The sequence below is a fragment of the Thalassospira mesophila genome (assembly GCF_002115755.1).
Taxonomy (GTDB): Bacteria; Pseudomonadota; Alphaproteobacteria; order Rhodospirillales; family Thalassospiraceae; genus Thalassospira; species Thalassospira mesophila.
The window spans coordinates 1-57,671 of record NZ_JFKA01000006.1 but is presented as its reverse complement, the minus strand read 5'-3'; the positions used below and the strand labels follow the sequence as shown (position 1 = coordinate 57,671).

General features: G+C 53.3%; 37 protein-coding genes (1 of these 37 running past the window's edge). 17 read left to right on the top strand and 20 right to left on the bottom strand.

Features of this window, described 5'->3' with window-relative positions; all coding sequences use genetic code 11:
• Together TMES_RS14205 and TMES_RS14200 are read right to left on the bottom strand one after the other, a co-directional pair.
• Positions 1–19,847, bottom strand: the 5' portion of a protein-coding gene (locus tag TMES_RS14205; RefSeq protein ID WP_085583676.1) for a filamentous hemagglutinin N-terminal domain-containing protein. Its footprint begins 4,603 nt before the window's first position; 19,847 of the gene's 24,450 nt are visible here — the first part of the coding sequence; its start codon is at positions 19,845–19,847; its stop codon lies off the left edge, out of view.
• Between the two features lie 560 nt (positions 19,848–20,407).
• Positions 20,408–21,499, bottom strand: coding sequence for a helix-turn-helix domain-containing protein (locus TMES_RS14200; RefSeq protein ID WP_085583674.1), 1,092 nt, complete (start codon positions 21,497–21,499; stop codon positions 20,408–20,410).
• A 397-nt stretch (positions 21,500–21,896) separates the two neighbouring features.
• On the opposite strand from TMES_RS14200, the gene TMES_RS22645 reads away from it, so the two are divergent.
• The 4 genes from TMES_RS22645 to TMES_RS14185 all read left to right on the top strand — a co-directional run bounded on the left by TMES_RS22645 (position 21,897) and on the right by TMES_RS14185 (position 25,393).
• Entirely contained in the window at positions 21,897–22,217 is a 321-nt protein-coding gene (locus TMES_RS22645; protein WP_143589664.1) for a hypothetical protein, read from the top strand.
• Between the two features lie 57 nt (positions 22,218–22,274).
• A complete protein-coding gene (locus TMES_RS14195) occupies positions 22,275–22,913 on the top strand; it encodes a cupredoxin domain-containing protein (RefSeq protein WP_245835438.1) in 639 nt (212 codons plus the stop codon).
• Between the two features lie 77 nt (positions 22,914–22,990).
• A complete protein-coding gene (locus TMES_RS14190) occupies positions 22,991–24,667 on the top strand; it encodes a copper resistance system multicopper oxidase (RefSeq protein WP_085583672.1) in 1,677 nt (558 codons plus the stop codon).
• Between the two features lie 3 nt (positions 24,668–24,670).
• Positions 24,671–25,393: a copper resistance protein B gene (locus TMES_RS14185; RefSeq protein WP_085583670.1), complete on the top strand. Its 723-nt coding sequence runs from the start codon at positions 24,671–24,673 to the stop codon at positions 25,391–25,393.
• 110 nt (positions 25,394–25,503) lie between these two features.
• Here the strand turns inward: TMES_RS14185 and TMES_RS14180 are convergent, their stop codons facing one another.
• Complete coding sequence (locus TMES_RS14180; RefSeq protein WP_085583668.1) at positions 25,504–26,454, bottom strand: bile acid:sodium symporter family protein; 951 nt, start codon at positions 26,452–26,454, stop codon at positions 25,504–25,506.
• 941 nt (positions 26,455–27,395) lie between these two features.
• Between TMES_RS14180 and TMES_RS14175 the strand changes: the two genes are divergently transcribed.
• The 4 genes from TMES_RS14175 to TMES_RS14160 all read left to right on the top strand — a co-directional run bounded on the left by TMES_RS14175 (position 27,396) and on the right by TMES_RS14160 (position 30,323).
• A complete protein-coding gene (locus tag TMES_RS14175; RefSeq protein ID WP_085583667.1) occupies positions 27,396–27,605 on the top strand; it encodes a hypothetical protein in 210 nt (69 codons plus the stop codon).
• Positions 27,606–27,858: 253 nt separating this feature from the next.
• Complete coding sequence (locus TMES_RS23200) at positions 27,859–28,020, top strand: hypothetical protein (RefSeq protein ID WP_211275926.1); 162 nt, start codon at positions 27,859–27,861, stop codon at positions 28,018–28,020.
• A gap of 193 nt (positions 28,021–28,213) precedes the next feature.
• On the top strand, positions 28,214–28,381 hold the full coding sequence (locus TMES_RS14165; protein WP_085583665.1) for a DUF3309 family protein: 168 nt from the start codon (positions 28,214–28,216) through the stop codon (positions 28,379–28,381).
• Between the two features lie 118 nt (positions 28,382–28,499).
• Positions 28,500–30,323, top strand: a complete 1,824-nt coding sequence (locus tag TMES_RS14160; protein WP_085583663.1) for a PHA/PHB synthase family protein — start codon at positions 28,500–28,502, stop codon at positions 30,321–30,323.
• Positions 30,324–30,538: 215 nt separating this feature from the next.
• Here TMES_RS14160 and TMES_RS14155 read toward each other — a convergent pair whose 3' ends face one another.
• Positions 30,539–31,447, bottom strand: coding sequence for a LysR substrate-binding domain-containing protein (locus TMES_RS14155; RefSeq protein WP_085583661.1), 909 nt, complete (start codon positions 31,445–31,447; stop codon positions 30,539–30,541).
• 156 nt (positions 31,448–31,603) lie between these two features.
• Here TMES_RS14155 and TMES_RS14150 point away from each other — a divergent pair, with 156 nt between their 5' ends.
• From TMES_RS14150 to TMES_RS14125, 6 genes are all read left to right on the top strand, one after another.
• Entirely contained in the window at positions 31,604–32,920 is a 1,317-nt protein-coding gene (locus TMES_RS14150) for an aspartate aminotransferase family protein (RefSeq protein ID WP_085583659.1), read from the top strand.
• Between the two features lie 87 nt (positions 32,921–33,007).
• A complete protein-coding gene (locus TMES_RS14145) occupies positions 33,008–33,892 on the top strand; it encodes an amino acid ABC transporter substrate-binding protein (RefSeq protein WP_085583657.1) in 885 nt (294 codons plus the stop codon).
• 91 nt (positions 33,893–33,983) lie between these two features.
• A complete protein-coding gene (locus tag TMES_RS14140) occupies positions 33,984–34,745 on the top strand; it encodes an amino acid ABC transporter permease (protein ID WP_085583930.1) in 762 nt (253 codons plus the stop codon).
• Entirely contained in the window at positions 34,742–35,425 is a 684-nt protein-coding gene (locus TMES_RS14135) for an amino acid ABC transporter permease (RefSeq protein WP_085583655.1), read from the top strand. Before TMES_RS14140 ends, TMES_RS14135 begins: the two co-directional genes overlap by 4 nt.
• A gap of 17 nt (positions 35,426–35,442) precedes the next feature.
• Positions 35,443–36,189 carry an amino acid ABC transporter ATP-binding protein gene (locus TMES_RS14130; RefSeq protein ID WP_085583653.1) on the top strand — a complete coding sequence of 249 codons (747 nt, stop codon included), beginning with the start codon at positions 35,443–35,445 and terminating at the stop codon, positions 36,187–36,189.
• A 267-nt stretch (positions 36,190–36,456) separates the two neighbouring features.
• A protein-coding gene (locus TMES_RS14125) for an IS5 family transposase (RefSeq protein ID WP_143589663.1) occupies positions 36,457–37,217 on the top strand; the annotation gives its coding sequence in 2 pieces (ribosomal slippage) (positions 36,457–36,790 and positions 36,790–37,217; 762 coding nt in all).
• A 179-nt stretch (positions 37,218–37,396) separates the two neighbouring features.
• Here TMES_RS14125 and TMES_RS14120 read toward each other — a convergent pair.
• From TMES_RS14120 to TMES_RS14045, 16 genes are all read right to left on the bottom strand, one after another.
• Positions 37,397–38,428 carry an ABC transporter ATP-binding protein gene (locus TMES_RS14120; protein WP_085583651.1) on the bottom strand — a complete coding sequence of 344 codons (1,032 nt, stop codon included), beginning with the start codon at positions 38,426–38,428 and terminating at the stop codon, positions 37,397–37,399.
• Positions 38,429–38,432: 4 nt separating this feature from the next.
• The gene (locus TMES_RS14115) at positions 38,433–40,052 is read right to left on the bottom strand and encodes an FAD-dependent oxidoreductase (RefSeq protein WP_085583649.1); all 1,620 of its coding nucleotides are present in this window, start codon (positions 40,050–40,052) and stop codon (positions 38,433–38,435) included.
• Between the two features lie 2 nt (positions 40,053–40,054).
• The gene (locus TMES_RS14110; protein ID WP_085583647.1) at positions 40,055–40,897 is read right to left on the bottom strand and encodes a carbohydrate ABC transporter permease; all 843 of its coding nucleotides are present in this window, start codon (positions 40,895–40,897) and stop codon (positions 40,055–40,057) included.
• Positions 40,894–41,793, bottom strand: coding sequence for a carbohydrate ABC transporter permease (locus TMES_RS14105; protein ID WP_085583645.1), 900 nt, complete (start codon positions 41,791–41,793; stop codon positions 40,894–40,896). Before TMES_RS14105 ends, TMES_RS14110 begins: the two co-directional genes overlap by 4 nt.
• 99 nt (positions 41,794–41,892) lie before the next feature.
• A complete protein-coding gene (locus tag TMES_RS14100; protein ID WP_211275925.1) occupies positions 41,893–43,143 on the bottom strand; it encodes an ABC transporter substrate-binding protein in 1,251 nt (416 codons plus the stop codon).
• A 30-nt stretch (positions 43,144–43,173) separates the two neighbouring features.
• Positions 43,174–44,214 (bottom strand): LacI family DNA-binding transcriptional regulator, encoded by a 1,041-nt coding sequence (locus TMES_RS14095; RefSeq protein ID WP_085583643.1) that lies wholly within the window; start codon positions 44,212–44,214, stop codon positions 43,174–43,176.
• A gap of 296 nt (positions 44,215–44,510) precedes the next feature.
• Positions 44,511–45,215, bottom strand: coding sequence for a Crp/Fnr family transcriptional regulator (locus tag TMES_RS14090; protein ID WP_158091239.1), 705 nt, complete (start codon positions 45,213–45,215; stop codon positions 44,511–44,513).
• Positions 45,193–45,924 (bottom strand): Crp/Fnr family transcriptional regulator, encoded by a 732-nt coding sequence (locus TMES_RS14085; protein ID WP_085583640.1) that lies wholly within the window; start codon positions 45,922–45,924, stop codon positions 45,193–45,195. Before TMES_RS14085 ends, TMES_RS14090 begins: the two co-directional genes overlap by 23 nt.
• Positions 45,925–46,036: 112 nt before the next feature.
• Entirely contained in the window at positions 46,037–46,705 is a 669-nt protein-coding gene (locus tag TMES_RS14080; protein ID WP_085583638.1) for a Crp/Fnr family transcriptional regulator, read from the bottom strand.
• Positions 46,706–46,986: 281 nt separating this feature from the next.
• On the bottom strand, positions 46,987–47,292 hold the full coding sequence (locus TMES_RS14075; protein WP_143589662.1) for a cytochrome C oxidase subunit IV family protein: 306 nt from the start codon (positions 47,290–47,292) through the stop codon (positions 46,987–46,989).
• The gene (locus TMES_RS14070; protein ID WP_085583634.1) at positions 47,289–47,918 is read right to left on the bottom strand and encodes a cytochrome c oxidase subunit 3 family protein; all 630 of its coding nucleotides are present in this window, start codon (positions 47,916–47,918) and stop codon (positions 47,289–47,291) included. The genes TMES_RS14075 and TMES_RS14070 overlap by 4 nt, the downstream gene beginning before the upstream one ends.
• Positions 47,915–49,885: a nitric oxide reductase activation protein NorD gene (locus TMES_RS14065; protein ID WP_085583632.1), complete on the bottom strand. Its 1,971-nt coding sequence runs from the start codon at positions 49,883–49,885 to the stop codon at positions 47,915–47,917. The genes TMES_RS14070 and TMES_RS14065 overlap by 4 nt, the downstream gene beginning before the upstream one ends.
• Before the next feature lie 14 nt (positions 49,886–49,899).
• The gene (locus tag TMES_RS14060; RefSeq protein ID WP_085583630.1) at positions 49,900–50,709 is read right to left on the bottom strand and encodes a CbbQ/NirQ/NorQ/GpvN family protein; all 810 of its coding nucleotides are present in this window, start codon (positions 50,707–50,709) and stop codon (positions 49,900–49,902) included.
• A 129-nt stretch (positions 50,710–50,838) separates the two neighbouring features.
• Positions 50,839–52,182: a cbb3-type cytochrome c oxidase subunit I gene (locus TMES_RS14055; protein WP_085583628.1), complete on the bottom strand. Its 1,344-nt coding sequence runs from the start codon at positions 52,180–52,182 to the stop codon at positions 50,839–50,841.
• 27 nt (positions 52,183–52,209) lie between these two features.
• Positions 52,210–52,662: a c-type cytochrome gene (locus TMES_RS14050; RefSeq protein WP_085583626.1), complete on the bottom strand. Its 453-nt coding sequence runs from the start codon at positions 52,660–52,662 to the stop codon at positions 52,210–52,212.
• A gap of 218 nt (positions 52,663–52,880) precedes the next feature.
• Positions 52,881–53,621, bottom strand: coding sequence for a GntR family transcriptional regulator (locus tag TMES_RS14045; protein WP_143589661.1), 741 nt, complete (start codon positions 53,619–53,621; stop codon positions 52,881–52,883).
• Between the two features lie 172 nt (positions 53,622–53,793).
• Here TMES_RS14045 and TMES_RS14040 point away from each other — a divergent pair, with 172 nt between their 5' ends.
• From TMES_RS14040 to TMES_RS14030, 3 genes are all read left to right on the top strand, one after another.
• Positions 53,794–55,257 (top strand): class II fumarate hydratase, encoded by a 1,464-nt coding sequence (locus TMES_RS14040; protein WP_085583623.1) that lies wholly within the window; start codon positions 53,794–53,796, stop codon positions 55,255–55,257.
• Positions 55,247–56,608 carry a 3-carboxy-cis,cis-muconate cycloisomerase gene (gene pcaB / locus TMES_RS14035; RefSeq protein WP_085583621.1) on the top strand — a complete coding sequence of 454 codons (1,362 nt, stop codon included), beginning with the start codon at positions 55,247–55,249 and terminating at the stop codon, positions 56,606–56,608. The genes TMES_RS14040 and pcaB overlap by 11 nt, the downstream gene beginning before the upstream one ends.
• A gap of 148 nt (positions 56,609–56,756) precedes the next feature.
• Positions 56,757–57,671, top strand: a 915-nt coding sequence (locus TMES_RS14030) for a TRAP transporter substrate-binding protein (protein ID WP_085583619.1), incomplete at its 3' end; no start/stop codon positions are given.

The following is a 57,671-nucleotide window of genomic DNA, read 5'->3' as shown; positions in this document are numbered from 1 at the left end:
CCGCCGTCAATCATGCCATCATATTGCATGATGTTATCACCGAGCGACGTGATTGCGATGTCGCCGCTTCCGGTCGAAACAATGTCGGTATCGCTGTTATGGAGCGTGATTTTCCCGGCCGCCGTCATGGAGATTTTACCATTTTCGGTCTGGATGAAATCATAGCCGTCAATCACATCGCCCTGGGCGTTAATCGTAATATCGGCATTGCTGGTCCTGACCTGATCCAAAATCAGGCTTTGCCCGGCGGTCAGCGCAACATTTGCCGTGCCACCATCAATCGTAGAACCATCTTTTTGTTCAATAGTACCTGCCGTGGCAACGACCGTAACGGCGCCAGAGCCCGTCGAGGTTACATCAGCCTCGCCATTGGCAAACGTCACGTTTTGGGCTGCGGTGATATCGATCTTCGCCCCGCGGGTGGTGATGAAATCGTTTGCGATCACCGAGCCATTTTGGGCCGTAATCGCAATATTGGCACCCGTGGATTGGACCTGATCAAGGGTCAGGTTTGTGCCTGCCGTCAAGGTGACCTGATCACTGCCGCCATCAATGGTCGCGCCATCTTTTTGCTCGATAGCGCCTGCGGTGGCGATAACGGTAACGGCACCGGAGCCCGTCGCGGTAACGTCGGCGTCACTGTTGTCAAACGTGATGTTCTGCGCCGCAGTAACGTCGATTGTGCCCGCATTGGTCGTGATGAAGTCTTTCGCCGTCACCGAGCCCGTTTGCGCCGTAATCGCAATATTCGCACCTGTGGTTGCAACCTGATCAAGTGTCAGGCTGTCAGATGCCGTAAGGTCAACAAGGCCGCTGCCACCGTCAATGGTGGAGCCATCGGCTTGGGTAATATTACCATCCAGTGCCGTGAGGGAAACCTTGCCGGAGTTTTGCGAAGTCACATCAGACAAAGCATCGTTCAAGGCAATGCCCTTGGCAGCCTGCAAAACAATATTGCCATTATTGGTGGTAATGGCATCGGCAACGGTGATGGTGCCATCTGCCGTGGTGGCGTTAAGGTCGATATTGCCAACGGTGGCGGAAATACCGCCCTTGGCATTAGCAACCGAGATGCTGCCTGCAACGTCAATATCGATGCCGGATTTTGATGTATCAGAGGTTAATTGCGACACACGGTTGATGGCAAGATTTTGGCTGTTGGCAAGGGTCAGTTTGCCATTGTGGATAGTGGCATTATCCAGCGTAGAAACCGTGGTGACAAGGTTGGCATTGCCGCCCGCATCAAGGTTTAGCGTCGCGGCGGTAATGCTGTTGGTCCCGCCATCGGTAATGTCGCCGGCGGTTGTTTTAAGCGTGACCGCACCTGGTGCGGTAATATCGGTAATAACAAGGCCAGTGCCGCCCACAAGCGTAACGGCGCCATTGCTGGCCTGCTGGGCAATTTTGGTGACGTTAAACGTATCGGCTTCGTTTAGTGCCACCGCACCACTGGTGGTGTTGGTGGCCGTGACGGAGGCCAGATTTGTTTCTATCGCGTTATCCGCCCCAATACCGGTAGCACTGTTGATGGTAACACCAGCACCAACGCCATTGGCAACAATATCAATATCGGTGTCACCGCTATCGGTGATGCCGCCATGGGTCGAGGTAAGGCGAATGGCATCTGCTGTTGCGTTATTGGAAACAAGATTGGCCAGACCGATATCACCATCGGCCACCAGAGTTGCCTTACCGGTGCCGACATTAATTGTGGCGCCGTCTGTCTGGCGGATATAGCCGCCATTAACGCCCGCTTTTGCCGCTATCAGCGACAAATCGCCGTTGTCAGACATGGTGATGACACCAACCGCACCCGATGTGATGTTTTTATCGGCAACCAGAGTGGCCGACGCGGCGGAAGAGGTTAACGCCCCGTCAATTGCCAGCGACCCGCCATTTTCGGCAGTCAGGAACAGCAGGCCGTTGGTCTGAAGCGTGCCGCCTGATGCGAGGCCAAGATCGCCCTGGGTAACGATTGTCGTGTCGGTCGCACTGCCAATTGCCACGGTTTGCAGAACAAGGTTGTCTTTTTCCGCAATGCGGATTTTGCCGCTCTCGCTGTTAGCAAGGCTCAGCCGGGCCACATCGGTATCAAGTGCGTTGGCACGGCCAATGCCGTCATCCGCTGCCAGGCTGACAACACCATTTTCGTTGCTGCTGGTAATGTCGTCATCGGTGTCACCACCATCGATAATCTGACCATCTGCATCAACGGCTATGGCACGGGTGCTGGCGTTGCTGGTCGCCAGCGACGCCACGGTAATGTCACCGGCAGCTTTCAGGCTGATGGCGCCAGAACCGGCATTGATTTTGGCACCGTCGGCCTGGGTAATATCACTTGTGGTGGCCGTGATGGAAACAGCGCCACCGCCCGATGAAATGCTGCTGGCCGCCAGCATGACAATATCGCTGGCTGACTGATAGGTTTGCGCATTGCCGTTACTATTAACGGTGGAACGTAAAGTAATGCCGTTATCAGCATTAAGGTTCAAAACGCCGTTCACATCGACCGCGCCGAGGGCCACAAACCGCCCCGGGCCGGACAGATATGCCCCGCCATCAAGAGTGGTCAGCACCAGGCTGCCATCGGCACTGCTGATCCCGATATCGAGCGCACCGCCATCGGCACTGCTGCCAATGCCCGCGGAAGCATAAAGGGTAATCGACTGCGCAACAATATCGGCAATGGCATCGTTGGCACCATCAAGGATGCTGCCATTATCAGCCGACAAATTGACATCGTGGCTGGAGAACAAACCATCCACATAAATATTGCCGCTGATTTCGTGCATGTAAATGTCGTCGGCGGCACGGGCGGTAAGCAGGCTGCCATCGGCCTGGTTAATCATGATCGGGGCAGATTCCGTACCAATATGGCCGTCCCCTGCTTCAAAGATCATGCGGTTGCCTTCAAAGTTCGCCCCGTTGCCGTCACGGCCATCGCTGATGCTACCCCCAATTTTAACGCGGATTTCCTTACCCGACGCATTAAACACATTGAGATCATTTTCCGATCCCAGGAACAGATCGCCCCCGGCCTTGATCGTTGTGGTGCCCGTGGCGTCAATGTCGAAATCTTCGCGCTGAACGATCGTCAGGGTGTGTTTGCTATCATCGCGGATAATGTCATCGCGTTCGGCTGCGGCCATTGCCACTTTAACATCGTCGGTCAGGTCGTTTGATTTGGTCAGATCCAGAACAATATCGCCATTATGGCTGCCCATATTGCCCTTCACATCAATCGTCACATTCCGCGCCGAGACATTAGCCGTTTCAACAACTGTCGTCGTATCTGTCGTTTCCTTGAACGCAAAGGATGGCAACAGATTGGTCAGTTCTTTTTGGGTCCATTTATAACCATCGGTTACTGCGGCAATTTCGTCGCTGGTGGCCGTATAGCTGTAGTCGGCGTTATAGGTTACATCGCCAAACTTGTCGTAGGCCGAACGATAGCGTTCGGTTTGACGATCAGCATAAGACTGGATGGCATCGCTATCGAGCCCGGCATCGGTCAGGCTGGTGCGTTCGCTATCGCTAACGACATAGGTGTAATCGGCATCAATGGCATCGGCGACATAGTTGCCATCGCCGTCCTTGTGCAGGTTGCGAAGGGTGAAATAATCGTCATAGAGCGATTCCTGTTCCCCTTCATAGGCCTTGACCTGTGCGTCCTTTTTGGCATCGGCATCCGTCCCGGTCAGATCCAGACTGTCAAACAGGGCCAGCAACTGGTCGGTGGTGTCGGTGTCTTCGGTTTCGTCGACATTACCATCGATCAAATTGCCATCTGAAACCTTGATCGACACATCGCCGACGGTTTCAATACGGTTGACGATCAAATCACCGCTGACTTCTTCAACATTGATATCGCCGCGGGCCGCCTTGGCGGTCAATTTGCCGCCACTTGCGGCATTGGTATCAACTTTCAGAACCCCATCGCTGGTGCCGATTTTACCATTCCGCGCAATCAGTTCAATATCGCGGCCCTTAATCACACCACTGCCCGACGTGATAATATCAAAATCAGCCCGCAGCCCGATGGAGCCACTGCCCGCCGTCAGGTTACTCAGCACCAGACTGCCGCCTGGGGCATCGAGATAGATGTTTTTGCCCGAGGTAACCGAAACCAGGTCGCCCGATTTTTGCACCAGATTAAGATAACTATCAGCCCGTCCAACCGACCCGTTAACCGCCGAAAGTGCCAGATTGCCAGACTGAACAGCGCCGCCGTTACTGTAAATGTCACCATTCGTCGAGGTCAGATTGGTGACGCCGCCCACGTTTTGCAGGCTGCCCCCAAGGGCAATACTGCCATTAGAGGTGACATCGACCTTGCCGTTATCATAGCCGATAAACGAAATATCGATTGGTTTGTCGGCTGCGACCGAATGGTAATAATAGGTATTGGTGCCGGTTTCGGTAATGGTTGTGCGCTTGAATTCATATGTGCGCGAGAAGCAAACAAACCACGCACAATCACTGCCCCAACTGCGTTCGGAATCGCCCTGGTAAATTTGTTTGTTCGAGGTTACTTCATCGGCGGAATTAAAGGTGTAGTCAGCAAGATCGCCATGCTGGGCAACGTAATCGCCTTCTGGCAAATCCTCTGCGCTGAGTTCCTTTGATTTTGGATAGCCCGAAACAAGGTTGTCGCTGGAAAATGAACGCTCGGAAATGGGAATAAAGCCAAACAGACTTTTCTGCTGTTTGCTGTACTGGTTTTCCGTCTGGGTGGTTGTTGATTCACCTGCCATCCAGTAATAGCGCATGTCATCTTGCATGGCATAGGTGGATGTGCGCCCGTCAGTTGAGGACACTAATTTGGTTGCTTGCGAGCTATCGGTGCCAGCATTGCTATAAACGTTCAGGCTGTCGCCAATGCGTTCATAACGCGTGATAAGCGCACGCCCGGTGCCATTATTCTTGCTTTTATCAATCAGCGTAATCTGGCCTTCGATGCCCCCGGTATCAACATCATCAAGCAGCACGGTACTGGTACTGTCATTGTTGATTTTGATGCGGCCATAGCCATCGATCACGTTGATTTTGCCATTCCCGGTCGAAACCAGACGGCCACTTAGCAGCACCGTGCCACCTTCAACCTTGGCATCAAGAATGCGGATTTCACCGGTAACCCGGTCAAGTTCGGCCTTGATACCGCCAACACCGACCCGGCCTTCGTCCATGACAATGCCGACATTTTTGACTTCAACATAACGTGCACCGCTGGTGTTACCTGCCGCATAGGCCGCGTCAACGTCGGACTGGTTGATGGTGATCGACTTGTCGGCGATGCCAGACTGGATCACACCATTGATGTTAATGGTATCAGCATTAATAAAGACATTGTTTGCGGCAATGGTCGAACTGCTGTCATCGACGGCCTGGGTGACATTATCCGCCGAACCACTGGTCGCCGCGCCGCTTTCATACAGGTTAACAAGCGATGCAAACCCGGCATCAGGATGGGCACCGATATTGAGAAGGGTTTCGGGCGAGTCAAAAACGAAGTCGCCGCCTGTCGAAATTTCAACAGTTTCCCCCCGCATGCTGGCAATCGAATAGATTGAGCCCTTATCACTGGTGACCTTGATCAAGCCATTGATATTGTTGATTTGCCCGGCAAGGATAACATCTGGTGCCGCAATATCGAGCTTGTTGCCGGGATTATAAACCCCGGAAGCAGGATCGAAGTTATTTTCAATAATGATCTGCGGGTCGGCCGAGGAAACGGAACTGACCATTTCCATCGTCGCCGTACCATCGGCATCGGTGTTACGTGCATTAATATCAGTCGCGGTTAATACCGACTGCCCGTTAAACAGGATTTTCCCGCCCAGTTCATCGGGAATGGTCATTTCGGTGATGCGGATCGGCATCGGCGAATTATTTATGATCTTGATTTCTGCATCGCCGGGGCTATTGATTTTACCCGAGCCAACAACGTAATCGGAATACAGTTTAACGTTGCCGGTGGCGGCTTCTGTCGGATCAATCTGGACCACGTCGACATAGGCGTCTGATTTGCGGCTGGCAATGGCGGCGCGCAAAATGGTCAGGCGGCTTTCAATATCAGACTTGATCTGCACACTGTTGTCATCACTGGAACTGCCATAACGCAACAGCACGTTTTCCAGACGGGCAACTTCGGTTTGCAGGCTTTGGCCCAAATTCTGGGCTGCAAGAATGCTAAAGCCCATGCCTTCGCTAATTTCATCGGGTGTAAAGACCTTGATGATTTTGGGCACCCCGGGATTATCGGGGTCTTCTGCGGCCAGTACCCAGCGATCATTATCGGTATCGTAACTGGGGTAATAGTGAACCATATTGCCGTTAGCATCGGCGACATACGAACTGAAATCGGTACCAAAAGTGATGTAACGCTTGTTGCGAATACCAGTTCGTAATTCGCCATCAACCTTGATACCACCCACACCTTCGTTTTTACTGGTGCCACCAACAACTTCAAGTGACCCTTCGGTATCGGAACCAAAAACACTGCCGATGGCTTCCAGCGCCTTTTTGGCAAGGTCGGTTGCGCGGCCCACACCATTGGCGAACAAATGGCCTTCGGTGGCCTGAATGTTTAAATCCTTGGCCGACGCGACAAGGCTGCCGGTGCCGATGGTGACTTTGCTGTTATGGATCGCCGAAGCATCGGCGGTTGGTGGGGTCGGAATGGAAATTGCGGTTTTGTTAAACAGACGGGTATCGGCCTTGGCTTCAAGAATGCCCAGACCGGTTGCATCGGCGCCAGCGTAAATTTCAACATCACCCACACCAACAAGATTGGTGTCTGATCCAACGACAACCGCATCATTAGCCGTAACCGATGCCTTGGAAACACCGCCGGCCGCCCCGGCAAAACCATAAGTAACGGAACGGGCACGCGCACTCATTTTCGCATCGCTGCGTGCCGCAACACTAAGGTCACCGGCCTGCGTTTGCAGGGATGCGTTATCGCCCAGCGTCACATTGCTGGCAAGGTTGGCAGTTTGAATTGTGGTCGCGACAGGGGCGCTGATCAAACCGCCACTATCAAAACTGGTTTCATCATCGACCGTCACATTGGTTTTTGCCAGAACCGCTGCTGTACCTTGATTTTGCGACGTTCCAAAAACATAAACATCTGAATTGGCCCCAACTGAAATATTGGTGCTGGCATTCATGGTGCCGCTGGAAACACCCACCGCCATGTTAAACCCGCCGCCCTGGCTGGTTTTAAAGTTGGCGTCCGAAACCAGATCCTTGCTGAGTTCGTTTAAGGCCAGAAGCGACAATTGATGGGTACGAAGGCCGGTTTTTGCCCCAAACCCGGCCCAGACATTGCTGGTACCATTCACCACCAGCGCCCCGGCGGCGGCCTGTGCCAGGGCGGCACCGGTCGTATCAATTTTACCGTCATATTTGCCACTTGCTGTGGCGCTGATGGTGGTTGTGCCATCCGCACTTAACGTTGTCAGGCCTGCACTATCAAGCGTGCCTGCCTTGACCGTACTGTCAAGGTCCACCTTGGTCAGGCCTGCTTGCACAACACCCACGCCGCCCGCACCCGAAATGGTATCACCATAGGCATGTTCCGCGCCAACAGCCGTAATCGACAAATCGGCCATCGTGATGGCATTTGTACCAGCACCCAACAACGCCTTGCTGGTTGTTGTGACATCAACAACCGCGCTGTGTGCGCCCAGCGCAATGGCACCGGCAGTAACGCCAATCGCCCGCCCTTCGGCAGCGGCTTCGTTACGCGCACTTAACGAAATACCGTGATCGGCAACCACGGTCGTAATGTTGTTTTCATCGGTTTGGGTACGTTCGATGCCCAACAGTTTGACGTTATTACCGGTCGATGCACTGACATCCCCGGCAAGCGTGGTAACAGCCGACGAGCCCGCCGCGCCGACCAGCAACCCGCCACTTCCGGCAATGGCTTTGGCATCGGCGTTATTGGATTGGCCTTTAAGCAATTTGGCATCAAGGGTGATGGTATCGCCAGTCACACTGGCATTATCGCCCACCAGGGCCTCAACATTGCGGTCCACCAATGCCTGCGACAGCGAAACACCCAGGCTGTAACCCGCACTGAGCGACGCACCAATCGCCTGTGACGTGGCATGGGGTTCATCGCTGGCGGCAATAACAACATCGCCGTCACTGTAAAGTGTGGCACCCGTGCCAATTTTTGCTGTTGTATCGCCGTCAAGATCAACAGTGGCATCGGCGCCGGCACCCGAGCCCGCAAGCCCAAGTGACGCACCAACAGAATAGGCATCAAAGCTACCGCCATTGGTGGCCGAAACCGTGATGGACCCGGCAGGATCGTCTTTTTTGCCGACCTTGGCATTGCTGCCAATTTCGGATGTTACATCATCGTCTGAACTGGTAACCGCAACCGAAATACCCGCCGCCGCAAACCCGGCCGCCCCGGCAATGGCCCGGGTTTCCCCGCCCGAGCTATTTTTGGCCGTGATCGACACAGCGTTATCGGCAAAAATATTCGCCCCGCTACCGATCAACGACTGGGTGGTGGTTGAGCGATCCAGCACTGCAATTGTCGCCGCAACGCCAACCGCACCGGCCGACGCGCCATAGGCCTCGGCCTTGGATCGGTCGGTTTTATCAAGCAGGTCGGACGAAATGGTAATCGTATCGCCGGCATCAAGATTGGCGTTTTGGCCAATCAAAGCCTGCGACGTTGTGCCCATGCTGGCAACCGCCACCCAACCGCCAACACCCACGGTACCAGCAGCGGCACCACCGGCGAAGGCCCGAACACGGCTTTCATCCTTGGCAGTCACATTAATATTGCCGCCCGCCTTGATCGTCGCGTTCTGGTCGATAACGGCCGAAACGCCATCATCGAATGTGCCATTGCTGGAATCCAGCGGGTCCATCACGTTTTGGGTTTTCGATTTTGCCGTGGTGCGATCGCTGTTGGCGTCGCCTGCCTTGGAATGTGCCAGATTACCAGCATCCGAACTGGTAAGATCGGCACTGCGATCGGTTCCCGCTTCGCTATTGACCTGATCGGTGATGCTGCCGTTATCCGACGTCAGCTGGTCGGTCCCCCGGCTGTCGGCATCGCCGCCCAATATGGCAATGGCAACAGACCCGGCAACACCTGCCCCCAGCCCGCCTGCACCGGCAATCCCGGTGGCAGAAATATCTTTTTGCGCATGTGCCGCAACCGACACATCATCCTTGGCCGACACCAGCGTATTTTGCCCAATACGGGCCGCCGTTGAATTGCGGGCAACGGCAATGTCCATGCCAAAGCCAACACCGGCAACACCGCCAACGGCACCTGCACCGGTGGCACCGCCAACGGTAAGGCTGTTGGTGGCGGAAACCAGCACCGCCTGATCATCATCGGCTGTACCGCTGGCCTGGTTAATTTTGGCACCATCGCCAATTTCCGCCAGTGTTTTAACCGTGGCGGTCCGCACACTAATCGCACCTTGCAACGCCAACCCGACCGACGCGCCCCCGGCAACAGTGTACTGGGTCATGTTCTCGGTGGAATCAGCGATAACCGATGTGGTGCCATCGGCGTTGGTAACGGCGTTTTTGCCGATCCGGGCTGTTACGTCGGACGACGATACCGCAACCCCGATAGCACCGCCCGCCGCCGTAACACCACCAACCGATGCCGAACCAATGATTTGGCTAAAATCGGTATTTTCCTTGGCATGAATGGCAAGATCATCGCCCGATGTCACAATGGCACTATCGGACAATTCGGCAAGAACCGTATTATCGACAACATCCACCCCCAGCGACACATTGTGCCCTGCCAAGGCACCTGCCGCGCCATTTGCCGAAACACTGCCAAGATCCTGATCCGAAATGGCAGAAACCGTAATGTCGTCTTTGGCCGACACCGTGCCGCCCATTTTGGCCGACAGGGTTTTGGCAATAACATTGGTCGCGGTCGCAGCACTTACCGCCGGGCCAGTCCCGGTAACGGCAACCGTAACCGGCACCGTTGAAAGATCGGTACTATCATAGGCAGCAACCAGCACATCCTGATTATCGGACGCACCGGCATTAACAGCATTGATCACCGCACCGGTGCCAATTTGCGCCAATGTTGACCCGGCAATAACATTAACCGTTGCAACACCCGACAAGGCCCCCGCCGCACTTGCTCCGGCGCTGATCGGAAGGGCAGTCACATCCTGATCGGACCGGGCAACAACGGCCAGGCCGGTGATGGTTTTGGAATTTCGCGTCAGGGTTGAACGGTCAACATCAACCTTTGATACCGTCAGGGTGCTGTCATCGTCATTGGTTTGGGTGGTTTTGGCCAGTGCGGTTTCTGTGCTGTCGCTGCGCGATCCGCCGTCGGCCGCAATGCTAATGCCGCTGCCATTGCCCAGAATATTCAGCTTTGCGCCGTCAGCAATCGTGGCCTCGGTTGTGGCAGAAACGGTATTAACCGAAACAACCCCGCCCAGGGCAGCCCCGCCAACCGCAACCGATGTTGAAATATCGTCAAGCTCAGCATCATTCAGGGCCTGTACCCGCATGCTGCGCGTGGCGTTAATGGCGGCACCTTCGAGAACCCTGGCCGCGGTATCTGATACAATCGTATTAATCGCCGCTGTACCACCCGCACCCACAAGGCCGCCTTGCACGCTGACAGTTACCGCAACAAGATTATCGTCCGAGCTGGCATCAAGGGTAATGTTGCGCGCGGCATCGACCTTGGCATTTTTGCCGATCCAGGCGTTGGTTTGCTTGGCTATTGTTGTAACGTTGGCCGCCGCGCCAATGCCAACAATCGCCCCACCGGCCGCACCACTGACGGTTACGACATTGCTGTCGCTTTTGGCATCAATCACAACATCCTGGCTGGCACCATCGGTAACGTCTTCGTCCTGGTTTACCTTGGCATTATCCCCGATATAAGCCGTTGCATCGGACAGCAAAGTGGTAATCGCAACCGAGCCGTTAATGGCAGTATAAAGCGCCCCGCCGCCCGCAGCGGCAGCATTGATAACGCTATCGTGGCTTGCCGCTTGAATGGAAATGGCACGCGTGGCATCGACCGAAGCCAGGTTGCCAATATAGGACTGGGCCGAACTATCGACCGTGGTGATGGTAATGCCACCGCCCACCGACACACCGCCACTGCCTGCAACGGCAAGCGTCCCGGCAATGACTTTTGATGTATCAGACGATGTAATGGATACATCCTGCCCCGCAATCAGCGTTGCGCCCTGCCCGACAAAGGCCTTGGTATCGTTGCGTGATGCCTCGGCGGTGGCGTTAAAATCATCCGTGATCTGGTTTTTACTGCGTTGTGCACTGGCGGCATTATTCGCGGCGGTGGCTTCATCGCGGTCGCCCAGGGCATTGCCGATCAGGTTTTTGTTGGTGGCGGCGTCGGCAGCCGACCATGTATCGCCGCTATTATCGTCATCATTGCTGGAAAGACGGGATTTGGCGTCATCATCAATAATGCCGCCGACAAAGGCCACGGTTAGCGCCCCGGCAACACCGACCTGCCCGCCTGCGGCCCCGGCCACGCCCAGCTGCAACAACTGTTTTTCCGACGTGGCGGAAATTGAAATGTCATCATGGGCGGAAACAAGGCTGCCGCCCGAAACAAAGGCATTTGAATTATTGCGCAAAACAATAACATCGGCCGCGGCCCCGATACCGGCCACACCGCCACCGCCAAGCCCGCCGGTAACGCTTACCACGCGCACAAAGCTGTCGGCATCGATATCCACATTTTGCCCGCTTAGCGAATAATCGGCATTCTGGTTAACCTTGCCTGCGACATAGGCCTGTGTTGTGGACGTATGCACACCCACCCGTACCGACCCGGCCACACCCGCACTACCGCCACCGGCCCCGGCGACAACAGCGGCATATTCCTGTTCCTTGCCACTGGCCGAAATGGTGGTTTTGCCTTTGGCATTGGTTTCACCATCGCTGTCAATATAGGCCTTGGTGACGTTATCCAGCACGGAAACACCCAGTGCCCCACCAACACCGGCACTGCCCCCGGCACTGATTTGCCCGGCAACCTGCACGAAGGTGGTATCGCTATCGGCAGCAAGGGTGATGTCGCCGCTGGTGGTGACAACCCCGTCAATATAGGCCTGTGTCAGGCTTGAGGCGACCAGCACGGAAAGCGATGCGCCGACCCCGGCATTGCCCGCCGCGGCAATATTGGCGGCAACAGAAATGGCATGGGTCGCCTGATCGGCGGCAACAGTAACATCACTGGTCGCATCGACAAGCGCATTCTGTCCGATATAAGCACTGGTGGTTTTGCTCAGGGTCAGGCTGTCAATCGAGCCGCCAATCGCATTGCTACCGCCAACGGCAACACCACCCGCTACATCAATAGACAGGGTATCGCCCTGTGCCTGCACGGTTACCGTCTGGGCATTGCCCGCGGTACCAGTGGCCTGGTTAATTTTGGCGCCTGCATCGATATAGGCCTTGGTGGTATCGGAAACGACACCAACGGCCACCGCACCAGCCACTGCGGTGCCGCCACCAGCGGCCCCGGTTGCCGCAATATTGGCAATATCCTGGTCGGAATAGGCCGTAACCGACAGCCCTTTCCGGGTTTCGGTCGTCAATGTCTTTTTAAACGCGCCATCTTTTAAATCATCAATGCTGGACGATTTTAAGGCCAGCGCATCATCCGACGTGGTTTGCAATTTCGACCCGGCACTATCGGTATCAAGCGTCGAAAGGCCATTAAACAGGGCACTTGAAAGGGTCGCCCCCCCTGTCATCACATCAAGGCCAGTGGCATTACCACGTGCCGTAACGTTGGCATTACGGCCAATATAGGCGGTGGTTTCACCAATAAAGGTTGTAACGCCAAGCGACGCCCCCCCGGCATTGCCGCCACCGCCAGCACCCGTACCGGTCAAAATCAGCGCATCGGTTTCGTCGCTGGCGTGAATGGCCACATTGCCATCACTGATGATGGTGGCCCGCGATACCGTATCGGCATCATTTTCGGCCAGTTCGCCAATCACAGCACTGGTGGTGTTATCAATCAGCGCCAGCGCGCCCGACCCGGTAATCGCCGTACCACCCACCACAGCAACGCCAAGAGACACAGCAGTAATATTTTGTTCGCTGGTCGCCGTTACATTAACATTGGTATCGGCAGTAGCGGTGCCGTTCAGAACCGCCTTGGTGGTTTTGGCAATGGCATTGCTGGCAAGAACACCGCCCACACCGGTGCCGGTGCCAAAGGCCGCCGAACCGATAATGTTACCAATATCGGTTTTGTCCTTTGCGGTAACCGAAATGCCGCGCGACCCGGCAGAATTTTCATCATTTAGTTTGGCATCATTGCCAACACTGGCGGTGGTTTCGCTTTTGACCGTATTGGCACCAAGCGAAACAGCCACTGTTGTGCCACCACTTGATAGGGCAGCACTGACTGTTGCGGCGGAGATATCCTCGCTGGCATCGGCATTTACGGCAATGGTATTAGCAGCGTCTATTTCGGCGCTATCGCCAATACCGGCACGGGTTTTAGCCAGGATAAGGTTGGTGGCAATCCCCGCGCCAACGCCGGTTTGCCCCGAAACCGCCAATCCACCAACAAAGCTGCTAATGCCGGTTTTGCTGGTGGCGGCAATGCCAACCCCGCCTGATGATGAAATGGTTGAATGTGACGAAACAAGTGCGTTGGCTTCGGTTTCAATTACATTAATCCCGACCGACCCGCTAACGGCGGTGCCGCTGCCGCCAACGGCGCCCGCCACCAGTATTGATCCAAGGTCCTGTTCGGCCTTGGCGGTGATGGCCACATCGCCGCTTGCGGTCAGGCTGGCGCCCGACGCACTGCCGGTTTTGCCAAGTTGTGCCGAAACCGTGTCGGCCAGAACCATGGCATTAAGCGTAACGCCGACCCCGGTTTTCTTCGACGCACTAATCGCACCGCCCAAGGTGCGGGCGTTCTGGCGGTTTTCGGCTTCCAGCGTAATGTCTTTGGCGCTGGCCGTTGCCGTGTCCGCAATGCTGGCGGTGGTTTCGTTTTGCGTTACTGTTACCGAGAATGACCCGGCAAGGGCGGTATCACCGGTCGACGCCGCACCAGCGAGGGCTTCGGTATAATAGTTTGATGTCTGGAAAACCGATGTCGGGTTTAGCAGCGAATAATCGCCATCAAAGCCAAAACTGCTTTCGGACTGGCGCAGGTTTTTGGCCGAAACCGTTAAATCGCCGGTGGTTGAGATTTTCGCCCCTTCATCGACCAGTGCCTTGTTGGTATTGCCTGCATTAATCAGGGCAAAGGTGGCACCAACACCGGCCTTTGCTTCGGCCCCGGCACTGATGGTGGCGGCAATGGCACGGGCGACGATGTGGTTTTTCTCGGTCGAGGTAATATTAACGGCACCGGTTGAGGTGACATCAACATTTTTACCAAAAGACGCACCGGTATCGTTATCAGTGTTGATCACACTGAGCGCACCGGCAACGCCGGTTTTTTTGGCACCGGCCCCGGCAATGGCTTCGGCCATTAATTTATTGGCAAAATCGGACGACTGGTTTTGCGTGGCCTGTGCTGTAACATTCACGCCGGTTGATGCGGTGATTTTGGTGTAATCGCCCAGTTTGGCGGTGGTTTCATGGTCTGTCGCCGCTACAGCAACGCCGACTGCAATGGCGGTGTCGGTCAAAACAGCGGCACCTACGCCTTGCGTTTGGGCGTTGGCATCATTTTTTGCCGTAACGTCAATATTCCCACCCGATGACAGGCTATACGCCCCGCTTGAGGTGCTGTCATCAACGCTGGCAATGCTTTTGCGGCTGTTAACGCCCACACCAACAGCGGCAGCAATGCTGATTGACTTGCCGCTTTTGCCGGTATCGCTCTTGCCGCTTTCATCAACCGAACTGGTTTTGTTATTACCCGATGAAGCCTGGTCGCTCAGGGTTTGGGCACTGCGCGGTTTTTTATCGCCGCCGTCTTCATTGCCAAAACTGCCTGCCAACAGGAGTTCATCGGTCGCGCCGACAAACTTGTTTTTATAGCTTTCCAGCAAGGTTCCGCGCGCCGTTGCCAGTGCCAGCGTTGTGTCCTTGCTAAGGGCTTCGGACGAAACCGTAATCGCCCCTTTTGCCGCAACCGAACGCGCCAATGATGCGCTGGTTGTGCTGTTGGTAAGGCCCAGCGCCAGCGATGCCCCGGCAGCGGCCTTGTCGCCTGCGGCTTCGCCGTCTGCCTGTACCAGCACTTCGGAATCTGATTGTGCGGTAACGCTTACAGCGCCATCCGATGTCAGGGTGTCCTGATCGGTGCCAATCCGGCTTTCGGTGGTTTCATTGTTTACCGCAATGGCCACCGCCGCATCCAGCGAATAAGCCGAAGTTTCGCTTTCGTCCGAAATATCAAGCACGTCAGACGAGGGTGCACTGGCTGCCTCGGCATGAGTGGACTGATTAACCCCTGAAACAGCGCTAACCTTGACAGCCCCGGCATTGGTGGTGGTCAATTTTGCGCCATCGCTGATGCGTGCCCGTGTCACGGTGTTATCCACCGTAATGGCAAAAGACGCCCCAACGCCCAGCTTACCAGAACCGCCACTGCCATCACTTCCGCCAGAACCACCGCCTGTTTCTGCCTTGGCGGCTTCAATCTTGTCGCCCAGCGATGTCAGCTTGCTGTTAATGCGGGTTGTCATGCCGTTCAGGGTTGTATAGCGGTCGGTAAATTCGTCTACCGTTGGCGTCGCAGCGCCAACAACCCCCGTTGACAGGTTATCAAGAATACGTTTGGACCCGGCCGAAACCAAAGCATTACCCGCACCAACGGTAATATCTGCATCGGCACCGATTTCGGCTGTCGTGGTCTGATCAATCAGACTAATCGCGACCGCACCGGCAATGGCCAGATTGCCAACACCGGCACCAGCCACCGCCGATGTTTCATATTTATTGGCATCATCGATAACGTCTTTATCGTCGTCATCTTTAACCGCGTTGCCGTCGGCATCAAGTACCGTGAAGCTGCTGGTCAATGCCGACAGGGTAAGGGCCGTACCCGTCACCGTCGCACTGGTGCCAATGGTTGCCGTGTTGCTGACACTGGCAATATTAAGCGCCACAGCCGCCCCGATATTCGTATCGGCCTCGGCTGCACGACCATCGGCGGCGGCTCGGCTATCGGTGTTATCCGCCGAGGTTATTTTAATATTCGCGCCTGAAACCGTGCGCGACGATGCAATACCGGCACTTGTGTCGGTATCCGCAACCGTTAAGCCCAGTGCAGCTGCAGCCGCCACCTTGCCGCCATCGTCGGCACCATCGCCCTTATCGGCTGAAACATTGGCCTTGGCCGCGGTTTTATCGCCGTCAACCTTGTCGCCACTGCCGGAATATAAATTCCCAAAGGCCGCGGCCTTTTTGATCGTGCCCAAGACGTCGCTTTTGGCTTTGCTATCGGCATTTTGCTCTTCGGTGCCAGTATCCTTGGGGGTAGCATTGGTTCCCGCGGCGGCACCGGTACGAATATCGCGCACCGATGCTGCCGACACGGTTAAATTGCCGGTGGTCGTCAGGTCACGGTCCAGTAACGCCGTGGAACTGGCGTTCACAATGCTGATGCCGACGGTCAAGCCGATGGCGACATTTGATGCATCGTCGGCATCACCGGCGGCGGCCTTGCCAACCGACAATACTGTCATATTCTGTTGCGCATCGATCGATACCCCGCCTGCCAGCGTCAAGCCGCTGGCCGAGGATTCAATACCCGCTGTTACATGATTGTTGGCAACAGAAAGAGCCAATACTGGCACAATGGCAATACCACCGGCACCAGCGGAATTCGCGGCTGTTCTGACCTTCCCGCCGGAAACCGCAGAAATATCCAGCCCGGATGCATTTGTTAATGTTGCCCCGCCGCGCAAAGCAGCATCAACCGTGCTGTTATTGATATTAATGGCAATGGCCGCACCAACCCCAATACTGGGCGTCGCATTCTGGTCTTCTTCGGTTTCGGTATAGGTATCATAAGCCTCAAACAAGGCGCCGATAACGGTGTCATCTTCTGGCGAGCCATCGGCGATGACTTCGGCATCGCCGCCACCAGTTGCCTTGATGGTGATGGATCCATTTTTACCATCTATCGCAACATTATTGCCAATTTCAGCAAGCGAGCTGTTGGTATTCATAATCAACAGGCCCAGCGCCCCGGCAAAACCAACATCATCGGCTTCCTGCCCGGCATAGGCCTGAACACCAAACGCATTTTGGTTCTGATCTGTAATGGCGGTATCAATACTTTTGGTTGTGGCATTTACCGCAACGCCGTTCGCAGCAATCGTCAGAAGTTTGTCGTCGTCCGCCGCAATACTTGCCAACAGCTTGTTATCAACCGTCTGGATAGAAACACCGGCACCCCCCCCCGCCTTGCCCCCGGCGGTTATGCCGCTGGCCATGGTATTGGTCCGGGCGACGGCTTCGGCGTTCACGTTCAAGGCGCCCGTCAGGGAAAGCGTTTTATCAGCATTGGATGAAATCAGGGCCCGGGTGTCAAAATTACTCGACGCATAAGAAACTGCTCCGGCAACCTGTACCCCACCGCTGCTTTCATCATCGTCCTTTAAGGTATCAGCAACCTTCCCCAGCACGCCGTCAAAGAGGGCGGTCAATTCATTTTTGACCCCGCCGTCAACCCCGGCCTCACCCAGGGCATCGCTAAACAGACTTGATGCCGTTCCTGCACCATCGGCCACACCAGCGCGCGATGCCGTGTTCTGGGTCGTTACATTTTGCGCATTAACCGTCAGGCTGGCGGCACCCGAAACAGCGGCACCTTCGCTCATTTCCGCAATCGCAGTGGCGCTGACATCGGAAATGGCAACCCCGATAGATGCCCCGGAACCGCCAGTTTCAACGGTGGCGGCATCGGCAATGGTATCGACCTGGGTTTTCCCGGTGGCCTTAACGGTAACAGCACCGGCCTTGGTAATTTTTGCACTGCCCTTAAGGCGGGTTGTCGCACTGTTATCAACAACTGAAACCGCCGTGGTTATCCCGGCGATGGCAGAAACCGATTTGGCAATGGCGGTTGAATCGGTAATGGCTGTTGACGTCACATCGACATCACCGTCGGCTGCCAATGTTGCCGTTCCCGTCAGCAAGGTTGACGCCTTGCTGTCTGTTACCACAACCGATGCGTTGACCGGACTGACCAGCAAGGCCCCAATAACTTCACTGGTTATTTTGGTCGATGACGCAAGGCTGATATTGCCACCCGCCGTGATTGACCCGTTGGTCATGGTCAGACTGGCGGTAGCACTGCGGGCGTCAAACAGGCGCAAAGTAATGGTCGGCAGGCCTTGCTCGGCCTTGGCCAGAACCGTCACATTGCCAGATGCATTGATAATGGTGTTGGTCAGCGTAACGGTTGCCGAAACGTCGGATAACGGGTTAAGGACAATATCCCCGTCATTGGCAATGGCGGTGGCCGTGATCGAAACATTCGCCCCCGTCAGGGTGGCGCCGGTCATGGAAATGGAATGGCTGGTCGAACCCGCAGCCCCGATGGTGATGTCACCCGCCCCGTGGTCTTCACCGCCATCACCCGCATCCAGTGCTGATCCGGTTTCAAACACGATATTGCGACCCGTCAGAGTGATATTGCCCGACTTTGACGCCACTGTTTTGGTCGAAACCGTCACACCGGTTTTAAGCGTGATGGTATCGCGCCCTTCAAACACATAATTGGTGCCGTCGGCCTGGGTAACATCGGTCGAAATTGTCAGGTCATCCGGGTCGATCAGAACGGTGCCGGCCGTGCCATTCACCGCACCGCCGGCAAAAGTTCCACCGTTTAGCGCAACCGAGTTTAACGCGCAGAACTCGGCAAAACCGCCATCGCCCGAAATTTCGCCACCCGACATGTCAATATGGGCACCGGCGGCAAAGCTGGCATTATTATCGGCAAAAACGGTGATCTTGCCGCCATTCGAATTGGCCCCGATGCCGTGTGCAGAAATACCCGCTCCGGCGCGCACCGAAATATCGCCCGTAGCACGCACGTCAATGGTGCCGGCGTTTTTGCCATTGACACCGTTGGCCGACAAAACCCCGGAAATATCAACGCCCGAAAGCCCGCCTTTAATTTCGATATAGCCATTGTCATCAACAACAGCCTGCTGCCCGGCATCAAGACCATCAACATTTACAACATCGGAAAAGGCAATCTGGTTTAAGGCCTGTGCGCCCACTACCACGCTGCCCGCCACCTGCACGCCATTGGCAATCAGGGCCGCTTTGCGGGTGGCCCGGACCGACCCGTCAATGGTGATCAAGCCGTTTTCCGACAGCGGCACTTTTCCCGACAAAAGCTGCTGTAATGCCCCTTCATTGGCGTGGCCCGGGCCATCAAAAAACGCCCCGCTGAATTCTTCGGTGGGCGCCATGATTGTCAGGCTGCCAACATTTAGTTGGCCTTGCGCCCCAATCGCCACACCGTTGGGGTTTAGCAGGTAAACCTGACCGCCGATCTGACCATTTTTGATCGAATTGAGAATACCGTCGATATGGGTTCGCGGGCCGTTGACCATATTGATCAAATGGTCGGCCGCGCCTGGCACAAACAGGTTAACCGTGTTGCCCTGATAAACATCAAATTTGCTAAAGGAGTTTAACGCACTGTTACCCTGAATGGTCGATGTGGTGACATCGGTTACCGACCCGTGAACATTCAGGTTGGTTGCGGTCTGGCCATCGGTCACAATCTGTGGCCCGGCGCTGGCCATAATGGGAACAAGGAAGGTTGTTGTGCTCAATGCATAGGCAAAGGCCCGTTTAATCACCTTACGCTTGTTGTCCCGAACGACCGCTAACATCTTGTTATGCTCCCCATACCTGCCACAACCCGCGTGTGACAAGGAATTCGTTACTGGTAATTAACGTGCGGCTGGCCGAATGCAAAAACGAACAACACAGCAAAATCCCGCCTTCCGGTACCCACCGGAAAGACATTTTTCTGCATTCCCGGCATGATTGCCGACTTGTTTTTACGCGCGACCATAAAACCCTGAGATGCCCTTCGACACAGAGACGAAAGGCGTTATCGTGAATATCCGAGGAATTGATTTGGTTCAGGTGATGATGTTGCAACCTGCATTTACCGCCAAACAGTGGTCCTCACCACTCTCCAGCTCTGCCGGTGTCACCACCCAATTTATCATGCCCGTATTGCTTCACCAGATGGTGCAAAATACAGACCATTCCCCAAGTCCCCTTTGATCAGATGTATAATAGCCTGACCCGTAAAAAATGAAAAACACCTGGGACACACTGTGAAAAACTTCCCGGTTTCCCCACATTTTCAAGGTGCATTACCCGGCGCACGGCACGTTATGTTCTTTGTTACCAAAAGACTAACGCATGTTTCCTTGCACCGTCACCATGGCGGGCTTTTGGCATGGGCACCGTCGTTGTGGTTGGCGCTCCCGATCTGGCCAATTTGGCGTAGCCACTCTTCATATTCACGGTTTGGTTGACCGCTACCGGCACGCCATTTTTCCGAATATCTGGCCTTGCTTGCCCGCAAATCGCGCGGGGTTAGCCCGAAACGTCGCCGAAAAGCCCGGCTGAAATCGTTGGCGTGGCTAAAACCGTTTATTCTGGCGATCATTGATATTTGATGCTGGGGAAAAAACAACAATTCGCGCATTGCTTTGACCAGGCGTTGCTCGCGCAGAAAATGTCGTACCCCACCTTCTTCACGAAACAAGCGATACAAAGCACTGCGTGAAATTCCGCATCCGTCACAAATCCCGTTTACATCCAACCCTGTGTCACCAAGGTTTTCGCGAATAAACGAACGAATGCGCGTTTCAGCCAATTCATCCCCCATCGGCCCGTCACCAACCCGTCCAGGCGGCCCCATGGCGTTAAGGCACGAAGCGACCATGGAAATCACGGCAGGCAACAAGTCTGTCGCCAGCGGATTATCGAGAGAGGGCAAATTACGATTAAGCAACAAAATATAGTCGCCCAGCAACCGTGCCAAAGGCATGGAAGACGGCAACCGCTGCATATGATGATAATCAGGGTGGTCCAGCATCGGACCCAGGCGGTCCCGCGGGATAATCAGTGATAAATGATTGAAATCGCTGGTCCGGCTTTGCATTTCCCGGGCGAGATCAAACACTACAAGGTCACCAGGGCCGGCGGCTTCTTCGCCATAGGGCGTGGTCCAGGACATTTTACCCCGAACAAATAACTGGATCATAAAATGGTCCAGCCCGTCGCGCGCAATTTCCAGCGGGCGTCGTTGCCATGTCTGCGCCACCGTTGTGGTCTCGGCCAGCATCAGATTGCCGACACGCAATGCCTTGATAACAGCATTGAACCGTCGCGGGTCACGCAAATCTTTCGATGTATCGACATTAAAAATGCAGGAAATACTTTCGCGCCAAACATCGTAGCGCAATCGTTCTTCGATCCTTCCTGTATCGAATACCGACGTCTCTATCACTTGTGCGGGCATAGGCCCCTTCCATCAAAACTGTTACATGAAACAGCCTGATCGCATCAACCTTGTCGCTCACCTACTTGGTTTTGCGACTTAATTATTTTTATTGCGAACAGCCTTAACATCATTGGAAAAGTTTCAACACCCCATTATCGGTCAAGCAAAACCTGAGTGGGCAAAACTATCCTCAAAAGTCGACATATAATACGTAAGTATAATTTCCCAGGCGACTTTCACACAGTCCTGTTCCCAAAAACCATCTTCGCCGCCATCATACTGGCCCGGTTTTACCTGATATAATGGCCGGGATTTCAACAGCACTTACGGCGTCACCTGTCACAACATTACTACTTGACGATATTCCGGGCTTTCGATAACGCTACCCTTCTGGCGCTTCATATAGGAACCATCTGTGCGAATTTTTTCCTGTTTCATCGCAATTATCATGACCCTGACAGTTATACTGCCAGGCATTGAGCGCATGCATTCAGGGTTCGACAGTCTTCATTCCATTGGCACCAGCGCCGCTCTTGATGTTTCCCCCAAAATGCCCCTGGGTGAGCATTCCTCGCATGAGGATTTCTGCGGCATGGCTGTTTGTGGTCCGTTGACGCAGGAAGAAAACGGGTCATGGCATGCCGTTCCTGCCGTAAGGCCTGTTAAGTACTGGGATAAGAACAGCATTCTGGCATCTGTGGATGTTGATGTAAGCGTCAAGCCTCCACGCACCTGAGATAATTCAGTTTTTTTAAATGCGCCCTCTCGTTTGTAACCTTGATCCACCAGACAGGTGGACAAGAACGCAGTCATTTTGCGTGGAGGGGGCCTCCCAACTGATTATCTGTTCAGGAGCATATATATGCCCAAATTCAACTCGCCCCTCATGCGCAGCATTGCGATTTCAGCGTTTATCCTTGGCGCACTTGCTGTTTCCCGGGCACCAGCCTTGGCCGGTGCAGGTCACAGTGGCGGACATGACGCCGAAAATTCGCTCCAAATCGGGGCCCCTGGCAAGATGTCCGATGTGCATCGCACCATCAAAATCACGATGGAGGACAATTTTTACGACAAAGAAAAAATTGTCGTCCGCAGCGGTGAAACGGTTCGTTTCCTTATCGAAAACAAGGGTGAATTCGTTCACGAATTCAACATCGGAACGGCAGCAATGCACGCAGATCACCAAAAAGAAATGCTGATAATGATGGAACATGGTGCCCTGGAAGCCGACAAAATCAACATGTCGATGATGAAGATGGACATGGGTAACGGCATGACCATGAACCATGACGACCCCAACAGCGTATTGCTGGAACCCGGCAAAACCGCCGAGATAATCTGGACCTTTCCAAAAGAGGCAGAGCTGGAATTCGCGTGCAATGTCCCCGGGCATTATGAAAGCGGAATGATGGGCAAAATCAGCTCGCAATAAGCCGGCATCCAGTCCTTTGCGCCAGAGGTATTAATCGCTTGCACCTCTGGCGCACCTGAACTCTTTGGAATCCAGAAATGAAACAGAAATTTGTTCGAAGCATCCTTTCGGGTATGCTGGCGGCTGCGGCTATTGCTATGTCTTCAACAGCATATGCGGCAAATTACGACCTGACAGTTGATTATGTCACAATCGATACCGGAGAAACACAAACCAGGGGCATCGGCTATAACGGGTCGTCCCCCGGCCCGACCTTGCGCTTCACCAAGGGCGAGACCGCGACCATCAGGGTTACAAACAACCTTGATCAGCCGACATCCATTCATTGGCACGGTATCATTCTGCCCTATCAGATGGATGGTGTTCCGGGCATCAGTTTTCCGGGCATTGCACCGGGCGGAACATTCACCTACCAGTTTCCTGTGCAGCAAAGCGGAACTTATTGGTTTCACAGCCATTCAGGTTTTCAGGAACCCGACGGCGCCTATGGCGCCATCCTTATCGCGCCGCAAAAGCGCGAGCCGTTCAAATTTGATCGGGAATATGTGGTTGTCTTAAAGGACAAGCATCCGCATTCAGGTGCCCGAATTCTGCGTAATTTGAAAATGATGCCCGACTATTACAACCGCAAACAGCGAACATTGAGCGATTTTATCGACGATGTTTCAAAGAATGGTCTGACACCGACCCTGTCGGAGCGCGGCGATTGGGGCAAGATGCGAATGACGCCGACCGACATCGAGGATGTGCAGGGATTTGTTGGCCTGATTAACGGAAAGTCTCCGAGGCAAAACTGGACAGGCCTGTTTAAACCAAATGAACGCGTGCGTTTGCGGTTCATCAATGCGTCAGCAATGACTTATTTTGATGTCCGCATTCCTGGTTTGACAATGACCGTTGTGCAGGCTGACGGCAACAACGTCCAGCCTGTCAAGGTCGATGAATTCCGCATTTCGGTTGCCGAAACATATGATGTGATTGTTCAGCCGAAAGAAGAAAAAGCGTACGGAATCATGGCGCAATCCATGGGAAGGTCCGGCTTTGCTTTTGCATCTTTGGCCCCTCGGGTCGGTATGCGTGCAGAAATCCCGCCACGCAGAACGGATGCACCTTTGTTGACGATGGCAGATATGGGGATGGATCATTCATCTATGGGCGGATCTGGTATGGATGACATGTCAGGCATGGACCACAGCACCATGAGCGAGATGGCGGGAATGGATCACTCAGGGATGGGAGCCCCCAAAGCAGATCCGTTTTATGCCTCTGGGAGTGGCTTGATACCAAAGGCCGTGAATGGCGGAAAATTTCTGTCTTATAGTGATTTGAAAGCCCAGAAACCGCTTTATGCCGACAGACCAGCCACGCGCGAAATTGAACTGCGACTTACCGGAAATATGGAACGGTACTCCTGGTCAATCAATGGCATCAAATACGAGGATGCCGAACCAATTCGCCTTAAATACGGTGAACGTGTCCGCTTCAAATTCATTAATGAAACCATGATGTCTCATCCAATGCACCTGCATGGCATGTGGTCAATTCTGGATGCCGGTAAAGGCAAATGGAACCCGGTCAAACATACAATCAACATCAATCCCGGAACCACCGTCTATTCCGAGACAGAGGTGGATGCACCCGGCGAATGGGCCTTCCACTGCCATCTGACATATCACATGGCGACAGGCATGTTCCGCAAGGTCATCGTCGAAGGCGGCCCGGCTGTTGCGGCCCTAAAGAACGGGAGCCAATAAATCATGAAGATTATTAATCTGATTGCAATTGGCTGCGGCGTGATTGCGCCGTTGCTTTCTTTTTCTCTGACGGCAAAGGCAGACAACCCCGTTTTCTACGGCCTTCAGATGGAACAGTTTGAATACCGTGCCGGAGACGAAGGTGAAAAACTGTTTTCCTGGAACGGTGGCGCATTTATTGGCACGGACGAATTAAAGTTACGCTGGCAAGGCGAAGGCGAGCGCGACATCAATGCCGGCATCAATGAAAAACTTGAAAATCGACTGGTTCTCCAAACCCCTGTCAGTGATTTTTTCGACGTCAAAGGCGGGGTTCGTCTGGACACTCCCAAAGGGACGGACCGCTGGTATGGCACTGTGGGAATAACCGGCCTTGCACCACAATGGTTTGAGGTCGATGCCGACCTTTTCGTCAGTGAAACAGGGGATAGCAGTGCGCGACTTGATATCGCGTATGAAGGCCTTATCACCAACCACCTGATTTTGACGCCCTCTGTCGAACTTAATGCCGCTTTCTCGGATGATCCCGAGATTGAGGTTAGCAAAGGTCTTTCAAATATCGAACTCGGGCTTCGTCTTAGCTACGACATTATCGATCGAAGTATCTCGCCATATATCGGGATCGTTTATGAACGAAAACTCGGCAATACGGCCAGTTTAGCCAAGGATGAAGGCGCGGATTACGAAGCAACATTTGCCGTCTTCGGCTTGCGTCTGATGTTCTGAGGCCAATTACCAGGAGGGTGATGCCCTCCAGAACCAACGAATATCTTAAAACCAATCTGAAATCGGGCCGGAGATGTTATCGCGATTTCTCCGGCCCGGGTTTTGCCTGATTAGATGGTCTCAGTCACGCTGTTTTCAGTCGCGGCATCATCAACTGAATTGCCAAGCGGCTTCCGGCTCCAGTACCCGGCCAGAAGCGAGCCGGAAATATTGTGCCAGACACTAAACAACGTGCCGGGCAGGGCCGAAACCGGGGTAAAGAACTTCATGGCAAGTGCGGTAGCAAGACCTGAATTTTGCAGGCCAACTTCAAATGCGATGGTGCGGCAGATTTTGCGATCAAAGCCCAAAAGTGCCGTAACACCATAACCAAGGCACAGACCAATGGCATTGTGCAGGATCACGGCGCAAGCAACGATCAGGCCCACACTCGCGATCGTGCCCGCATTAAGGGCAACGACAATGGCAATGATAACCAGAATGGCCACCATCGACACATAGGGAAAAATCACATCGACCTTGCGGACCCATTTCGATGCAAATTCATTCAGGGCAACACCGAGGATGACGGGCACCAGAACCACCTTGACCAAAGCCAACAGCATCGGCTGGACCGGAACATCAATGCTTTGTCCTGCCAGCAACGCCACCAGAACCGGGGTCAGGAACACACCAATGATGGTTGAAGTAGCAGTCATTGAGATCGAAAGTGCCGTGTCGCCCTTTGCCAGGTAGCACATCACATTGGACGACGTGCCCCCGGCAACGCTACCAACCAGCAACATGCCAACGGTAAGTTCCTGATCAAATCCGAACAGTTTCGCGACCAGCCAGGCCGCAACCGGCATAATCAGGAACTGAAGAATAACGCCAACGATCAGGGCCTTGCGGCTTTTGGCAACATTGGCAAAATCCCTGGTCGTCAAGGTCAGCCCCATGGCCAGCATGATCACGGAAAGTAACGGCACAATCCCCGAACTCAACGATGTGAACGGACCGGGGACGAAAAATGCCAGCAACGAGAGCAATAATGCCCAAACTGGAAAGAGTTGAAGAATCACGAACGTTCCTCCTGTGAAGCAAGTTTTTTATAATGTGGCCCCGTTTGATCTTTTCAGGAGTACTAATTTCGGTGGCAATTCCTGTCAGTTCTGGGGCGTGTTTGAGTTAATCGACGAGCGGTCATTGATAACGACGAACATAATCTTGTTGATGTCTCCCCCTGATAGCACAAGGCAGAACCATCGTTCGGGGGGTGCAAGACACACGACGTTCTTTTTGACCTCTTCCAAGGTCATCATATGACATCAAGAAGACATTCTGGAAATACTATTATTCGGCTCTGGTGGGGGGAATGGACCTGATAATTGTATCATCAGATTGTTTTCTTGTTCGCATCCCACCTATTACGGTCGCACGATGGCCTGCCCACGATCATTATAACAATCCATCCGTAGGTATGGTTTAGCAAACATCGGAACTTTCCATGCTTGATGATACAAGAAACATTTTCCTTTATTTGCGTTTAAAAACGAAGCGCAGCAGAAAGCCATGTCTGTGGTGGACAATCGGATTGACTACAAATTTGAACTATATCGGAGCAAGCTGCATCATGCCCAACAAGAAAAAAACACGGCCTGGATTATTGAGTTGAGCACCGGAACAGTATCCTCTCATCATATGAAAATAATCTGACCGCTGTTCATTTAAGCTAAACTGGTTTATGTTGACAAAAACGCACTCGAATTCTCCAGCCCGAAAGGACTTTTGAAACCGTCAATTTGGTTGAACCACATTTTTTTATTTAAGGATCTTGCCTCGGCACATGTTCCGATACCATTCGGTCTGAATGCGAAATCCTCGCAAACACCCGCTGGCAAGGATCAGACAGGTACCAGCGTTACTGTACTGTCGATGCTTGTAATGCTCATTCTGTGACGAGAAATACCCAATCTCGGGGTGCGCGCCCAACAATTCTGTCTGACAACGACTTGGCGTGCTGATGGAAGACTTTACCGATGTGCCTTTTGTGCAGGCCGACCGCACCGAGGTTACAGCAGGCCCTTTTGCCTTGTTGCCGCACCACTTCCTCTATGACAAGACCAAACCGTCCGGCAACCAGGAAGCAATGGTATTCGATAAACGCATTTATTTTATTGTCGCAATCGCAGTTGTTATCGTTCAAGTGAGCATTTCGGTATTCAGGGATTAGAATGCCCCATTTGGGCAACATCCAGACTGCATGCGGCATCCTGTGAAAAAGGTAATTAATGACAAATTCAGACGACTTATGGGCACTGGAAAAAAAATTCTGGACGGAAGGTGCGGATGGTATCCACCATCTGACCGCGAAAGGCGCTCTTGCCGTCTTGCCCTATCCTGCAGGCATTCTTGTTGATCAAGCCATTTGGCGTGACAATGCAGTGGCACAGCGGTGGCGAACAGTCGTATTCACAGAACCGGTTATGACCCACAAAGGCGATGTCGCTGTTCTGGCCTATCACGTATCGGCAGAACGGGCCGATGTGCCAATTTATGAAGCGCTCTGCACGTCTACCTATTTGCGGGATGAAAATGAATGGTTTCGGCTGTCGCATCAGCAAACCCCGACGGCGCAACAGGATTAAAAAATCGATCGGAGCCAAATGTTTGATCGGCCTGATCGTTCCTGACGAAGACGGCCTTCAGATAAATATGAGACGCATTTTGCAGTCTTTATAAAATACACTCTATTTTTGTTTTTCGCGCCTTCGCTTCAAATTGAGGCCAAAAGTATCCGATTTTCACTTTGAACTTCCACAAAAACTGGAGACAACCCAAATGTCGTTATTTGGCATGATTCTTGTCGTTTTGATCGTGGTTTTTCTGCTTGGTGGTTTTAGCGGGCGCTTTGGCGGCTATGGATATGGCTACGGCCATACCGGTGTGGGCCTGCTCGGCGTGGTCCTGATCATTATCGTTGCTTTGATGCTTCTGGGACGGATATAATATTAACAAAGCCTCACATACAGACCGTTAGGAACCTGCGCTAAAAGTGCGGGTTCCTCTTTCACCAGACAAGACTGCCATCCGCTTTTCTTCCAGAATAGTCGTTCCAGGAGTAGTCATGATGGACCGCCCCCTTAATACCGGGAATTCCCCGGAAGACATCGCATCACATTTAAAATCCGTCCCCGCCACAGCCTCCCCTCCCCCATCAAAAAATTCGACGACACCCGATTTTTATCAGTCCGTGGATCAAAAGGCGCATGCCGCCGTTGCCAGGGCAACTTCGGGGTTGTCACCTTCTGTCCTTGGCGAAGCCTGGATGGATTGGGCGTTGCATCTTGCAATTTCGCCGGGCAAACAATTGCATCTTATGGAAACCGCATTGCGCAATGCACAGGCTCTTTGCCACCAGTCCCTGTCGGGCGCAACAGACGAGGATGACAACACGGACGCGCCCGCCCCAGACAAACGTTTCGCCAGCGACGAATGGCAACAATACCCGTTTAATCTGTGGGCAACAGCGCATCAAATGAACTGGCAATGGTGGCAAGATGCTGTGACGAATGTTCATGGTGTTGCCAAGTCACATGAAGACTTGATGGCATTTGTGGCGGGCCTGACAGTCGATATGACCGCTCCCTCGAATTTCGCCTTGACCAACCCGGACGTAATCTCTGCCACGCTCGACGAAAAAGGTCAGAATCTGGTTCACGGATTGGAAAACCTGGCGCTGGATCTCGACCAGAAAATTCATGGACACCATGTCTCGGTTCCAGAGAAATTCGAGGTTGGCCGCAATCTGGCAACCACACCGGGCAAAATCATTTTTCGGAACGATCTGATCGAACTTATTCAATATACGCCGGTTACCAAAACCGTTCATCCGGAACCCGTTCTGATCGTGCCTGCCTGGATCATGAAATACTACATTCTGGATCTTTCGCCCGAGAACTCGTTTGTCCGCTTCCTGCTGGCACAAGGTTTCACGGTGTTTATGGTGTCGTGGAAAAACCCCGATGCCAGTGATCGCGATCTTGGCATGGAAGAATACCGTAAACTTGGCATTATGGATGCCATCGATGCCGCATTGACAATTACGGCAGCACCAAAACTGCACGCCGTTGGCTATTGCCTTGGCGGCACCTTGCTTTCAATAGCCGCCGCCGCCATGGCCCGTGACGACGACATACGCCTGGCATCGGTAAGCCTTCTTGCCGCCCAGGTCGATTTCACCGAAGCCGGCCCGTTACGTCTGTTCATCAGTGAATCCGAAGTCACAATGATCGAAGATATGATGTCGGAAACCGGGTATCTGTCTTCGGATCAAATGGCGGGTGCCTTTGCTCTGCTGCGTGCCCGCGATCTGATTTATGCACCTGCCATCCGCAACTATCTTCTGGGCAAAAGCGGCAGCAACACATTTGACCTGATGGCGTGGAATGCCGATGCCACCCGCATGCCCTATCGCATGCATTCGCAATATTTGCGCAAATTATTTCTTAACAACGATCTAACTGAAGGCCGATACCGGGTCGGGGAAAAAGCCGTTTCCGTCTCCGATATCCGGGCCCCTATTTTCGCTGTCGGAACAGAACAGGATCATGTGGCCCCGTGGCGTTCTGTCTATAAATTGCACCTGTTTGCCGATACCGACATGACATTCGTCCTCACCAGCGGCGGGCATAATGCCGGGATCGTTTCGGAACCCGGACACCGAAACCGCCATTTCCGCATTGGCGACACCCCGTCCGATGCCCCGTTTCGCGATCCCGCCGAGTGGCTTGCCACCACAACGATTAGCGAAGGGTCCTGGTGGCCAGCCTTTGCGAAATGGCTTGCGCGACATTCAAGCACACAGGTCGCGCCCCCTTCAACGGGAGCACGTTCGGGCCAATATAAGGCACTTTGTGATGCGCCAGGCAGTTATGTAATGCAGCTGTGAAGCCTAACAACCGGCGCCCCCGCCGCAGATCTTCATGGCAGGGGCGCCGGTTGTTCACACGACAGATAGCGGACCCGTACCACGCGGGTTGCCAGCTAACCTGAGCCCACACGCTTGCGATTTACGTCCAAACGCAAAAACGCGTTAAAATTTTTAGTCTTAGCAATTAGTGATCCGATTTTATCGCCAGAATGGAGGGACGTGATAAACCAGTGTCAAATCTGGCTTTCGGCAATATATTTCCGGATCCAGCTTCTAAAGCGTTTGGCAATTGGTTTACGCTGAAAATTTGCTCCAAAAGCCAAAAAGTACGACGTCAACTCAACGCCATATACCATTTCATCAAATGGTGAAATGAGACGCCCGCTGGCAAGTTCCGCCTGTGCCAGAAAAATACTTTCCAGCACAACACCCTGGCCTTCTGCCGCTGCTTCCAGTGCCAGCGTCGAACGATCCAGCCATAATCCCTTGTGGTTATCAGGCAGATCCAGTTCAAACCGTGCCAGATAATCCTTCCAGGTCAACGCATTGTCAGAATGAACAAGCGATGCACGCAGCAAATCTTGCAGGTCGCTCAGGCCGCTTCTCCGAGCATAAGATGGACTGCACAACGGCATAATCCGTTCTGTCAGCAAAGGATGCACATTTTTGCGGTCGACCGGCGGCTCACCATAACAAATCGCAACGTCAAACCGTCGTTCTGCCAATTCTTCAAGACGCGAAAAGGTCTGTAGCCGTATTTGCACCGTCGGGTTCGCATCCCGGAACCCCGCCAGATTGGGCTGCAGCCAGCGTGCGGCAAACGAATGCCCAGATAATAAGTCCAAATGTCCGGCCGATGCCGGCGGGGCAAGAACATCGGTCGCGACAACCATTTGGTCAAAAGCTTTACCAAGTGATGCAGCATAGCTTGCAGCATCGCGGGTAAGCCGAATGCGCCCTGCGTGACGCTCAAAAAGCTGCACACCCAGCCGAGCCTCCAAAAGCTGGATCTGGTGGCTCACTGCGGACGGGGTCACATTCAGTTCTTCTGCTGCCTGCGAAAAGCTTACATGCCTGGCTGCTGCCTCGAAAGTCAGCAGGGATTTCAATGGTGGCAGGGGTTTGCGCGGTGCTTTTCCCATGAATTTTTCTCAACACCCTTCAAGATCATTCCGTTCGCTTCGGAGAAGCTACCACACTTAAAGTCATCGGCACAGGCACCACAAGAATCAGCCTGTATCTGGGATTGCCCTAAACACTGCCTTCGCATTCCGCGCACACCAATACAGAGGTTCCCTATGAAAAGTGACGCCATTGACGCCACCCATGAATTTCTCGTCCGTTACGGTGGCGACACCTTCCCGCGCTTGTTTACCTCTGCCAGAGGAACCGTCGTCACCGACCGCACAGGGCGCCAATACCTGGATTTCACCTCCGGGCAGATGTGCGCGACCATCGGCCACAATCATCCGGCCATTGTCGACGCCCTGCATCGAGCAGGCGACAAAGCCCTGCATTTCTTTTCGGGTATGATTCCAGAAGTGGTTGCCGAACTGGGTGAAACCCTGGCAACCAAATGGATGCCAGAAGGGCTGAATAAATCGATTTTTATCAATACTGGGTCGGAATCAAACGAAGTCGCCCTGCGAATGGCGAAAATGTATACCGGCGGCTTTGAAATCCTGACTTTAGGCGGGTCCTGGCACGGAATTACCGGCGGGGTTAGTGCCGTTTCCATGGCCAGTGACCGCAAGGGATATGGCATTCCCACGCCTGGTGTTTTTGTCATCCCCGAACCCAACAGCTTTCGTCCCTATATTCCTGGTGCAACCGAGGAAGAAGCAGCGTTGGCGAACCTCGAACTCGCCCTTAAAATGTTCGACATGCAAACCACCGGTCACGGGGCTGCGATTATTGCAGAGCCCGTAATCAGTGCTGGTGGCGTACTCGTGCCGCCAAAGGCCTTCATGCAGGCCCTACGCAAGGCCGCCGACGATCGCGGCATGCTGCTAATTTTTGACGAAGCCCAAACCGCATTCGGGCGAATTGGCACCCGTACCGGGGCCGAACATTTCGGCGTCACGCCCGACATTATTTCAATGTCTAAAACACTCGGGGGTGGCCTCCCCATGGCGGCGGTTTCCACAACAACTGCCATCGAAGAAGACATCTTCAACAAAAAGTTCGCCTTCTATACCAGCCATGTCTCCGATCCGCTGGGGGCTGAGGTATCGCTTGCCGTTCTTCGAGTGCTTGAACAGGAACATCTGGTCGAGCGGGCAAATGTCATGGGCCGCTATCTGCGCGAACATATGGAAACCCTGCAGCAAAAATACGAAGCCATTGGCGATATTCGCGGGTTGGGTCTTTTGCTTGGCGTTGAACTGGTCGAGGACCGCAACAGCCGGGAACCTGCGCACGAGCTCGGTGCTCTGACCACACGTAAATGCTTTGAAAAGGGCTTGAGCATGAATATCCGCCGTCGTCCCGAACGCGGTGCTGTCTGGCGCATTGCCCCGCCCCTGACCGTTAGCGAAAGCGAAATCGATCAGGCAAGCGAAATTCTCGACGCGGCTCTACGCGAAAGCCTAGATGAGATGACCCGCCGCCAGTAATCATCCGCCTTTTCCGGATGCGGGGCTCAACCCCCGCATCCGGGGGAAAATATCTTGGCTTCAAACAAATATCAGGGAGATAAAACCATGAAACAACGATATTTATCCATCTTTGGCCTGCTTTTCCTTTGCACAACGCCAGCGATGGCTGACGACACGACCCTTGGTAAGGTTGCCCGCAGTAGTAATCTGACACTGGGATATCGTGAGTCATCCGTTCCCTTTTCCTATCTGGGAAAGGATCAGAAACCGGTCGGCATATCTATTGACCTGTGCCGTGAAGTTGCCAGCGCCGTTCTGGCAAAATATCCGAACACCAATGTTGAATGGGTGGCGGTTAACGCGTCAAACCGTATTCCGCTTTTGCAAAATGGCACGATCGATCTTGAATGTGGCAGCACCACCAATACGGTCGAACGACAAAAACAGGTTGCCTTTTCGGTAGCAACCTTTGCCTCGCAGGTAAGCTGGCTGGTGGATGGCAAGCTTAACATTACTTCCGAAGCCAACCTCAGAAACAAAACCGCTGTTGTCACGCAGGGATCGCTAAATGCGCAGGTCCTTGAAAAACTCAATCAGGAAAAGCATCTGGATCTTCATATTCAACATGGCAAGGAACAAGCTGAATCCCTGATGTTGTTGCGCAGCGGTCGTGCTGCTGGCTGGCTGGAGGATGACATCCTGCAGGCCGGTCTGGTCGCAAGTTCACCCAATTCCGCCGACCTTAAATTCATCCCCAGCAGCTACACCACCGCCAGCTATTATGGCCTGATGATGCGCAAAGACGACCCCGATTTCAAAAAGCTTGTCGATGACACCATTATCGGTCTGATGAAAAACGGATCCTATGTCGCACTTTATGAAAAATGGTTCGAAAAACCGATCCCGCCTAGCAACATTTCGCTGCACCTGCCCATGAGCAACGCACTTAAGGAACGGGTCAAATCTCCCAGTGATGCGCTGGCGCCATAACCCCCTGCACAAAACCCAATACGCCGGGCCGTTAATCGAAAAACACGGTCCGGTTTCGCCTTTTGCAGGAAAAGAACAAAAAAGGATCGCAATGTTCGAGCTGTTATCCCAACCTGCCCCTGATGGTGGAACCTACGGAAAATGGCTGCTTTCCGGCCTAACATGGACCATGGCGCTGGCGATCGCGGGCTGGGCCATTGCCTTTGCCGTCGGTGTCGCCATTGGCACCGGACGTTGTCTCTCCGGTCGCACCATCCCCGCCATTTGCCGGGTTTATGTCGAAATTTTCCGCAACATCCCCCTGCTCGTGCAAATGTTCCTTTGGTATTTCGTTCTGCCAGAACTGCTACCGCCCAATTTGGGCGACTGGCTTAAACAGCTTGCACCGCCCTGGGGAAATTTTCTGCCAGCTGTCCTGTGCCTTGGACTTTATACAGCATCTCGCGTTGCAGAGCAGGTCCGTGCCGGTATCGAAGCCCTGCCACCCGGGCAAAAGGAAGCCGCAATCGCCCTTGGGCTTCATCCCCGGCATGTCCAATATTACGTTATCGTGCCTCAAGCCCTGCGGCTGCTTATTCCCAGCCTCACCTCCGAAGTGATGGGGATTTATAAAAATACATCTGTCGCCCTGACGATTGGCGTAATGGAGCTTACCGCACAGGCCCGGCAGATCAGTGAAATGACCTTTCAGACATTTCCCGCCTTTGCCGCAGTCACTATAACCTACCTCGTCCTCGCACTGATTGTCTGGGCCGGCATGACATGGCTTGAACATCACCTTGCGGCGCCAACGTCCACAGCGTGCGATCCTCGCCCGGTTTTTCTCCCGCCGGTAAAGGAAGAAAACCGATGAATAATTTTGATGTCTCCTTCATTCTCGATAGTCTGCCTTACCTACTTAAGGGATTACAATTTTCACTGATACTCACAGCCGTTGCCTTTTCCTGCGGAATTGCACTCGGAACCATTCTCGCACTTTTGGTGCATTTGAGAGTTCCCGTGCTTGGATTGATTGCCAAAACCTATGTCGCACTTATTCGCTCCATTCCCCTTATTATGGTGCTGTTCTGGTTCTTTTTTCTGGTACCGCTTTTTTTAGGGTGGCTTTCAGGGGCCTCACGTCCTGTCCCGGTCGGCGCAACATGGACGGCCTTTATTACATTTGCCCTGTTTGAAGCCGCCTACTACTGCGAAATCATCCGCGTCGGGCTGCGCGCCGTCCCCAAAGGGCAATTTGAAGCCGCAGCGGCCCTCTCGCTCAATCCTTGTGCAACCTATCTCCATGTCATTCTGCCCCAGGTGTTTCGGGCGACCGTACCCATTATTCTGACCCAGACGATCATCCTCTTTCAGGATACATCCCTGGTTTATGTGCTCTCGCTAACTGACCTTCTTGGCGCAGCCAGCAAACTTGCACAAATCAGCGGCCGTCTGACCGAATTTTATCTCACCATTGCTCTCATTTATCTCGTGATCTGCTTTGGTGCCTCCCAGCTTGTCTGGCGCCTGCGCAAAAAGACCAAACTGCAATAACCACCCAGAGGCCTATTATGCTCAATCAATCGGATCCCATTCTTCGCCTGGAAAATATCGGCAAATATTACGGACGGTTTCAAGCTCTGGCGGATATTTCGCTTTCTGTACAGATCGGGGAAAAAATCGTTATTTGCGGGCCGTCCGGTTCGGGAAAATCAACACTCATTCGCTGCGTTAACCGCATTGAAGCCCATGATAGCGGGCGAGTTATTGTGGCCGGGCACGAACTCACCGCAAAAACCCGGCAGATTTCACAAATCCGTCAGGATGTCGGCATGGTATTTCAGTCTTTCAATCTTTTTCCGCATCTCACCATTTTGCAAAACTGTATGCTCGCGCCAATAAAAAGCCGAGGACTTGATCGCAGCGATGCCGAAAAAATCGCCCAAAACCTGCTATCAAAGGTGCATATTGCCAATCAGGCGCATAAATACCCGGCCCAGCTTTCCGGAGGCCAGCAACAACGCGCAGCCATTGCCCGCGCCCTATGCATGAAACCGCAGCTCATGCTTTTTGACGAACCCACCTCTGCCCTTGACCCTGAAATGGTGCAGGAAGTGCTTGATACCATGGCAGAACTCGCAAGCGAGGGTATGACCATGTTGTGCGTCACCCACGAAATGAGCTTTGCCCGGCAGGTCGCCGACCGCGTTATCTTTATGGCCGATGGCCGCATTGTTGAAAGTAGCCCTACCGAAGAGTTTTTCCGCAATGCCCAATCAGAAAGAGCCCGAAGTTTTCTAAGAAGAGTAGATTTGTGATCGGAGAGTGCGAGTATCTACTTTGCGACTGGTCATGCCGCAAGTTGTGACGGCAGACGCCGCGATGATTCAGCAAGCGCAAATGCTCAAGACGTCTCGTAATCCATTACGATAAGACTGCGGAAAGCTAACTCGGCTTCATTCACATCAACTCGGTTCGTGGACCTGTGAAGAGGTTATCAAACTGACTCAGGCTCAGGACCTATTAAAGGGGATTCCCCTTGTGGCGATGATGTGATTCACTGGTGGCGCTAAGGAGGCGTTGCCATGAGTGATCTGATTTGGTTGTCGGAGGCGCAGATGCACCGGATAGAGCCCTATTTCCCATTATCGCATGGCGTTCCGCGGGTTGATGATCGCCGGATTATCAGCGGTATCATCTTTGTCATCCGCAACGGCTTGCGCTGGCGCGATGCGCCCGCCGACTATGGACCGCCCAAGACGATCTATAACCGGTTCATCCGCTGGAGCCGGATGGGCGTATTCAGCAAGATCTTCGCGGGTTTGGCGGCGCAGGGCGGCGAACCGGATCAGTTAATGATCGACGCCACGCATTTGAAGGCGCACCGGACGGCGGCCAGCCTGCTCAAAAAGGGGCTGTTCCCAGACGTATTGGACGCACCAAAGGTGGATTGAACTCCAAGCTGCACGCGGTCTGCGATGGTCAGGGCAGGCCACTTATCATGCTGCTGAGCGAAGGCCAGATGAGCGACTACAAAGGCGCAGCGCTGATGATTGATGCCTTCCCAAAAGCCAAAACCCTACTCGCTGACCGGGGCTATGACGCCGACTGGTTCCGGCAGGCCTTGATCGACCGCGGCATTACCCCATGCATCCCCTCAAAGGCTAACCGTAAAGTTCCGATCCCGCACGACCGCGTCCTCTATCGACAGCGCCATAAAGTCGAAAATATGTTTGGGAAAATCAAAGACTGGCGGCGCATCCACACCCGATACGACCGATGCGCGCACACCTTCATGTCCGCTATCTGCATCGTTGCAACCGTCATCTTCTGGATCAATCAATGAGTCCTGAGCCTAGGTTATCGGCACAAGACTGTCAGTTTTCCTAACCACCTTGTTTCTTTCGGGCAACGCCCCCCTTAGCCGCTTGAATGACGGCAAAGGGGAACCTGCATCTCATGATTATAGAAACCGGAAGATGAATCGTTTTAATTGAACGCTGTCGTGGGATAATCAATTTTCCATTATTGAATCCGATTGCCATCGCTTGCAAACAAGTGAACATGACGCGGGTTCGCATTAAGAAAAATCAAACTATCCTTTGCGATATCAGTGTTGACGGGTTGTTCCAGAATAATTGGATCATGTCCCTCAACGTCAGCATGGATAAGGCAGGAATTTCCAAGGTATTCCTTTAATTTTACTCTTGCTGAAAATATACCTTTTTCGTCCTGCGCAATTTCAAAACTGCCGGGGCGTATCCCGCAATAATGCGCGTTACGATCCAGTTTCAGGCTTTCCTGCAACGTTTCAAATGCACCTGTCAACGTGAAGATGTTCATCTTGGGCGCACCCATAAACTGCGCCGCAAACAGGTTTTGTGGCCGCTCATAAAGATCATGCGGGGATCCAACCTGTTCGATACGTCCGTCTCGCAAAAGAACGATTTTGTCGGCCAACGTCATGGCCTCGACCTGATCGTGAGTTACATAGATCATTGTGCGTTCCAAACGCTGGTGCAGTTCGGAAATTTGGGTACGCATATGGACCCGAAGTTCGGCATCAAGGTTTGAAAGGGGTTCGTCGAACAGAAAAGTTTGCGGTTGTCCGACGATGGCACGGCCAATGGCCACACGTTGCCGCTGCCCGCCGGAAAGCTCACGCGGATAGCGCTCTGTCAGTTTTTCAAGTTGCAACATGGTCACAGCGTCGCCAACCCGCGTTTTGATCTCGCTTGCCGAAGTTTTGCGGACCTTCAAGCCAAAGGCAATGTTTTCATAAACCGAAAGGTGCGGATAAAGCGCATAGGACTGAAACACCAAGGCGACACCGCGTTTGGCGGGTGCAATATCGTTCATTCGGCTGCCATTAATTTCAAATGTCCCGCCTGTGATATCTTCAAGTCCGGCAATCATGCGCAAAAGTGTGGATTTTCCACAACCGGACGGGCCTACAAAAACGCAGAACTCGCCGTCTTCAATGGTCAGATCAACTCCCTTGATGACATCCACGGTGCCATAGGATTTGCGGAGTTCTTTTAACTGTAATTTCGCCATCGTTTTACTCCACACGTCCAAACAGTTCGAGCCTTGGGGTTTCACGGATGTGTTTTGGCCAGGAAAGGGGCACTTCAAAACGTGTCGAAAGCAGGTCCTGGAAAGCAGCGAGTTGGCCTGCTGTTTCGCGTACAGCACGCGGCGTTATTTTGTGATCAAGGCAGTAGGCCGCCAGCGCCCCAACACTTTCGCCAATATTCCATTCCACCGGATGCAAACGGTAACAACCGTTGGTCAGGTGGGTTGTGCCAATATTTTTACAGGCAGGCAGCATGTTTTTGACGCGCTGTGGTATCAGGCAACCAAGTGGGATCTGAAACGGCCAATTGGCAATATCAACATAGTTGCGCGGTGCCGTGGATGGGTGAAGGTCGATGCGATAACTGCCAACACCTACTGAATCATAAAACTGTTCTGCCCCGACAAGGCCATCCCGCGCATCAATACCAACATGATTTTCGGTAACAGTGAACAGCGCCTTGATCCGCCGGCTTTCGCGGATATAGGGGGCGATGGTTAAACCGTCTAGCGTGCCCATTGCGTTTCCAGCGGGTTTAAGGCCGCGGTAACCATAGCCACCATCATGGCGGGGGGCTTCTGTTTGCATCCAATAAAGCATGGACAATGATAGTTGCCGCGCCCCTTCCAGATGTTTTTGAGCTTCTTCTGCCGGAACGCCAACAACCGGGCCGTCGCAATAATCAATTTGCGGCCAGTTAACCAGGCAAATATCCGATGGATACTGATCACCCACGTGGTTGCGACGATAGAAAATTCGCCGGTAATGCCAGTTGTCGGGGGCGAATTTTTCATCGCTGTCGCCAACGAAAAGCGGACGGTTGTCTGGTTCCAGTGTTACCGGGTTGGGGCCAACAAATGAAAGCTGACGGTCGGGCCAGAAATCCAGCTTGTAATCGCGCCAGATATCGTAATCACGCGGGCGTTCTATCGTATGATCGTCGTCCGGGTGGTAGCTCATGGCAAAGCACCAGCTAACGGCCTGCTGATCAAACGGGGCGGCGTCGCCTGGTAAGGCCGACGGCTCACCGGTTTGTGCCTGGCTTTCTGCACCAATGACGTGTTCAACCTTGCCAAGCTCTAAAAGTTCGCCAAGTTCAGTGGCGTCAATGAAATAGGCGCCCGATAGAACAATATCGCCATATTCGGCAGAATGAACCGTAACAGATGTAAATTCGTCATCCCTGGTTTCTACGGCAACGGGCTTTGCATTCATCAATATTGTCAGACGGTCTGTTGCAAACCATGGTGCCAGCATGGCGTCGATCGCGGCAACGCCTGCGCGCGGTTCAGCACAAATGGGCGATACATTGCCACTGCCGGGGTTAAGGGCCTCATCGGCCATTGCCTCGTCGGTCAGGGGATAATTACGGCGATAATATTCGCGAATATGTTGCCGAAGCGCGCGGTAGCTTGCGGTTGAGCCATCGGTTTCAATCCACGGATTTTCATCCGGTGGTACAGCCTGTGTGGTTAATTGCCCACCCAACCATTTAAATTCCTCTGTCAGGATGACGCTTTTGCCAAGTTTCAATGCGGACAAGGCAGCGGCTATGCCTCCCAGTCCGCCTCCGATGATTACGATATCAGAGTTAAGTTCTTTCATTTTTATCCTTTCACGCCTGACAGGGCGAAACTTTCGACGATTTGGCGCTGGGCCAGAATGTAAACAATAAGCATGGGAATAACGGCAAGCGCGGTTGCTGCCAGTTGCAGATGCCAGAGCGGCAAGCCGTAGGTGTCGGTAAAATTGGCAAGGGCGAGCGGGAGGGTGAACAGTTCGATGTCGTTCACAAAAACCAGTGGTTCCAGAAACAGGTTCCAGGAAAACAGGAAGGTGATAATGCCAACTGCTGACAGGGCAGGCCGGGACAGGGGCAGCGCCACCTTGAAGTAAACCCCGAAACGCGAAAGCCCGTCCATGCGGCCCGCTTCTTCCAGTTCCTTGGGCAGGGCCAAAAAAAACTGTCGCATCAGGAACGTGGCCATGACCCCCTGCGAACCAAAAAGCGGCAACAGGATTAGCGGCATATGGGTGTTCATGAACCCGAGTTTTTTCATCAGAAAAAAATTGGGAATGATGGTGACTTCTTCTGGCATCATCAGTGCCGATATCAGCAGTAACAGTACCAGCGCACTACCGGAAAACCGCAAACGTGCCAGCGCATATCCGGCCATTGAAGCCAGAAACAGGGTTAACCCCGTTACAAGCACTGCAATGTAAAGCGAATTGAAATATTGCCGGGCAAAAGGCTGGTAGGCGAAAATTTCTGAAAAATTCGACCAGTGTATTTTTGACGGGATCAGGGATGCCGACGAAAATACGTCTGCCTGCCCTTTCAGTGCACCGGAAAGCATCCAGATGAAGGGAAAGACAAAGGGGATAGCCAGCGCACAAAGACCGATGATCCAGCAAATACGGGTGATTTTCTGTTGCGTGCGATAAGTCATTTGCGCGCCGCCTTCAGGATCGTTTGTAGGATGGTAAGCGCCAGAATCAGCACGAACAGGATGACGGCAAGCGCTGATGCGTAACCGGTATTGAAGAATTTAAAACCCTGTTCATAGATGTAAAAGGCAAGCACCAGTGTTGCGTTCTGTGGTCCACCGCCCGTCATCAGATAAATGTGGTCGAAAACCTTCAGGGAACCGACAACTGTAATCACCATGATGACAAGTGTGGTGGGGGCAAGAAGAGGCCAGGTGATTCGGCGGAAAATTTCCCAGCCATTGGCACCTTCAAGTCTGGCGGCTTCCGTATAGTCACGCGGGATGGATTGCAGGGCTGCGATATACAGGATCATGTTCAGCCCAACTGTTTTCAGAACACGGGTGAAAATGACCGACGCCATGGCCCAATGTGGTTCGTGTAACCAGTTCGGCCCGTTAATGCCAATGACGGATAATGCCCGGTTAACAGCGCCACTTTCGTGTTGAAGCAGGAATGTCCAGATGATGGCCCAGGCAACAGCCGAGGTAATAACCGGCGCAAAAAACACGGTGCGGAAAAACACAGCCCCGCGGACCGACCTTGAAAGGGCAAGTGCCAGTCCAAGTGCCAGTAACATGTTGAGGGGCACCAGTCCTGCTGCAAAGACCAGCGAATTTACCAGCACGTCCCAGAATGTGTCGTTGCGGGTCAGGGCATCGACATAGTTTTCAATACCCACAAAGTGCGATTGCTGGCTCAGCAAATTCCATTCGGTTGTGCTGTAATAGAATACTGCGATCAGGGGACCGACGAAAAAAATCATAAAGCCCGTTAGTATCGGACTTACGAAGAGCCATCCCGATATCGCTTCGCGCGCTTTCAGTGTCAGGGATGGCCCCTTGATGGCAGCGGACATGTTCGCTTCCTTTGTAGGGCAATGTTGGATGCAGGTTTTACGCGTGCCGGGTTATGGGCGACGATAACGGGTGGTATCGTCGCCCATCCTGGTTGTGCGTTACAAAAGGGGCTGAATGCCCTGGCAAAGTTTGGTCATGGTTGCCTGAATGTCGGCATCCTTTGACCAAAGTGCATCGAACTCCGGCCGGGCTTTTGCTTCGATTTGTGGGAAATGTTCATGGCTTGGCAGGACGGAACCGTTTTCAATGCCTTGGGCAACAATTTTCATTTGTGCCGGGGTGATTGCCGGGTTACTAGACAGGAAAGCGTCTCCTTCAAGTACGGATTTACGTGCCGGCGGGAAAAATTCGGCCATTTTTGCAACGTTTTTTGCGCTGGTCATATAGGCAAGGAATTCAGCTGCGATTTCTTTGTTTTTACCCTGAGCAAAGGCAACAACAGCTGCCTGGCCAACGGTCGCCGCATTTCCGGCGGGGCCGGCGGGCAGGGGCGCAATTCCCCAGTCAAAATTTGCGTCGGCCAGTTTGGAAACGCGTGAAATCTGAGTAACAGTCAGGGCTGATTTACCTGAAAAGAAATCGCCCTGTTCGCCAGGGGGAACGGCTGATCCATCGACATAAATCATGTTATGAAACAACTTGATGGCCTTAACGGCCTCGGGGCTGTCAAGGTGGCAGGTCCCATCTGTCCATGCATTCCCGCCATAGGCGCGGATGATCGGGATCAGGTTATGCCATACGCGTGCGCTATAGCCCTGACCATCAACTGTTTCATAACCCCATACCCCTGCATCTGCGTTGCGCAGGGTGGCGGCATCTTTTTTAAGCTGTTCCCACGTCCAGGTGCCATCTGTTGCACGCTGGTCCGGTGTTTCCAGTCCGGCGGCATCGTAAAGCGATTTATTGTAATAGACGAGAAACGGTGACGTCGAAAAAGGAATGCCATAAACACTATCGTCTTTGGTCCAAAGGCCCATGGCAGATGTCGAGAAATCAGCATAGTTATAATTTTCTGTCGCGTGCAGTGTCTTTGAAACGTCGGCTAATGCGCCCGCTTCGACAAAAGCCGGGGCCGAGTTTTCAAGCAGCCAGCCAAGGTCGGGGGGATTGCCACCGGCCATTTGTAATGTCAGCTTTTGCACATAATCCCCAAAGGGAATGGTGTCGTACCGGACGGTTACATCAGGATGGGTTTGCTTGAAACCGTTGGCGATATCGTTAAGCATATCAAGGTGCGCCTTGCTACCGGTCCAGACAGTAAAACGCAATTCCTCGGCATTCACGTTTGTTGCGATGGTTCCACTAAACACGGCTGCGCAAATTAAGCGCTTAATCATTATGGTTGACATTTTTTTGTTACCTCCCGTTTCAGATTAAGTTCAGATGGCTTGCAGGGTGCTGCCTGGTACGAAACCGCAAGGCAACGTGGTTTTTATGGGGGTGTTTTCAGGGCTTCTGATCTGCGCAATCAGGTTGCGCACGGCGACTTCGCCCATTTCTTCCCGGGGGACGGAAATCCGCGTCCAGCGTTCGACATCGGCGGGTCGGGTTAGCGGGGATGCCAATGCAACGATGGAAATGGTCTGTGGTACACTGCCGTGCATTGCGGCCACCTGGCATTCTAATGCAACGGCGTGTTTGAAGGTTTCGGTCAGAACAACAGTGTATCCATCGTCCAGACACCGACGAAGCCATTCACCATTGATGTCATCAGTTTCACATCGTTCGACGGAAAGGGTCAGGTCTTCTGCCTGCCGTCCCATAAAGCCACGTTCGCGGTCAATATTTTGTTCGCGGACTTTCGTTGCGCCGACAAACTTTAATTTGCGATGGCCCAATGCGGCACAGCGTTTTACTACATCGGCAACGGCAGCGGCGTAATCGGCGGCGACCCAGTTAAGTTCTGCTTTGACAGTATCGCGGCGGCCAATGGTTACAAACGGAAACCCCGTATCGTAAAGCCGTTTTAGCTCGCGTTTATCGGGTTCTTCGCCCAACAGAATAGCCCCGTCGGCAACACCCATGCGGTTGGCACCACCTGGAAAAATGCTGCGCGGCCCTTTTTCAAGCGACGATGATGTGAAAAGCAGCAAGTCCTGCCCAAGTTTCATCGCGCCGCGCTCAATGCCAAGTAAAAATGGATAGAAGAAGTTTTCACTGTCTGACGGAAAGATGGCTTCATAAGTAAAAACGCCGATAATATTGCGCTTTCCCCCTGCCAATGACTGGGCAACAACATCCGGGGCGTAACCCAAAGTCTCCATCGCTGCCCGGACCCGTTTTTCGGCCTCTTCACCAACACGAATGGTTTTGCCCGGCTTTGGCGAAATCACAGCAGATACCACGGCGGTTGAAACACCGGCCATGGCGGCAACATCGCTTTGGGTGACACGCTTGATGCGACTTTGCTTAACGGACACTAAAACACTCCGGATAAACGCGAGATTAAGCGCATAATCTATTTGATTAAGCGTATAATCTAAAAGATAAATGCTGTCAACCCCCAGTTCAATTCGGCTTCATAACGTGTCAGACGGTGACATCAATGGCTGATGATTTTGATCTGCGACTTCCAAACCTGATCGAAGTGGTTTGGCTGCTCATGTGCGATCCGCAGTAAAATTTATCTGCCCATCTTGACAAAGCAGCTGTGGCTTATATCTTTAAGATGTAAACCACAATTGCTTTGTTTGTATCATTCCATCTGATTGTTTTATCAACCCGCCATCTGGGCGGATTGTTCCAGTATGTGACGATCCAGAATTTTCAGATGGGGGCCTTTGGCAATCGCGCCGGCGGCTTCAAGTTTTCGCAAAGACCGGGAAAATGTTTCGGGCGTCACACCAATCCGGCTCGCGATTTGGCGCTTTTCAGGATAAGCGACGGCATTGACACCCACAGACTGTTCGCCGCTACGATCTTCAAAATCAATCAGAAACGATGCAATTCGTTGCAATGGTTTTGTGTGGCGAAGCTGATAGACTTCGTCGAGCAAAAAGCGTTCCCACTCTATCAAGCTAACAAGAACGTCGGTTGCCACACGCGGTGTGCTGCGCAAAAGGGCGACACAGGCGTCACGCGGCACCACCACAATTTCGCATTCTTCCATGACCTCGCAATTTACCGGGTACGCCCGCCCGGCAAGTGAAATGGCCTCGGCAAAGGCACAGGCCCGGGTCAGGAAATGCATAACGGTTTCTTCGCCCTGCGCCGAAATCCTGACCAGACGCAACTGCCCGAATAACAAAAAGTATAAATGATCGGCGATATCACCCGCCTGAAACAAGTATTCGCCAACAGCATGGCATTCGACCCGGCATTTCCCAACCAGATCGCGGAAACGTTCTTCCCCCAGGGCTGAAAATAACGGGGCCGTTGCAACAAGATCACGTTCCGTTTCAGACAGCGGTCTTGAACGCATTTTCGTCTCCATCATTGCCTGCAAGGCCGCACCATTCCGCCAGTATTTCAGCGTTGGCAATGCGGATAATATGGCCGTTGGAATGTTGCGTTACCCCAACATCGACAAGCTTTTTCAGCGCGCGCGATATGGTTTCGCTGGTCATGCCCAGCTTGCGCGCCAAGGCCGATTTTTCAATGGTCAGCGGCGTTTCATAAACACCATCAATCGCCACCGCATCGGCCAGTAAATAAATCCCCAATCGCTGGGCAGCGGATCGGCATTTAAGTTCTTCGGCCTGACGCAACATCTGGCATAACCGCTCCGTCATTGCCGACATCATGGTCAGGGCGCAATCAAAATGATCGGCCAGAAAATCGGAAAAACCCGGACCGTCAATGCGAATGGCGGTTGTTGCTTCTAACGTGCGAACTGAAACGGCATAGCACCCCTCGGGCACCAGCGCACATTCGCCCACCAGTTGGCCATTGCCCAAAAGATCAATCAGGCCACTTTTGCCACTGCGATCTTCAAACGACAGTTCAACATGCCCGTTCACGATCAAATACAAAGCCAACGCCGGTTGGCCCGATGAAATCATCGCGGTGTCTGCATCCAGCCGCACCCAGTCACACAGGCCTGCCAGCTCAAGAATATCTTCCTGTGGCCATGTTCGGAAATAAGTCGCAAAGCGAAGAACACCAGCGATACGTTCGATATCGTTTATCATGACATGATCCGTAATGCGGAGACGGTTGTAATCTATGCTGGAGTCACTCTAACCATGTGTCCTCATCGCTGCTTTGTTCCATATCAACCTGATAAAACCGCCGCCCGCCACCTCATTGGGCAAAACGGCTAAGACCATCGCGATCCCGTATGGTCATATCGACGTCACGTTCGATAAATCCACCGTCTTCAAGCCTGCGCAAAGCACGGGAAAATGTTTCTGGCGTCACACCGATCCGGTTGGCAATCACATGTTTTGGCACTGACAATTTATCGCCGCCATCCTGTGCCAGTAAAAACCCGGCCAGACGTTGCATCGGGCTTCTTTGTCGCAGGTCATGCAATTCCTGATAAAAAAACCGTTCTCGTTCAATCAGGGACTGCATCATACGTCCAATCATGGCGCGGTCAGCTTTCAGGCGCGTCACAAACTGGGTTTTGCTAATCGCCACAACTTCGCTTCCCGGGGCGCATTCCGCCGACACAGGGTAATTTTGCCCGGCCAACATCACGGCCTCGGCCAGAGGTTCCCCGGCGGCTACCAAATGAAAAAGCGTTACCCGGCCATCACCAAGAATACGAAACAGGCGCACCTGACCTTTAATCACGATAAAAAATTTGTCCGCGGCTTCGCCTTCGTTAAACAAAAGCTGGCTCGCAGGATAAATGCTTACCGCCGTGCCGCTCACCATATCGGCAACTTCCGGTCTGGAAAACGCCGACATCACAGCAACATTGGAAATCAGGTCATAGTCGGCGGCAACCAGGTTTCGGCGTGACATTGTTCGTGCTCCCTGACAGATACGATTGAAAACAAGCACAATGCGACGGTCAACATTGCGACCAGAACGCAAGACATAGCCATCGGCCAATTTTCAAACTGTAAATGTTATAAAAAATCAAAAGGAAGGACGTTACAATGCGCAACCGCAATTTATACCGATCATTTAAACATGCCTTCCCGACCCTGGCTTACAGCCCGGTTTGCAGCATGAACTTTTCGGCGCGTGATCGCTTGATTCCGGTCAACAACAAATGCCAGCCAAAACCGTACATGACCAAATCATTGATCGATCAGAATGATCGCGGCCTGGGCAAAAACAACACCAACAACAATCACGATCAAAAAAGCCGCAAATAACCCGGTCCAACTGCCTTGGGCATTCCGCAGCCCGAGATAAAACCGCAAAATCAGCCACGCCTTGGTACTTGCCACCGCCATAATAATAACAACGGGCAAAAAACGCGCAATCAGGGCACCGCCCGGCACCTGTTCAAATGTTGCGGCCAGGGCAAGTATTGTGGCCGTGCTGGCAACGCCCCACACCCATGTCGCAGTTCGCGCAGAAACGGTTTTGTGTTCCATCATCGCACCAGATAAATCACCGGAAAAACCAGTACCCAGATCAAATCAACCATATGCCAGAATGCCGTCCCGGTTTCGATATTGATCCGGCTGGGCCAAATGCCGACCACACATAAAATGCCCAGTCCCAACACCACATGCAGGGCATGAAAGCCGGTGATCAGAAAATAAAGGGTGAAAAATGTGCTGGTATCGATGGTGATGCCCGCATCAATTTTAGCCCCATATTCAAGCAGTTTGACAATCAGAAAAACCAGCCCCAAAAGTGCCGTCGCCCCCAGCCACACCCGACAGGACAGCAGCTTGCCGTGTTCAACCGCGCGCATGGCAAAAACGGCACATAGCCCGCTGGTCAGTAAAATGATGGTGTTTATCCCCCCGGCCAGCGGGCTTAGATGCAGCTGGTCGGCGGCGAAACCGGCGGGGTCCATAATCCGCACCGCGGAAAAAACCAGCAAGAAGGCGCCGAACACCACAAGTTCGGATAAAATCAGCACCCATATCAGCGGATGGCCGGGCAAAAATTCCAGCCCGCCCCACCCGCCTGTATCTTCGTCCCCCTCGGGCGCGGCTATGTCGACGGCAACATCGCGAACCGGGCAATCGACGGTATTTTTATCACCCTTCATTGCACAAGCTGCCGGTAGATACGTGGCAGGGCTGCTGGCAAATTTTCAAGTGTGCCGACAATGGCATGACCGGCCGCCCCAAAAATATAGGGGAAATAATCCTGCGCCTTGCGATCCACCGTAACGCCGAACAAAGCCAGCCCGTCGCGGCGACATTCCCGCACCGCGCGGCGGCTGTCTTCAATGCCATAACGCCCTTCATAATGATCAACATCGTTGGGTTTGCCGTCGGTAATCACCAGCATCAAACGGTTTTGATGCGGGCGGTCGTCCAGCAATTTTCCCGTATGGCGAATGGCTGCGCCCAAGCGCGTATAATAGCCCGGTCGCAACGCCTGAATGCGTTTTTGACATTGCGGCGACCAATCTTCAGCAAATTCCTTGATCGCGTTGATCCGCACCCAGTCGCGGCGGCGCGAGGTAAAACTGAAAACACCAAACTCATCACCGCAAACATCCAGCCCGCTGGCCAAAACCGATAATGCCTGTTTTTCAACATCAAGCACCCGATGATCCTTAACCCAAGCATCGGTCGATAAGGATACATCGATCAAAACCGCGACCGACAAATCGCGCGCGCGTCGCACATGGTCAAGATAAACACGGCCGTTAAGTTCGCCCGTGGCACTTTGGTCGCACCGTGCGCGCACCAGGGCTTCCAGGTCCAGCTCTGCGCCTTCAAGCTGACCGCGCAAAACCTCGTTACGGGGGCGAAATGCCTCGAACTGGCGGCGAATACGGCCAATTTGCCGCCGCTCAACATCATCGGGATACCACATGCTGGCCTCATCGCGCATGTCACTGGCGGCCTGCATGATGACCTTGCAATAGTCAGGACGATAGGCCTGGCGGCGATAATCCCATTCGGGATAAACCCACTCGCCGGTTATGCGTCCGTCATCGGCCCCGGCGGGCGGTAAATCCAGATCAAAACGCAGCTTGGTTGCCGCCTTGCGTTTGCAGTCGGAAATTTCCATTTCCTCAAGCTCGTCGGCGGCTTTTTTGGCATCGTCGGCGTCTTCGTCGTCCATCGGGCGGTTAACATTAACCATTTCGGCAATCGACAGAATTTTTTCAAACCGGTTTAACGCCAGCGGGTCATCACGTCCTGCCTGATCGTTTTTTCGCCGCCGGGCACTTTTTTTCCGATCGCGATCGCCATCGGCAGAGTCAGCATCGTCTTCATCCTCGTCACCATGCTTTCGCGTGGCGGTGCCTGTAAAATACACATCGCCCCACAGCGGCACCGGCAAAAACGGCGCATATCGCCCCGTTTGCACCGCGCCAGCTTTTAACAAAATTTCGGCTGGGGCGGGTTCAGACAGGCTCCGGGTGATGAACGGCCATAAATCGGGTAGTTGGCGTGTCGCGGTGGGCTGTAAAATTGCCAGAACGCAGTCTTCAACCTGCTGTTCGACCTTTGGCAAAACCCGGCTGGGCCGCAGCGCGATAAAGGCATTATATAACCGTTTGCGCAGTGCCATAATGCCGGGGAACAAGGCACAAAGGGCAATATCGGTATGATAGGCCCGGCGCAACCGGGCAATATCAGTGTCAAACAGGCTGGTGGATGTTGCCGTTATGACCGGTTGCTGTGCCGATGCCGCAAACCATGCCATCAACCAGATATAAAGATCACGATTAAGCGCCCGTGCGGGAAACAGTGACAGTTCCGGCGGCAACTTAACCGCCATTTCCGTCATTTCGGCCACGGCAATTTGTTCGTCCACCAGGCCAATTTTTTGGCGCCACCCTAACCGGTGAGCCGATACCCGTTTATCGATCTGGGCAAATTCAAGGGCCGGGTCACCGCCAAGGGCGCGAAATATGACCGGCAACACTCCCCGCACATCAATAAAGGCAACCGCGCAGGATTTATGATCGACATAACTTTCCTGATTGCGCGAGGCAAGCCGGTGCCACAGCATGCCGATCTGTTCTTCAAATTCCAGAAAATCGAAACCCATTTTCGCCTCCCGATTTAACCACGGATAATGGCGATGGCTTCGCGCAGCCCGGCCTTGATATCGGCATCATCTGATAGCGGTTCAATAATGGCGGCGGCAACGGCACTGTCAAAATCCACCCCTGCCATCAGCAAGGTGGCGCAATACACCAGCAAACGTGTCGAGGCCGCTTCCTCCAGGTCAATGCCCGAAAGCTTGCGAATATTGCCTGCTATTCGAACCAGTGTCGCCGCGCGGTCGCGGTCGATACCGGTTTCACGCATAATTACGACTGTTTCGCTTTCAGGGTCGGGAAAACCAAATTCCATCGCCAAAAAACGCTGCCGGGTAGAGGGTTTAAGCTGCTTTAGCAGGTTTTGATAACCGGGGTTATACGACACCACCAGCATGAAACCGGGCGGCGCCTGCAAAACCTCGCCGGTGCGATCAAGCGGCAAAATACGCCGATCATCGGTCAGGGGATGCAACACCACCGTTACATCCTTGCGCGCCTCGACCACTTCATCAAGGTAACAAATACCCCCGGTTCGCACCGCGCGCGTTAACGGGCCATCGGCCCAAACAGTTTCGCCGCCCTTGATCAAAAATCGCCCGGTTAAATCGGCGGCGGTTAAATCATCATGGCACGAAACCGTATAAAGCGGCACACCCAGCCGGGCGGCCATATGACTGACAAACCGGGTTTTGCCGCATCCGGTTGGGCCTTTTAACAATAAGGGAAGGCGTTGGGCAAAAGCGGTTTCAAACAGGCGCTCTTCGTTACCCGTTGCGTGATAAAACGGAACATCGTCCGCGGCAGGCTTTTCTTTAAAAACAACAGACATTTGACTGTACCTGACCCTAAAGGGAAGAACCAAAAGACAATGGCCGGTTCCCCATGTTAACCGGCCATTATCCGCGACGTGCCTATCGCAAAGGGGAGCATGGATTTTGGCACGTTGCCTTGATTACGGTTACTTGCCAGTCTGGCGAACTGCGCCAGTTGCTGGCCGTGCCCGTGGTACCACCACCAGCGACCAGATGATCAGGGTGACACCGATCAGCACCACCACCCCGGCCCCAAGCCGCATCCAGTAAAACAGTGCAATCTGGTCTTGCACTTCCATATAGGCCATGCCCAGAACCCGCTGAAGATGCACTTGCACAATCCCGGCAAATGTCAGGGTAAAGGTCATGAAAGCCATAGCACTGGTCGTAATCCAGAAACCCCACATATTAAGTTGCTGATTGTACGGGGCACGCCCGCGCAAATAGGGCAAGGCATAGGTGAAGATGGCCAGGTTAAGCATCACATAGGCCCCGTAAAAGGCAAGGTGCCCGTGTGCTGCGGTAATCTGGGTGCCGTGGCTGTAATAATTGATCGAGGAAATGGTGTGCATGAAACCCCACACACCGGCCCCGAAAAACGCCATAACCGAACACCCCAGCGCCCAAAGCAACGCCGCCTTGTTGGGATGTTCGCGGCCCCCTTTCCACACCATGTAGAAACAAAACACGACCATGGCGAAAAACGGCACGATTTCCAGGGTGGAAAATACATTGCCAATCCATTGCCAGTAGCCGGGCGTTCCGATCCACAGATAATGGTGGCCCGTGCCAAGAATGCCGGTAAACAGGCTAAGCGACACCATGACATAAAGCCATTTTTCGATCACCTCACGGTCCACCCCGGTCATCTTGATCATCAAGAAGGCGAGAATGGATGCCATGATCAGTTCCCAAACGCCTTCCACCCACAGATGGATGACATACCACCAGTACATTTTGTCGAGCGACAGGTTCGCCGGATTATAAAAGGCGAACAGGAACAGCAAGGCAACAAACCACAACCCGACGATCAAAACGTTCGAAATCGCAGTTTTACGCCCTTTCAGCAGGGTTAAGGTTGAGTTGTAAAGAAAAATAAGCGCGACAACGACAATGGCGACCTTGATCGGCAAGGGTTGTTCAAGGAATTCACGTCCTTCGTGAATGCCCAGAATATAACAAACAACCGCCGCCAACGCCGCCGCCATAAACAGCCAGAACTGGATAATCGCCAGTTTGGGACTGTGAATTTCCGTTTCGCATTCTTCGGGCAGCAAATAATATGCAGCACCAAAATAGCCCATCAACAACCACACGATCAGTGCGTTGGTATGAATCATGCGGATAACGTTAAACGGCAAGACTTCCGACAAGAAATTCGGAAAGACATAAACCGTACCCGCGACCACACCAAACACGATCTGGGCTGCGAACAATGTCAGGGCACCATATATGTAATACAGCGCCACTTTTTGTGATTGATATTTCATTGTGGCCTCGTTTCCATCAGCATCACGTTACCCCGCCTCGTTTGGCGGCCAGCCCTGGGTGTTGATTTCGCTCGTCCATTTCAAAAAATCGACGAGTTCGTCCAGTTCCTGATCAGACAGATTGAATTGTGGCATCTGGCGTCTGCCTTCGATGCCGCTGGGCTGGGATTGCATCCAGGCTTTTAACGAGTCACGTGCGCCTTCCGGGTCTTCCTTGCCGCCATAGCGCACCCAGACATTGCCAAGCTCGGGGGCAAAATAGGCCCCTTCCCCCAAAAGCGTATGGCAATTGATGCAGGCATTGCGTTCCCAGATATGCTTGCCTGCCACAACAGACGCCGTCAGTTCATCCTCATTGGTGGATGTGGTGACGATGTAATTGTGACTTTGCAGGGTCAACCCGAGAAAGATGACCAGGAAGAAGATCGTCCCGCCGTAGAAAATATTCCGTGCGGCGGATTTTGTCAGACGTTCCGACATGTGAACGGATCCTCGCTCCGATTGAAATTCCGAAACCGTTCTGTCCCCAAAACGGTATCGGGCAATCATTTATCGGATGGAAGCTTCACACCTTGACGGTGGTCAAATAACTTTAAAGTCCGGGCAAGAACGGGGGAAAGGCCGCAGTCTGAAAACATCCGTTTCTGCTGGTTTCCTGCGATTAACCGGCAAATTTTACCTAAGATAAATTCCGGTTTTCACTCGCGCGAGCGGCCAAAATCCACGACATAGCGAAAACGATCCGCCGGATATTCGGTGCGCGACATTTGAAACACATTGTTTCGACTGTCCGAATACCATCTTTTAATCAACAGCGACGGGCTGGCCTCGACAGCTTTAAGCGTGGCTGCTGCTTGCGCAGATAACTGGCGGGCCGATACTTCCTGATGGATGGCTTCAATACGGACCTGATATTGCTCCTCGATCAAATCAGCAATCGGGCGCGCCGTGGTCCCTATTTTATCGACAACGCCATTGTAAAGCGCGTCAAAATAAACCTCGACCAGACAAACAGGTTCGCTGGTTTCGTTCTGGTTCCAGCGAACCCCTTTGACCAGCACCAGACTTCGGCCAACACCAAATCCGATTTCGTCGGCCATTTTTTTGTCCAGAACGATTTCCTCGATGGACGTAATTTGCAATCGCACCGACGTCGTATATTGCAGCAAATCCTCGACCGAATTCCAGCCAGCCTGGAACGCCTGATTTCTTTGCGAACTTACCACGCGCGAGCCAATAGCAGCACTGCGCACAATCAAACCATCCGACTGAATATTGCTAAGCGCGGTGCGGACCGTCGCCCGGCTGACACCAAACCGCGCGCACAGATTTTCTTCGGTCGGTAGAAGTGTATCAACCGCGAATTCGCCAGATGAAATGCGGGCCCTGAGATAATCCTCGACAATTCTGTATTTCGGCTGGCTTTGCTTTGTTCCCAATTGGTTAACGCCCTTGTTTATACGCCTACAATGCGGCACCAAGAAAATTTCAGCGCGCCTTTATCTTTCCGTTTGACAATGTACGTACATTCGAACAAAGTATTGTACGTACATTCGAACAAACAGCGTAACCATCATACAAAATGCGTTTCGCGATGTGAAGGTCTGAATAATGAATAACCGTATAGAAGCGGACGCCTACGGAGAAATCGCAATACCGTCCGGGGCCTATTGGGGTCCGCAAACGGAACGGTCGCGCCTGCTGTTTGCGATTGGCGACGAACGTTTACCGGTCGATGTCATTCGCTGTTTCGGTGCCCAAAAGGCGGCGGCGGCGCGCGCCAATATCGCCCTTGGCCTTCTGCCCGAAGCACTCGGAGCCGTTATTATTACCGCTGCAGAGGAAATGCAGGCGGGCCGTTTTGACGACCAGTTCCCGGTTGCGCTTTGGCAAACGGGCTCGGGCACCCAAACAAATATGAATGCAAACGAAGTTATCGCAAACCGTGCGAATGAAATACTGGGGCACCCCATCGGGGCACGTTCCCCCATTCATCCCAACGATCATGTTAATCTGGGGCAGTCATCGAACGATACATTCCCGACGATTATGCATATGAGCGTGGTGCGTGCGGCCTTTGGCCCGCTGGCCGACGCAGCCCGGCAATTGTCAGCCGATCTTGGCGCGCGCGCAGACGAATTTCATGATTACGTGAAACTTGGCATGACGCATCTTCAGGATGCCCTCCCTGTGACGTTGGGGATGGAATTTCGGGCATGGCAGCGCCAGATTGACCATGCCTGGCGCCGGATTGAAGCCCAAACGCTGGAACTTTGCGAAATTCCCCAAGGTGGCACGGCAAGCGGCAGTGGTGTTAATGGCACGCCCGGATTTGCCAATACACTTGCAAAGGATCTGTCGCAGTTTGTGGGCAAACCGCTAACAGCCAGCCCGGCCCCGTCCCATCTAATGGCGGCACATGACGGGTTTGCCGCATTGTGTGGAACGTTAAATGTTCTGGCGTCAGCCCTGTTAAAAATATGCACCGATATCCGGCTGCTTACTTCCAGCCTTGGCGGCAAACCGGCCATGTTTTTACCTGATGATGGTCTGTCTTCGTCCATCATGCCGGCCAAACGCAATGCAACTGTCTGCGAAGCCGTCATTCAGGTCTGTATGCGGGTTATCGGTAATTCAGCCGCCGTTACGGCGGCAAACAGTTCAGGTGTTCTTCAGCTCAACACCTGCAAGCCGCTTATCCTCAATGAAATTCTCAATTCGATTCAATTGCTTTCGGATGCGCAGCAGGTGCTGGCCTCTGGCTGTATTCGGGGTTTGCGGGCAGATCGCGACGATCTTTTGCGCTCGCTTGAGCAATCCCCTGTGCTGGGCGCTATTTTAGGCCCGGTTCTAGGTTACGACACCGCCGCCCGTGTCACCCGGCAATCGTGGGATACCGGTGTAGCAATGCGCGACATCCTTGAACGCGAAGGACTTCTTTCGCGTGCGGAATATGACAGGCACCTTGCCGCGGTTTTAAACCCGGATCATCTCGACAAAACCGCCGGTGCCAGCCCTTGCGCTCCGTCAACGCTGCCCCGCACGGATAAAAAGGAGCAATCCAATGCCGTTTGAAACGCTGACACCGCTGTCGCTAGTTGATTCTCCTTTATTCGGACAAAGCTTTGTCGATGACGACATGCGCGCTGTTTTTAATTTCCGTGCCTACGTGCAACGGTGCGTCGAGGTGGAAGTTGCCCTTGCCAGCGCCGAAGCCCGGCTGGGCGTTATTCCAAAAGCCGCAGCAACAGGCATTGCAGATGCCGCAGGAAAATATGAATTTGACCTGGACTATCTGCAACGTGAAACCGCCAATGTCGGCTATCCGATCCTGCCGATTGTCGAACTGCTTTCGAACGCCGCTGGTGATGCAGGCCGATATCTGCATTGGGGTGCCACAACCCAGGACATCATGGATACGGCCACGGTGCTGCAACTTCGCCAGGCGCTGGATATCATCGTTTTACGGTTAAACCAGACCATCGCGGCGTTGCGTATCCTGGCCAAAACACATCGCGATACCCCGATGGCGGGCCGCACCCATTTGCAGCACGCCCTGCCGGTTACCTTTGGCTACAAGGCCGCCGTCTGGTTAAGCAGCCTTGAACGGCACCTAGAACGCATTGCGCAGTTAAAGCCCCGGCTTTTGGTGGTGCAGTTTTCAGGTGCCAGCGGAACACTGGCATCCCTTGGCGACAACGGATTGGCCGTACAGGCCGAACTGGCGCATGAACTTGGCCTTGGCGTGCCCGCCATCACCTGGCATTCCAGCCGCGACAGCATGGCCGAAGCAGTTCAGATCATGGCATTGGTCTGCGGCAGTCTGGCCAAGATCGCTCTTGATATATCCATCATGATGACGACCGAACTTGGCGAAGTTGCCGAACCCTTCGGCCAGCATCGCGGCGCTTCCAGCACGATGCCGCAAAAACGCAACCCGATTTCGTGCGAGCTGATAATCGCGGCGTCCAAAATGGTGCGCCAGCATGCCGGGCTGATGCTCGACGCCATGGCCCATGATTTTGAACGCGCCACTGGCCCGTGGCATCTGGAATGGTCTGCCATCCCGGAAAGTTTTGCCCTGACATCCGGTGCCTTGGCCCAGGCGTCCTTCATGCTGTCCGGGCTGGAAGTTTACCCCGAACGGATGCGGATTAATCTGGATTTTTCGCGCGGATTGATCGTTGCCGAAGCCGTGATGATGGCATTGGCCCCCGATACCGGCCGTCAGTCCGCACATGATCTGGTCTATGCGGCGTGCCGACAGGCCGTCAAAACCGACAAATCGCTTTATGACATTTTAAGTGAAACGAAAAATGTTGTCGATTTTCTCGGGCTTGAAAAATTGAAACATCTTACCAACCCCGAAAACTATCTTGGTGCCGCAAGTAAAATGGTCGACCGGGTTCTTGCCAACTCTGACTAAATCCCGGCTCTCCACTTCCTTTAAAAACAATCACCTGAATGGAAGGACATGTTCGAACCACCTTTAAAACAGTGTTGCACATCAAATACCCGCCACAATTCAAATAATGACTTGCTGCCATAGCAATAAAATCTTCAGGGAGTTCAAAATGCGTCTGTTAAATAAAAACATTCTACTCGCCGGTGTCGCCCTGCTGGCGATCACGGGCCTCGATTTTTCTGCATCTGCGCAAGAAATCATCAAGTTTTCTCACGGGGTTGCCCCCGATACCCCAAAGGGCAAAGCGGCCGAGTTTTTCAAAAAACGTGCAGAAGAAATTCTGGGCGACAAAGTCAAAGTTGAAGTCTATCCGAATTCCCAGCTTTTTGACGATAACAAGGTCCTCCCCGCCATTCTGCGCGGCGATGTGCAGTTTGCCGCACCGGCACTGGGCAAGCTTAATAAATGGACCCAAAAGCTGCAGGTGTTTGACCTGCCGTTCCTGTTCAAGGACATGGATGCCGTTTCCTGCTTCCAGGACAGCGACAAAGGCAAAGGCCTGTTTAATTCCATGACCGACAAAGGCATGCTTGGCGTTAGCTATTGGCATAACGGCTTGAAACAGCTTTCCGCCAACAAACCGCTGCGCGAACCGACCGATGCCAAAGGCCTGAAATTCCGCATTCAAACGTCGGATGTTTTGGCCGCACAGTTTGAAGCTGTTGGTGCTGTTCCGCAAAAAATGGCTTTTGCGGAAACCTATACCGCCTTGCAAACCGGTGTGGTTGATGGTCAGGAAAACACCTGGTCAAACATGTATTCGCAGAAATTCTATGAAGTTCAGGATTACATCACTGAATCCAACCACGGCCTGCTTGATTACATGGTCATCACCTCGGACAAATGGTGGAACGGGCTTGATCCCGAAATCCGCAATGGTCTGAGCCAGGCAATGGACGAAGCCACCAAATATGGTAATGACCTGGCGGCTGAATTGAACATGGAACAGCGCGACAAAACGTTGAAGTCCGGTGAAACCAAACTTGTTGAACTGACCGATGCACAGTTCACCGACTGGCAGACG

Excerpts from the sequence above, each read along its gene's own strand:
- TMES_RS14040 (WP_085583623.1), top strand. The coding sequence starts at position 53,794 with ATGAATAACCGTATAGAAGCGGACGCCTACGGAGAAATCGCAATACCG.
- TMES_RS14155 (WP_085583661.1), bottom strand. The coding sequence starts at position 31,447 with ATGGGAAAAGCACCGCGCAAACCCCTGCCACCATTGAAATCCCTGCTG.
- TMES_RS14135 (WP_085583655.1), top strand. The coding sequence starts at position 34,742 with ATGAATAATTTTGATGTCTCCTTCATTCTCGATAGTCTGCCTTACCTA.
- TMES_RS14140 (WP_085583930.1), top strand. The coding sequence starts at position 33,984 with ATGTTCGAGCTGTTATCCCAACCTGCCCCTGATGGTGGAACCTACGGA.
- TMES_RS14055 (WP_085583628.1), bottom strand. The coding sequence starts at position 52,182 with ATGAAATATCAATCACAAAAAGTGGCGCTGTATTACATATATGGTGCC.
- pcaB (WP_085583621.1), top strand. The coding sequence starts at position 55,247 with ATGCCGTTTGAAACGCTGACACCGCTGTCGCTAGTTGATTCTCCTTTA.
- TMES_RS14130 (WP_085583653.1), top strand. The coding sequence starts at position 35,443 with ATGCTCAATCAATCGGATCCCATTCTTCGCCTGGAAAATATCGGCAAA.
- TMES_RS14150 (WP_085583659.1), top strand. The coding sequence starts at position 31,604 with ATGAAAAGTGACGCCATTGACGCCACCCATGAATTTCTCGTCCGTTAC.
- TMES_RS14145 (WP_085583657.1), top strand. The coding sequence starts at position 33,008 with ATGAAACAACGATATTTATCCATCTTTGGCCTGCTTTTCCTTTGCACA.
- TMES_RS14070 (WP_085583634.1), bottom strand. The coding sequence starts at position 47,918 with ATGAAGGGTGATAAAAATACCGTCGATTGCCCGGTTCGCGATGTTGCC.
- TMES_RS14160 (WP_085583663.1), top strand. The coding sequence starts at position 28,500 with ATGATGGACCGCCCCCTTAATACCGGGAATTCCCCGGAAGACATCGCA.
- TMES_RS23200 (WP_211275926.1), top strand. The coding sequence starts at position 27,859 with ATGACCCACAAAGGCGATGTCGCTGTTCTGGCCTATCACGTATCGGCA.
- TMES_RS14200 (WP_085583674.1), bottom strand. The coding sequence starts at position 21,499 with ATGCCCGCACAAGTGATAGAGACGTCGGTATTCGATACAGGAAGGATC.
- TMES_RS14065 (WP_085583632.1), bottom strand. The coding sequence starts at position 49,885 with ATGGGTTTCGATTTTCTGGAATTTGAAGAACAGATCGGCATGCTGTGG.
- TMES_RS14050 (WP_085583626.1), bottom strand. The coding sequence starts at position 52,662 with ATGTCGGAACGTCTGACAAAATCCGCCGCACGGAATATTTTCTACGGC.
- TMES_RS14110 (WP_085583647.1), bottom strand. The coding sequence starts at position 40,897 with ATGACTTATCGCACGCAACAGAAAATCACCCGTATTTGCTGGATCATC.
- TMES_RS14060 (WP_085583630.1), bottom strand. The coding sequence starts at position 50,709 with ATGTCTGTTGTTTTTAAAGAAAAGCCTGCCGCGGACGATGTTCCGTTT.
- TMES_RS14075 (WP_143589662.1), bottom strand. The coding sequence starts at position 47,292 with ATGATGGAACACAAAACCGTTTCTGCGCGAACTGCGACATGGGTGTGG.
- TMES_RS14105 (WP_085583645.1), bottom strand. The coding sequence starts at position 41,793 with ATGTCCGCTGCCATCAAGGGGCCATCCCTGACACTGAAAGCGCGCGAA.
- TMES_RS14190 (WP_085583672.1), top strand. The coding sequence starts at position 22,991 with ATGAAACAGAAATTTGTTCGAAGCATCCTTTCGGGTATGCTGGCGGCT.
- TMES_RS14185 (WP_085583670.1), top strand. The coding sequence starts at position 24,671 with ATGAAGATTATTAATCTGATTGCAATTGGCTGCGGCGTGATTGCGCCG.
- TMES_RS14165 (WP_085583665.1), top strand. The coding sequence starts at position 28,214 with ATGTCGTTATTTGGCATGATTCTTGTCGTTTTGATCGTGGTTTTTCTG.
- TMES_RS14085 (WP_085583640.1), bottom strand. The coding sequence starts at position 45,924 with ATGATAAACGATATCGAACGTATCGCTGGTGTTCTTCGCTTTGCGACT.
- TMES_RS14115 (WP_085583649.1), bottom strand. The coding sequence starts at position 40,052 with ATGAAAGAACTTAACTCTGATATCGTAATCATCGGAGGCGGACTGGGA.
- TMES_RS14175 (WP_085583667.1), top strand. The coding sequence starts at position 27,396 with ATGGAAGACTTTACCGATGTGCCTTTTGTGCAGGCCGACCGCACCGAG.
- TMES_RS14120 (WP_085583651.1), bottom strand. The coding sequence starts at position 38,428 with ATGGCGAAATTACAGTTAAAAGAACTCCGCAAATCCTATGGCACCGTG.
- TMES_RS14100 (WP_211275925.1), bottom strand. The coding sequence starts at position 43,143 with ATGTCAACCATAATGATTAAGCGCTTAATTTGCGCAGCCGTGTTTAGT.
- TMES_RS14080 (WP_085583638.1), bottom strand. The coding sequence starts at position 46,705 with ATGTCACGCCGAAACCTGGTTGCCGCCGACTATGACCTGATTTCCAAT.
- TMES_RS14090 (WP_158091239.1), bottom strand. The coding sequence starts at position 45,215 with ATGCGTTCAAGACCGCTGTCTGAAACGGAACGTGATCTTGTTGCAACG.